51 protein-coding genes and 1 pseudogene (2 of these 52 only partly in view) are annotated in these 57064 nt (G+C 62.7%); 27 read left to right on the forward strand and 25 right to left on the reverse strand.

Going from position 1 to position 57064, the window contains the following annotated elements:
• The 7 genes and pseudogenes from AC0L2M_RS22205 to AC0L2M_RS22235 form a co-directional block, all read right to left on the reverse strand.
• Nucleotides 1–1124, reverse strand: partial view of a 5'-nucleotidase C-terminal domain-containing protein gene (locus AC0L2M_RS22205; protein WP_473535903.1) — the 5' portion only. Its footprint begins 904 nt before the window's first position; only the first 1124 of its 2028 coding nucleotides appear in the window; it begins with the start codon at nt 1122–1124; its stop codon lies off the left edge, out of view.
• Nucleotides 1125–1300: 176 nt separating this feature from the next.
• The gene (gene omp10, locus AC0L2M_RS22210; RefSeq protein ID WP_128170933.1) at nt 1301–1672 is read right to left on the reverse strand and encodes an outer membrane lipoprotein Omp10; all 372 of its coding nucleotides are present in this window, start codon (nt 1670–1672) and stop codon (nt 1301–1303) included.
• 198 nt (nt 1673–1870) lie between these two features.
• Nucleotides 1871–3316, reverse strand: a complete 1446-nt coding sequence (locus AC0L2M_RS22215) for a homospermidine synthase (RefSeq protein ID WP_128247073.1) — start codon at nt 3314–3316, stop codon at nt 1871–1873.
• Nucleotides 3317–3500: 184 nt separating this feature from the next.
• Nucleotides 3501–3674 (reverse strand): hypothetical protein, encoded by a 174-nt coding sequence (locus tag AC0L2M_RS22220; RefSeq protein ID WP_287227824.1) that lies wholly within the window; start codon nt 3672–3674, stop codon nt 3501–3503.
• 11 nt (nt 3675–3685) lie between these two features.
• A complete protein-coding gene (locus AC0L2M_RS22225) occupies nt 3686–3835 on the reverse strand; it encodes a hypothetical protein (RefSeq protein ID WP_473535904.1) in 150 nt (49 codons plus the stop codon).
• A 198-nt stretch (nt 3836–4033) separates the two neighbouring features.
• Nucleotides 4034–5030, reverse strand: a pseudogene (locus AC0L2M_RS22230) (CobW family GTP-binding protein).
• 87 nt (nt 5031–5117) lie between these two features.
• Nucleotides 5118–5261 (reverse strand): transcriptional repressor, encoded by a 144-nt coding sequence (locus tag AC0L2M_RS22235; RefSeq protein WP_473535955.1) that lies wholly within the window; start codon nt 5259–5261, stop codon nt 5118–5120.
• 596 nt (nt 5262–5857) lie between these two features.
• Between AC0L2M_RS22235 and aztC the strand changes: the two genes are divergently transcribed.
• A complete protein-coding gene (aztC, locus tag AC0L2M_RS22240; protein WP_128170932.1) occupies nt 5858–6841 on the forward strand; it encodes a zinc ABC transporter substrate-binding protein AztC in 984 nt (327 codons plus the stop codon).
• An 84-nt stretch (nt 6842–6925) separates the two neighbouring features.
• Entirely contained in the window at nt 6926–8137 is a 1212-nt protein-coding gene (aztD, locus tag AC0L2M_RS22245) for a zinc metallochaperone AztD (protein ID WP_287259387.1), read from the forward strand.
• A gap of 128 nt (nt 8138–8265) precedes the next feature.
• Here aztD and AC0L2M_RS22250 read toward each other — a convergent pair whose 3' ends face one another.
• The 4 genes from AC0L2M_RS22250 to AC0L2M_RS22265 form a co-directional block, all read right to left on the reverse strand.
• Entirely contained in the window at nt 8266–8928 is a 663-nt protein-coding gene (locus tag AC0L2M_RS22250) for an aminotransferase class IV family protein (protein WP_473535905.1), read from the reverse strand.
• Entirely contained in the window at nt 8877–10025 is a 1149-nt protein-coding gene (locus tag AC0L2M_RS22255) for an aminodeoxychorismate synthase component I (RefSeq protein WP_473535906.1), read from the reverse strand. Before AC0L2M_RS22255 ends, AC0L2M_RS22250 begins: the two co-directional genes overlap by 52 nt.
• A 173-nt stretch (nt 10026–10198) precedes the next feature.
• Complete coding sequence (locus AC0L2M_RS22260; protein ID WP_473535907.1) at nt 10199–10990, reverse strand: proton-conducting membrane transporter; 792 nt, start codon at nt 10988–10990, stop codon at nt 10199–10201.
• A gap of 351 nt (nt 10991–11341) precedes the next feature.
• Nucleotides 11342–13180 carry a M3 family oligoendopeptidase gene (locus AC0L2M_RS22265; protein WP_287227811.1) on the reverse strand — a complete coding sequence of 613 codons (1839 nt, stop codon included), beginning with the start codon at nt 13178–13180 and terminating at the stop codon, nt 11342–11344.
• Nucleotides 13181–13371: 191 nt separating this feature from the next.
• Between AC0L2M_RS22265 and AC0L2M_RS22270 the strand changes: the two genes are divergently transcribed.
• Complete coding sequence (locus AC0L2M_RS22270; protein WP_287253738.1) at nt 13372–14895, forward strand: sigma-54-dependent transcriptional regulator; 1524 nt, start codon at nt 13372–13374, stop codon at nt 14893–14895.
• Between the two features lie 396 nt (nt 14896–15291).
• Nucleotides 15292–17178, forward strand: coding sequence for a peptidoglycan L,D-endopeptidase MepK (mepK, locus tag AC0L2M_RS22275; protein WP_128168882.1), 1887 nt, complete (start codon nt 15292–15294; stop codon nt 17176–17178).
• A gap of 152 nt (nt 17179–17330) precedes the next feature.
• Here mepK and AC0L2M_RS22280 read toward each other — a convergent pair whose 3' ends face one another.
• The gene (locus tag AC0L2M_RS22280; RefSeq protein WP_287240497.1) at nt 17331–17969 is read right to left on the reverse strand and encodes a 2-dehydro-3-deoxy-phosphogluconate aldolase; all 639 of its coding nucleotides are present in this window, start codon (nt 17967–17969) and stop codon (nt 17331–17333) included.
• 190 nt (nt 17970–18159) lie between these two features.
• Here AC0L2M_RS22280 and trhO point away from each other — a divergent pair, with 190 nt between their 5' ends.
• The 3 genes from trhO (at nt 18160) to AC0L2M_RS22295 (ending at nt 21117) form a co-directional block, all read left to right on the forward strand.
• Entirely contained in the window at nt 18160–19083 is a 924-nt protein-coding gene (trhO, locus tag AC0L2M_RS22285) for an oxygen-dependent tRNA uridine(34) hydroxylase TrhO (RefSeq protein WP_287240496.1), read from the forward strand.
• Between the two features lie 247 nt (nt 19084–19330).
• Entirely contained in the window at nt 19331–20083 is a 753-nt protein-coding gene (locus tag AC0L2M_RS22290) for a tellurite resistance TerB family protein (protein ID WP_287240494.1), read from the forward strand.
• A 278-nt stretch (nt 20084–20361) separates the two neighbouring features.
• Complete coding sequence (locus AC0L2M_RS22295) at nt 20362–21117, forward strand: SDR family oxidoreductase (protein ID WP_473535908.1); 756 nt, start codon at nt 20362–20364, stop codon at nt 21115–21117.
• A gap of 192 nt (nt 21118–21309) precedes the next feature.
• On the opposite strand, the gene AC0L2M_RS22300 is transcribed toward AC0L2M_RS22295, so the two are convergent.
• Together AC0L2M_RS22300 and AC0L2M_RS22305 are read right to left on the reverse strand one after the other, a co-directional pair.
• A complete protein-coding gene (locus AC0L2M_RS22300) occupies nt 21310–21690 on the reverse strand; it encodes a YciI family protein (protein WP_023798044.1) in 381 nt (126 codons plus the stop codon).
• 34 nt (nt 21691–21724) lie between these two features.
• Nucleotides 21725–22909 carry a pyridoxal phosphate-dependent aminotransferase gene (locus AC0L2M_RS22305; RefSeq protein ID WP_287074593.1) on the reverse strand — a complete coding sequence of 395 codons (1185 nt, stop codon included), beginning with the start codon at nt 22907–22909 and terminating at the stop codon, nt 21725–21727.
• A gap of 83 nt (nt 22910–22992) precedes the next feature.
• Between AC0L2M_RS22305 and AC0L2M_RS22310 the strand changes: the two genes are divergently transcribed.
• From AC0L2M_RS22310 to denD, 4 genes are all read left to right on the forward strand, one after another.
• A complete protein-coding gene (locus AC0L2M_RS22310) occupies nt 22993–23676 on the forward strand; it encodes a GNAT family N-acetyltransferase (protein ID WP_473535909.1) in 684 nt (227 codons plus the stop codon).
• 186 nt (nt 23677–23862) lie between these two features.
• On the forward strand, nt 23863–24840 hold the full coding sequence (locus AC0L2M_RS22315) for a cation diffusion facilitator family transporter (protein WP_473535910.1): 978 nt from the start codon (nt 23863–23865) through the stop codon (nt 24838–24840).
• Between the two features lie 63 nt (nt 24841–24903).
• Nucleotides 24904–25110 carry a hypothetical protein gene (locus tag AC0L2M_RS22320; RefSeq protein WP_027153224.1) on the forward strand — a complete coding sequence of 69 codons (207 nt, stop codon included), beginning with the start codon at nt 24904–24906 and terminating at the stop codon, nt 25108–25110.
• Between the two features lies 1 nt (nt 25111).
• A complete protein-coding gene (gene denD / locus AC0L2M_RS22325; RefSeq protein WP_473535911.1) occupies nt 25112–26089 on the forward strand; it encodes a D-erythronate dehydrogenase in 978 nt (325 codons plus the stop codon).
• A 273-nt stretch (nt 26090–26362) separates the two neighbouring features.
• Here denD and AC0L2M_RS22330 read toward each other — a convergent pair whose 3' ends face one another.
• From AC0L2M_RS22330 to AC0L2M_RS22350, 5 genes are all read right to left on the reverse strand, one after another.
• Entirely contained in the window at nt 26363–27133 is a 771-nt protein-coding gene (locus AC0L2M_RS22330) for a transposase (protein ID WP_287286474.1), read from the reverse strand.
• 480 nt (nt 27134–27613) lie between these two features.
• A complete protein-coding gene (locus tag AC0L2M_RS22335; RefSeq protein WP_473535956.1) occupies nt 27614–28693 on the reverse strand; it encodes a nickel/cobalt transporter in 1080 nt (359 codons plus the stop codon).
• Nucleotides 28694–28751: 58 nt separating this feature from the next.
• Nucleotides 28752–29420: a DUF1007 family protein gene (locus AC0L2M_RS22340; protein WP_023798037.1), complete on the reverse strand. Its 669-nt coding sequence runs from the start codon at nt 29418–29420 to the stop codon at nt 28752–28754.
• A gap of 84 nt (nt 29421–29504) precedes the next feature.
• The gene (locus AC0L2M_RS22345) at nt 29505–30404 is read right to left on the reverse strand and encodes a LysR family transcriptional regulator (RefSeq protein WP_128168892.1); all 900 of its coding nucleotides are present in this window, start codon (nt 30402–30404) and stop codon (nt 29505–29507) included.
• A gap of 1 nt (nt 30405) precedes the next feature.
• Nucleotides 30406–31605, reverse strand: a complete 1200-nt coding sequence (locus AC0L2M_RS22350; RefSeq protein ID WP_473535912.1) for an amidase — start codon at nt 31603–31605, stop codon at nt 30406–30408.
• Nucleotides 31606–32148: 543 nt separating this feature from the next.
• On the opposite strand from AC0L2M_RS22350, the gene odc2 reads away from it, so the two are divergent.
• A complete protein-coding gene (gene odc2, locus AC0L2M_RS22355) occupies nt 32149–33282 on the forward strand; it encodes an ornithine/lysine decarboxylase (protein ID WP_473535913.1) in 1134 nt (377 codons plus the stop codon).
• Nucleotides 33283–33444: 162 nt separating this feature from the next.
• The gene (locus AC0L2M_RS22360; RefSeq protein ID WP_473535914.1) at nt 33445–34116 is read left to right on the forward strand and encodes a GNAT family N-acetyltransferase; all 672 of its coding nucleotides are present in this window, start codon (nt 33445–33447) and stop codon (nt 34114–34116) included.
• A gap of 62 nt (nt 34117–34178) precedes the next feature.
• Here the strand turns inward: AC0L2M_RS22360 and AC0L2M_RS22365 are convergent, their stop codons facing one another.
• Complete coding sequence (locus AC0L2M_RS22365; RefSeq protein ID WP_473535915.1) at nt 34179–34463, reverse strand: SCP2 sterol-binding domain-containing protein; 285 nt, start codon at nt 34461–34463, stop codon at nt 34179–34181.
• Between the two features lie 370 nt (nt 34464–34833).
• Here AC0L2M_RS22365 and AC0L2M_RS22370 point away from each other — a divergent pair, with 370 nt between their 5' ends.
• Nucleotides 34834–36255 carry a coiled-coil domain-containing protein gene (locus tag AC0L2M_RS22370; RefSeq protein ID WP_473535957.1) on the forward strand — a complete coding sequence of 474 codons (1422 nt, stop codon included), beginning with the start codon at nt 34834–34836 and terminating at the stop codon, nt 36253–36255.
• A gap of 193 nt (nt 36256–36448) precedes the next feature.
• On the opposite strand, the gene AC0L2M_RS22375 is transcribed toward AC0L2M_RS22370, so the two are convergent.
• Both AC0L2M_RS22375 and AC0L2M_RS22380 read right to left on the reverse strand, forming a co-directional pair.
• Nucleotides 36449–37315, reverse strand: coding sequence for an alpha/beta fold hydrolase (locus tag AC0L2M_RS22375; RefSeq protein WP_473535916.1), 867 nt, complete (start codon nt 37313–37315; stop codon nt 36449–36451).
• The gene (locus AC0L2M_RS22380; RefSeq protein ID WP_023798030.1) at nt 37312–37914 is read right to left on the reverse strand and encodes a TetR/AcrR family transcriptional regulator; all 603 of its coding nucleotides are present in this window, start codon (nt 37912–37914) and stop codon (nt 37312–37314) included. Before AC0L2M_RS22380 ends, AC0L2M_RS22375 begins: the two co-directional genes overlap by 4 nt.
• Before the next feature lie 126 nt (nt 37915–38040).
• Between AC0L2M_RS22380 and AC0L2M_RS22385 the strand changes: the two genes are divergently transcribed.
• On the forward strand, nt 38041–39042 hold the full coding sequence (locus AC0L2M_RS22385) for an NADP-dependent oxidoreductase (RefSeq protein ID WP_023798029.1): 1002 nt from the start codon (nt 38041–38043) through the stop codon (nt 39040–39042).
• A 68-nt stretch (nt 39043–39110) separates the two neighbouring features.
• Here the strand turns inward: AC0L2M_RS22385 and AC0L2M_RS22390 are convergent, their stop codons facing one another.
• Nucleotides 39111–40754 (reverse strand): MFS transporter, encoded by a 1644-nt coding sequence (locus AC0L2M_RS22390; protein ID WP_287064630.1) that lies wholly within the window; start codon nt 40752–40754, stop codon nt 39111–39113.
• Between the two features lie 461 nt (nt 40755–41215).
• Here AC0L2M_RS22390 and AC0L2M_RS22395 point away from each other — a divergent pair, with 461 nt between their 5' ends.
• The 3 genes from AC0L2M_RS22395 (at nt 41216) to AC0L2M_RS22405 (ending at nt 43257) form a co-directional block, all read left to right on the forward strand.
• Nucleotides 41216–41560, forward strand: coding sequence for an ArsR/SmtB family transcription factor (locus AC0L2M_RS22395; RefSeq protein ID WP_023798026.1), 345 nt, complete (start codon nt 41216–41218; stop codon nt 41558–41560).
• Nucleotides 41557–42483, forward strand: coding sequence for an SRPBCC family protein (locus tag AC0L2M_RS22400; RefSeq protein WP_023798025.1), 927 nt, complete (start codon nt 41557–41559; stop codon nt 42481–42483). Before AC0L2M_RS22395 ends, AC0L2M_RS22400 begins: the two co-directional genes overlap by 4 nt.
• Before the next feature lie 225 nt (nt 42484–42708).
• The gene (locus AC0L2M_RS22405; protein WP_473535917.1) at nt 42709–43257 is read left to right on the forward strand and encodes a dihydrofolate reductase family protein; all 549 of its coding nucleotides are present in this window, start codon (nt 42709–42711) and stop codon (nt 43255–43257) included.
• A gap of 155 nt (nt 43258–43412) precedes the next feature.
• On the opposite strand, the gene AC0L2M_RS22410 is transcribed toward AC0L2M_RS22405, so the two are convergent.
• Nucleotides 43413–44444 (reverse strand): histone deacetylase family protein, encoded by a 1032-nt coding sequence (locus tag AC0L2M_RS22410; RefSeq protein ID WP_287259379.1) that lies wholly within the window; start codon nt 44442–44444, stop codon nt 43413–43415.
• A gap of 141 nt (nt 44445–44585) precedes the next feature.
• On the opposite strand from AC0L2M_RS22410, the gene AC0L2M_RS22415 reads away from it, so the two are divergent.
• The 8 genes from AC0L2M_RS22415 (at nt 44586) to AC0L2M_RS22450 (ending at nt 55437) form a co-directional block, all read left to right on the forward strand.
• On the forward strand, nt 44586–46253 hold the full coding sequence (locus tag AC0L2M_RS22415) for an amidohydrolase (RefSeq protein ID WP_473535918.1): 1668 nt from the start codon (nt 44586–44588) through the stop codon (nt 46251–46253).
• A 125-nt stretch (nt 46254–46378) separates the two neighbouring features.
• Complete coding sequence (locus tag AC0L2M_RS22420; RefSeq protein ID WP_128168902.1) at nt 46379–47473, forward strand: ABC transporter ATP-binding protein; 1095 nt, start codon at nt 46379–46381, stop codon at nt 47471–47473.
• Complete coding sequence (locus tag AC0L2M_RS22425; protein WP_473535919.1) at nt 47473–48393, forward strand: ABC transporter permease; 921 nt, start codon at nt 47473–47475, stop codon at nt 48391–48393. Before AC0L2M_RS22420 ends, AC0L2M_RS22425 begins: the two co-directional genes overlap by 1 nt.
• Entirely contained in the window at nt 48386–49192 is an 807-nt protein-coding gene (locus AC0L2M_RS22430; RefSeq protein ID WP_128168904.1) for an ABC transporter permease, read from the forward strand. The genes AC0L2M_RS22425 and AC0L2M_RS22430 overlap by 8 nt, the downstream gene beginning before the upstream one ends.
• Before the next feature lie 13 nt (nt 49193–49205).
• Complete coding sequence (locus AC0L2M_RS22435; protein ID WP_287173374.1) at nt 49206–50240, forward strand: ABC transporter substrate-binding protein; 1035 nt, start codon at nt 49206–49208, stop codon at nt 50238–50240.
• A gap of 67 nt (nt 50241–50307) precedes the next feature.
• Nucleotides 50308–51504: a serine hydrolase domain-containing protein gene (locus AC0L2M_RS22440; protein WP_473535920.1), complete on the forward strand. Its 1197-nt coding sequence runs from the start codon at nt 50308–50310 to the stop codon at nt 51502–51504.
• Between the two features lie 81 nt (nt 51505–51585).
• A complete protein-coding gene (locus AC0L2M_RS22445; RefSeq protein ID WP_473535921.1) occupies nt 51586–52767 on the forward strand; it encodes a serine hydrolase domain-containing protein in 1182 nt (393 codons plus the stop codon).
• A 363-nt stretch (nt 52768–53130) separates the two neighbouring features.
• The gene (locus tag AC0L2M_RS22450; RefSeq protein ID WP_473535922.1) at nt 53131–55437 is read left to right on the forward strand and encodes a Tex family protein; all 2307 of its coding nucleotides are present in this window, start codon (nt 53131–53133) and stop codon (nt 55435–55437) included.
• Here AC0L2M_RS22450 and AC0L2M_RS22455 read toward each other — a convergent pair whose 3' ends face one another.
• Complete coding sequence (locus AC0L2M_RS22455; protein ID WP_473535923.1) at nt 55438–56334, reverse strand: LysR family transcriptional regulator; 897 nt, start codon at nt 56332–56334, stop codon at nt 55438–55440.
• Nucleotides 56335–56521: 187 nt separating this feature from the next.
• Here AC0L2M_RS22455 and AC0L2M_RS22460 point away from each other — a divergent pair, with 187 nt between their 5' ends.
• Nucleotides 56522–57064, forward strand: the 5' end (the start) of a protein-coding gene (locus tag AC0L2M_RS22460) for an acyl-CoA dehydrogenase (RefSeq protein ID WP_473535924.1). 663 nt of this gene lie beyond the right edge of the window; the window shows 543 of its 1206 coding nt (coding positions 1–543); its start codon is at nt 56522–56524; the stop codon falls past the right edge of the window.

Below are 57064 nucleotides of genomic sequence, written 5' to 3' on the forward strand. Positions count from 1 at the left end.
ACACCCTGGTCCTTGACGCGGTCGAGGACGGCATCGGAGACAAGATTGCCTATCTCGCACTCGCGGGTGCGGCAGTTCTCACGGCTGCCGTCGATCGCCTTCGTGGTCTCGGCGACCTCCTTGTTCTTCAACGCCTCGATCGGCGCGCCAAGCTCCTTGATGCGGGCAAGCACGGCGGAATCCGGCGTGATCGACTTGTCGAGGTAGATCGGGTCTCCGCTGGCTTGCTTGACGACGCCGTTGTCGTCGAACACGACCTTGAACTCGCCGAGATATTTCGAAAAGGACGCCGCCTGGACGACCGGCACCTTGTAGCCGTCCGGATTGTCGACCATCGTCGGGTAGGGGCCTTCAGCCTTGGGGTCGGTGTTGGACAGCAGCGAATGGCTGTGGCCGCCGACCACCACGTCGACACCCGGGATCTTGGCGATGACGTCGCGCTCGCGCTTGTAGCCGATATGGGTGACCGCGATGATCTTGTTGACGCCTTCTCCCTTCAGCTTCTCGACCTCTGACGTGATCAACTTGACGTCGTCCTCGATCGTGACGTTAGGGCCTGGCGAAGTGAGTTCCGGCGTGTCGTTGGTGACCGCGCCGACGACGCCGATCTTCTGGCCGCCGACCTCGATCACAACAGACGGTTTCACGCGGTCACCGAGCTTGGATTGCGCGTTGGCCTTCACGTTGGCGCCGAGCACCGGAAACTTGATCATGTCCAGGAACGGCGCCAGCGCCGCCTCGCCGTCGTCGAACTCGTGATTGCCGACCGCCATGGCGTCGAATTTCATCTGGTTGAGGAATTCGCCTTCGGTCTTGCCCTTGTAGGTCGTGTAGAAGAGCGAACCCTGGAAATTGTCGCCGGCACTGAGCAACAGCACGTTCTGGCCTTCCAGCTTCTTGCGCTCCTGGATGATCGCGGTGATCAGCCGCGCCGCGCCGCCGATGCACTCGCCCTTGGTCTCCTCTTCGGCCGAGCAGGTCGATTCATATTTGTTGTTGCTTTCGATGCGGCTGTGCCAGTCGTTGATGTGCAGGATGTTCAGCGTGTAGTCGGCAAAGGACATGCCGGTCGAAAGGCCAAGCGTAGACGCCGACAGGGCGGCAATGGCGGCGGTCTTCTTCATCTTCGTCTCCCGGATGACCTGTTTATGCCCTTGCTCGACTGGAACATAACAGCCGGCTTTTCGCCAATGTTCACATCGCGTTTTAGCCGATGCAAGCGGAATCGGGCCCAGCTTTGCCGGCACAAAAAGACGGCGGCCTCAAGCCGCCGTCCTTTGCAAAAGCATTCAGTATGGGCTCAGGTGCGTCGCGTCAGCACAAAGTTCTGCCCGCTCACGCTGGTGCAATTAAGCTGCGAGGTGGAGATCAACAAGCAGTTGAAGCTGATCGGCGTCTGGCGGATCAGCGAAGTGCCCTGGATTTGGACCGAGGTGCCGCCGGTCATGGCGTAGCTGCCGTCGGCAAGCTTCTGGCCGGTGTCGGTGGCGACGGTCTTGAAGCTGCCGCCGGCGAAGGTCGACAGGCCCGTGCCCTGCGCGTCGATCCATGAGCCTTCGACCGGACTCCGCGTGGCCGATGGTGGCCCGCCCGGGCCGGCGGTGGTGCACGCCGCCAAGGCGGCAGCGGCCGCGACAATGCCGGCCGAAAGCAATTTGCGCGCAATCGTCATGATCAAGATCCTCTCCTCTCGCATTGGCCCGAAAATCGATGCGATTTTTCGGAAAGCACGATGCGTACACTCGAACCACCAGAGCGTACTTTGTGCGTCCAAATGGATGCACGTCGCTCCAGGCCGCCTTCCTTCAATCGCCCGATTTCCAGACGATTGCAAGGCAGTGAGACATTGCTTTCGAACGAGGATGTTGAACTATCGAACGAGGATGTTGCGGAATTGCCATGGGTCGTTTTTGTCGAGGTCTTCCGGGAACAGCCCAGGGCGGTTGTCGAGCGGCGTCCAGTCGGTGTAATAGCCCTTGATCGGCCCGAGATAGGGCGACTGCACTTCCAGGCATCGCCTGTAGTCCATCTCGTCCGCCTCGACGATGCCGGCCTCGGGATTTTCCAGCGCCCAGACCATGCCCGCCAGCACTGCCGAGGTGACCTGCATGCCCGTCGCGTTCTGATAAGGCGCCAGCTTGCGCGCCTCCACCAGCGACAGCTGCGAGCCGTACCAATAGGCGTTCTTGTCGTGGCCGTAGAGCAGCACGCCGAGCTCGTCGACACCGTCGACCAGTTCGTTTTCATCGAGCACGTGATGCACCGGTTGTGCGTTGCCGGCAGCGCCGAACATTTCGTGCAGCGACAGCACGGCGTCATTGCAGGGATGGTAGGCGTAGTGGCAGGTCGGGCGATATTGGACCTTGCCCTTCTTGCCGCGCAGGGTGAAGAAGTCGGCGATCGAGATCGACTCGTTGTGGGTCACCAGGAAGCCATATTGCGGGCCCGGCGTCGGGCACCAGCTGCGCACACGCGTGTTGGCGCCCGGCTGCTCCAGATAGATTGCGGCCTTCGAGCCATGCTTGTGCTTCTTGCCGTTCTTCGGCATCCACGTCTCATGCGTGCCCCAGCCGAGCTCGGCCGGTTGAAGCCCTTCCGAGATGAAGCCTTCGACCGACCAGGTATTCCAGAACACGTTCATCGGCTTCGGCTTCTTGGTGCGCTGTGTGTCGCGCTCGGCAATGTGGATACCTTTGACGCCGGCCTTCTTCATCAGCCTGGCCCAAGCTTCGCGATCGTGCTGCGCGGGCTCGGAGAATTCGAGGCCAAGATCGGTGGCGAGGTTGACCAGCGCCTGCTTGACGAACCACGAGACCATGCCTGGGTTGGCGCCGCAGGTGGAGATTGCGGTCGCCCCGCCGGGGTGCGCGCGCTTTTCTTCGATCATGGATTCGCGCAGCGCATAATTGGTGCGACTGCCAGTGTCGGCCTTCGTGTCGAAATAGAAGCCGAGCCATGGCTCGACGACGGTGTCGATGTAAAGCACACCCAGCTTGCGACAGAGCCGCATCAAATCCACCGAGCCGGTGTCGACCGACAGGTTGACGCAAAAGCCCTGGCCACCGCCTTTGGTCAGCAGCGGCGTCAAAAGCTTCTTGTAGTTCTTGCTGGTCACCGCATCCTGCATGAAGGTGATGTCGCGCTCGTCGAGCAGCTTGCGATCGGTATCGCGTGGGTCGATGACCGTCATGCGCGACTTGTCGAACTTGAAATGGCGCTCGATCAGCGGCAGCGTTCCCCGTCCGATCGAGCCGAAGCCGATCATCACGACAGGGCCGGTGATCTCACCGTAAACGGGCCAGTTTTCATTCGCCATTTTATCGATTACTCCCTCAGATAGGCTGAAAAGCCGGGCAAACAGACGCAAAGCGGAGCATTTTTTTTGCCCGACCGCCACGCGCTACAACCACAGATCATTGTCATAAACCAGCGAAAAGCCGCGAGCTACGCCGCATTCGTCATGTGGTTAAGGAGGACGACCAGTCGCTGACGGTCGGCGGTCATTTCCCGAGTTGGCCCTTGTAGTCGAGTTGGGCGAAGTCGGCCGCCCGCAATGGCGCGGCGAAAGATGCGGCGAGCACCAGCTCTCGTCGATGGTTCCCGATCTCGGTCACATTCCGGTGACACTCGGTAAGCGCAACAGCTTCGGTCGAGAGGCCGAACACTCTGCGCATGTCCGATCCATTCACCCTCGCGGCAGATCGCGCGAGGTCACATCGGCGATTGCCTTGCGAAGCCGGATCGTCTCGATTTTCTCGCCGGGACGCAATATGCCGATCACCGTTTCGATGTCGGGACAGCCATTTTTGCGGCATACCAGCTCCGTGACGGACACGACGACATCGTCATCGAGCCCGCAAGCCCTGCGAACCCAGACCTTGATCTGTCTGGTCTTCTCCGGAAGGGCAAGGCCGCGGGGCGAGTGAGTTCGCGAGACGGTTCATATCCAATCCCGTCCCGAAGACGAAGGCGCTCGGCCAGAGCAACGGGATAAAAGACGCGCGCTGTCGTCGGCCTTGCCGAACCTATGCATTCAGCGCCACCAGCGTGTCCATTTCGGCGCGGCATTTGAGGAAGCCGTCAGGCCTTTGGGCAGGTTGCGGCCGATAAATACCAGGCGGCTGACGCGCTTCTCCCCCGCTTTCCAGGGCTTTCCAGGGGCGCTGGTGATCGCCTTCGAGCAGCATGTGGACGGCCTGAACGACAAAGCGGTGTTCATCGCCCTCGAACGCCAGGATGCCTTTCATGCGCAGCATGTCGATGCCGAATTTCTGTGTGATCATCTGGATCCACGGCAAGAACTTGCGCGGATCGATCGAAGCTTCCGTGACGAGAAAGAAGCTGGTGACGTGATCGTCATGCACATGGTTGTGGCCCGCGTCGAGAAAGTCCGGCTCGACTTCGAGGACACGGTTCAGATCGAACGCGCCGCGATCCAGAACCTCGTCGAGTGGAACGTTGCAACGTATGGAATGCTTGATCGCAGCCGTCGGGTTGATCCTGCGAATGCGCGCCTCCACTGCCTTGAGTTCGGCCTGCGCCACCAGGTCGGTCTTGTTCAGTATGACGATATCGGCGAAGGCGAGTTGCTCCTGCGCCTCGTGGGCATGATCCAACTCGCCGAGGAGATGCTTGGCATCGGCGACGGTGATGATCGCATCGAGTGTCGTCTTCTGCCTCACATCGTGGTCGACGAAGAAGGTCTGGGCGACGGGGGCGGGATCGGCAAGGCCGGTCGTCTCGATCAGGATGGCGTCGAAACGGTCTCTGCGCCGCATCAAGCTCTCAATGATCCGGATCAGGTCGCCGCGCACCGTGCAGCAGATGCAGCCGTTGTTCATCTCGAAGACTTCTTCGTCGGTATCGACGATGAGGTCGTTGTCGATGCCAATCTCGCCGAACTCGTTGACGATCACGGCGTACCGCTTGCCGTGCTGTTCGGACAGGATGCGGTTGAGCAGCGTCGTCTTGCCGGCGCCGAGGTAGCCGGTAAGAACCGTGACGGGCATTTTCTGGGCTTCAAGCGGCATAGTCGTCTCCGGATGTTGGATTGCGGATTTCAGCTGGGTCAGGCGCGAGCCGATTGGATCGCCCGTAGACGGAAGACTGGCGTCTGTTCAATGCGCGCAAGCCTCGCACAGACCCGAAAGCTCCACCGTGGCCGAGTTGGTTTGGAAGCCCTGCCGTCGGGCAATCCGGCGCAGCACCCGCTCCAATGCCGGGTCATGAACCTCACTTGCGCGCCCGCAATTCGCGCAGATTGCAAAGGCGGCGCGCCCATAGGGTGCCGCATTCGCTGTGGACGCAAGAGCGCAAACGCGCTCAGGCTCTCGATCCGGTGAACCAGGCCCTGCTCGACGAGCCGATCCAGAGCGCGATAGATCTGTAGCGGCGAGCGGAGCCCTTCCTGGCGAAGAAGTCCAAGCAGTTCATAGGCCCCCATCGGCCTCTCGGAGCGCGTCAGCGCGTCGAGTACCAGCTGCTGGTTGCGTCCAGGCATCCGCTGTTCCCTCGTGTTCCAGGCAGTTTTGAGCACAATGGCGAGCGTCAGTAATAGTATAACATTTTGGATTGACGAACGTGATAACATAACATAACGGATCGTCAAGAGCGGGGCTGACTTCGATGGCTCCCGCGGTGATGGATCGAATGGCTGCTTGTGTGATCTTTCAAGACCTGACGCATCAAGACCTGCCGCTGGGCCGCAACAGCGTGCCTCGATGGGATCGTACGGCCCGGCGATCATTTGTCGGCGGGCACGATCCACATTCCCTTTTATCTCTGCCGGGGCGCGCGGCTGCTCGCCACGCGTCCGGCGCATCTCCCACAGAACCGCTTGAACAAAGGAGTCGATCGAATGTCCAGGACGCTAAAACTCGCCGCCGTGATAGGCGCTATAACATCGTTGCCAATCGCTCCGTCGGTGGCCGCTGCCGAGAACCTTAGGGTTGTCGCCAGTTTCTCGATCATCGCCGATTTTGCCAAGAATGTCGGCGGCGATCGTGTCGACATCGTCACGCTGGTCGGCCCGAATGGTGACGCCCATGTCTACGAACCAAAGCCGGCCGACGCGGCAACCGTCGGTTCGGCCGACGTGGTGCTGGTCAACGGCCTCCAGTTCGAGGGCTTCCTCCAGCGTCTCGTCGAGGCGAGCGCGACGAAGGCGCCGATCGTGGAATTGACCAAAGGCGGCGAGGTGTTGCGCAAGACCGAGGAAGAAGGTCACCACGATCAGGATAAAGCCGCCGAGGGCGGGGAAAAACACGCCGCGGCGGAAGAGGGCCATGAGGAAGGGCACCATCATCACGGCGAGTCCGATCCCCATGCATGGCAGTCCGTGCACAATGCCGAACTCTATGTGAAGAACATCGCCGACGCCTTCTGTGCCGCCGATGCAGCCGGCTGTGATACTTATCGGGCCAATGCCGAATCATACGGCCAGCAGCTCGAGGCACTGGAAGCGGAGATCAAGGCTGCCGTAGCTGAGATCCCCGAGGACAAGCGCACGATCATCACTTCCCACGACGCCTATGGCTATTTCGAACACGAATACGGCATAAAATTCCTGGCGCCGGAGGGCGTCTCCACCGAATCCGAGGCATCAGCCTCCAACGTCGCGGCCCTGATCAAACAGATCAGGCAAGACAAGGCTTCGGCAATCTTCGTGGAGAACGTCACCAATCCGCGCCTGGTCGAGCAGATCGCCAGCGAGACGGGCCTGAAAGTCGGCGGTGAGCTCTACTCCGACGCCCTGTCGGATAAGAACGGTCCGGCTGCGACCTATCTGGAGATGATGCGGCACAACGTCACGACGATCAAAGGCGCGATCCTCGGAAGCTGACCGCCAGCCTGTGATGGAAAGGCGGAGCAATCCGCCTTTTCCTCGATTACCAATAGTCATGTAATAACATTCAAGGAGAATACCGTGAGGACAAATTGGGCGTCAGCCACGGCCATCGCGCTGCTTGTGTCCCTATCAACAAGTGCTGCCCACGCCGAGGAGGTGACCGCATGGCGCCTCTTCATCTCGGACCACGCGGACCCGAAGGTGACCGTAATCGATGCGGTCGATGGCGAAAAGCTCGACACGTTCGAGATCAAAGGGCCGGCGTCGCTCCATCGCAGCGAAAGCGGCAGGACCGTGTTTGCCGTGCAGGGCTCGGCCGGCGTCGTTGCCGGGATCGCGAGCGGCATTTCCTTCGAGGACCACGGCGAGCACGGCGACATCGACGTCGAAGCGCCAAAACTTGCCGGCGTCGAGATCACGGGCAAGAAGCCGTCGCATTTCGTCGAGCATGACGGCGACTTCGCCGTTTTTTTCGACGGCGAGGGTGTCGCCCGCATCATCTCCGAGAAGTCGGCCCTGGAAGGCAAGCCGGATTTCAGGGAAGTGAAGACGGACGCGCCGCAGCACGGCGTCGCAGTCGCCTTCGGCTCCCATGTCCTGCTGTCGGAGCCGAACCGGGAAAAGCCGGACGAGCTTCCGGTCGGCATCAGGGTCGCTGACAAGGCCGGCGCGCCGATCGGCGGCAGCCACGCCTGCCCAGACCTCCACGGCGAGGCGTCTTCCGGCAATATCCTGGCTTTCGCCTGCGCGACCGGCCTGCTTGTCGTCAGCCATGGCGACGGCAGCCCGGCGATCCGTCATCTGCCCTATGCCGACAGCCTGCCTGATGGCAAAACGACGACGCTGATCGGCGGCAGAGGCCTGCAATATTTCCTCGGCAACTACGGCGCCGACAAGGTGGTGCTGATCGATCCGACGATCGAGAGCGACGCATTCCGGCTGATCAACCTTCCGACGCGCCGCGTGCATTTCGCGGTCGACCCCGTTCGTGCCAAGTTCGCCTACGTCTTCACCGAGGACGGCCAGCTTCACCAGCTCGACGTCGTGAAGGGGGAGATCGCAAACTCGCTCAAGCTGACCGACCCCTATTCGATGGACGGTCACTGGAGCGATCCGAGGCCGCGTGTCGCGGTCGCCGGCGACAAGATCGTGGTCACTGACCCACTGCAAGGTGTGCTGCATCTCGTTGACGCGGCGTCGTTCGAGAAAACCGGCGACATTGCCATCGAAGGCAAGCCCTTCAACATCGTTTCCGTCGGCGGCTCCGGTCAAACCCACGAAGGCGAATAGTCGCTCCTCCCAAGCGGCTGCCGCGCGTCCGGCCCATTCCTTCTCGGGCCGGACGCATCTTCTCCAACTCGCAAGGGAACCATGCTCGAGACCCAGCAATGGGCGCATCGTCCGGCACCGATTGCATTTCAGCCAAGCCGTGCCGGGATCAGTCCGCGCAGTGAATTGCCGACGAACAGCGCTTTGGCCGACTTCAGATCATCCAGGCTGTAGATTGCTTCGCGGGCGCGGCCTTCGTCCAGCAATTCGCCGCGCAACATGCCAGGCAGCAAGCCGCAATCGAGCCGCGGTGTTGCCAGCGCTCCGTCACCGAAATCGGCGAAGAGATTGGTGATCGTGCCCTCACAGATTTCGCCGCGCTCGTTGGCCAAGAGAACCTCGTCAGCCCGGCTGATCAGATATTCGGCCCGCGCCCGCTGATAGATATCCCGGCGGCTCGTCTTGTGGCGCAGCAGCGTGTCGCTTGAATCAAGCCGCACCCGCGCCAGCTGCAGCCTCCAGACCTTGTCGGCTGCGTGCGGCTCATAAGGCAGCGCCGAGACCGTCACCTTGCCGCTGCGCGACAGGACCAGGCGTGTGCGCAAGGCTATGTCGGGCCGGTCGACGGCGTTCCTGAGCATCTCGCCGACCTTCTGCGGATCGCAGGCAAAACCCAGTTCGGCCGCCGAGCCATAAAGGCGTGCCAAATGGCGGTCGAAACGGAGGAAGCCCTGGCCCGGCTGCCAGCGCATGGTTTCGATCAGCTCGAAATCGGCGGTGTTCCCGTCGCGTAGCGCGCTTTCAGCAGGCACTCCTGATACTCCTCCTCGGCCGTCGAATCGAAGACGACGCCGCCGCCGACATTGTAGACGGCCTCGCCGCCGGAAAAGAGCGATATGGTGCGGATCGCCACCGAAAAGCGCATCGTGCCGCCGGGCGCGATCCAGCCGATCGCGCCGCAATAGACGTCGCGCGGCGTGGCTTCCAGATCGTGCAGGATTTCCATGGCGCGGATTTTCGGGGCGCCGGTGATCGATCCGCATGGAAACAGCGCAGCGAATATCCGGCGGATGGTGAGGTCGGGCAACAGCTTGGCCCGCACGCGGCTCACCATCTGGTGGACGGTCGGGTAGCTCTCGATGCGGAAAAGCTCCGGCACCTCCAGCGTGCCGACTTCGCTGATCAGCGAAATGTCGTTGCGCAGGAGATCGACGATCATCCGGTTCTCAGCCTGGTTCTTCTCGTCATTGAGCAAGAACGTCTTCAGCCGCTTGTCCTCCGCCTTGGTCGCGCCGCGCGGGGCGGTGCCCTTCATCGGATGCGTCTCGATCATGCCTGCGGCGTCGATCTCGAAGAACAGTTCCGGCGAACGCGACAAGACGACCGGATCGCCGAGCGCGATCAGCGCGCCGTATTTCACCGGTTGGCGCTCCGTCAGCGCATCGAAGGCGGCCAGCGGATCGCCCGACCATTGCGCATGAACCGGAAAGGTCAGATTGCCCTGATAGCAATCACCCTTGCGAATGTGATTGTGGAGCCGGGCAAAGCGTTTTGCGTAGTCTTCCGAAGTCCAGGCGGCCTTGGCGTTGAAGATCGGGGCGTCGAAGATCGGGCCGTTGGTCGACGGCACGACCGGCTGTTCGACAGGCGCGTCGAAGATCCCCAGGCAGACAAACGGGGCGCGGCGTCCGCCCGGCAGCAGCGGAACGAGCTTCGGCTCGAGCAGGTAGCCGGCCTCGTAGGAGAAATAGCCGGCCAGCCATTTGCCGGCGTCATGCGCGGCCTGCGCAATGTCCAGCGCCGGCAGGAAATCCTCTGCCTCATGCGCCACGATGATGTCGGCCGGCTGGTCGAAGACGAGCTGATGAGCGCGCTCGTCATTTCGAAAAATTGCAGAGGGCAGGGGCATGGGACTCTGATGCTGCGATCGATGACGCCAGCTATCGCTTTATATGGCGGCTCGATCGCGCGCAATCGAGAGACCGGCGTCTCAAGACGCAAACGCAGCTTGGTGCAAAAAGCAAACCGGCGGCACCTCGCGGGCGTCGCCGGTCTCTTATGTGCTCGATTCCGGCAGGCAATTCAGGTGTTGCTCCCGGTCCCCGCGGTCGGGAAGCGGCGCGCGAATTCCTCCTCATCGCCGGCGGCAAGCAGTTTCGCCTGCTCGATCCAGCGCTCACGCTCGATGCGGCCGTCGAAGTTCAACGTCTCCTCGATCCGCTTGACGTCGGCGGCCGTCCAGGCGGCGATTTGCGCGTAGGTCGTCACTCCTAGCCCGTGGAGCAGTCGCTCGTTGGCCGGGCCGATGCCGATCAGGCGACGCAGATTGCTGGCTTTGCCCACCGCCGCCTTTGTTGTCGCGGCTTTCTGTGCCGCTGGCGCAGCGCTCTTTGGTGCAGCACTGGTTTTCGATGCGGGAGGTTTTGGCGCACTTGCCTGCGACGGACTCGCTTTCGATGCACTGGCCTTCGGCGCGGCTGCCGCCTTCCCGGCCGCCGGTTTCTTGGACGTGGTCTTTGCTGGCCCGGACCTAGCCGGCCCGGTCTTGGCCGGCGTCGCCTTGGCGGGCGTCGTGTTGGCCGGCGCGGATGTCGCCATCAATGCCGGCGGTGCCGGGATTGCTGCCTTTGTCGCACCGGCCTTGGTGCCTTGCGCCTCGCCCAACTGGCGCTCCAGGTCGGCGCGGGCGCCGCGGCATACTTCCAGCTCACGGGTCAGGCGGTCGGCGTCGGCGCGAAGCCTGTCGCGCTCGCTGCGGGTGCGGCCCATGTCACCGCGCAGGCTGTCGAGATCGCCACGCGGGCGTCCCCAGATGAACCAGCCAGCCAACACACCTACCAGGAACGCCAGGAGCATGTAGAAAAAAGTGCCCATTGTCTCTCTCCAGTCCGATCCATCTGCCGTGGCCTGGGACCTTGGCACAAGGACCATTCAATGGTGGCTCCGCTGCTCGTGGAACAGCCGGCTTAAATCGCGCTGTCGGCGACCGGCTTTCCTGCCATGGCCAACGGCGCTGTCGCAATCGTCGAAGCGCCGTGACCGGCCGAAGATTTGGCCGCGCCCGACTGAGCTTGAGGCGGGACGCTATCATACACCTTCCGGAAAGCTAACGGAAAAATTCCATGGAGTTATTTAAGAACAGATATTTAGGGAAAGAATAGAATGGCCTTCAATATGCATTGCGGCTAATCTGTTCTGTCGAACCTGGATGTTCAGCGCTGTGCGTCAATTGTCCAAAGCTTCGAGCTCGTCGATCAGCTCGCCGATCACGCCAAGGCCGATCTGCCAGAAAGCAGGATCGGTGGCATCAAGACCGAAGGGAGCCAGGAGCTCGGAATGATGCTTGGTGCCGCCGGCGCGCAGCATGGCAAAATATTTGTCCTGAAAGCCACGCTCTGCATTCTGATAGACCGCATAGAGCGAATTCACCAGGCAGTCGCCGAACGCATAGGCGTAGACGTAGAAAGGCGAATGGATGAAGTGTGGAATATAGCTCCAGAAGACCTCGTAACCCTCGCGCAGCTTGATCGCCGGCCCGAGGCTTTCCGCCTGCACCTCCAGCCAGAACTGGCCGAGTCTGTCCGATGTCAACTCGCCGTTTTTGCGCTCGGCATGCACCTTGCGCTCGAACTCGTAGAAAGCGATCTGGCGCACGACCGTGTTGATCATGTCCTCGACCTTCTGGGCAAGCATGGCCTTGCGCTCGCGCTTGTCGGTGGTCTGGTCCAGCAGCGAGCGGAACGTCAGCATCTCGCCGAAGACGGACGCCGTCTCGGCCAGTGTCAGCGGCGTCGAGGCCATCAGCGCGCCCTGGCTTGCGGCGAGCACCTGATGCACGCCGTGGCCAAGCTCATGCGCCAGCGTCATCACGTCGCGCGGCTTGCCCATGTAGTTGAGCAGGACATAGGGATGCGCCGACGGCACGGTCGGATGCGCGAAGGCGCCCGGCGACTTGCCAGGCCTTACCGGCGCGTCGATCCAGTTGCGGTCGAAGAAAACCCGGGCAATCTCCGCCATATCAGGTGAAAAGCGCTGATAGGCGGAAAGCACCGTGTTCTTGGCCTCGTCCCAGCCGATGATCGCTTGCGGGGTTTCCGGCAACGGCGCGTTGCGGTCCCAGTGGTTCATCACTTCCATGCCGAGCCAGCGCGCCTTCATCGCGTAGTAGCGGTGTGACAGGCGCGGGTAAGCGTCACGAACGGCTGAGGCCAGGGCATCCACCACGCTGCGCTCGACGCGGTTGGCGAGATGACGCGAATCGGCAATGTCGGCGAAGCCGCGCCAGCGGTCGGAAATCTCCTTGTCCTTGGCCAGCGTGTTGGTGATCAGCGTGAACGTGCGCAGATTCTTGCGGAAGGTTGCGGCCAGCGCTTCAGAAGCCCGGCGGCGCACCTCGCCATCGGCGTGCTGGAGGCGGTTCAGCGCCGGCTCCAGGGTCAGCTCTTCGCCATCGATGTCGAAGCGCAGATCGGTCATCGTCTCGTCGAACAAGCGGTTCCAGGCGCCGCGTCCGGTAATCGACTTCTCGTGGAGAAGCTGCTCGACCCGGTCTTCGAGCTGGTAGGGTTTGTCCATGCGCAGATCAAGCACCCACGGCCGGTAGTGAGCGAAGGCAGGATCGGCAGCAAGCGCGGTTTCGATCGCGGCATCGTCGACAAGATTCAGTTCGAGCGCGAAAAACAGAAGATGCGCGCTGGCGTCGGTCATCTTCTCCTGAATGTCGCCATAGAGCTTGGCGCGCTGCGGATCCGCGGTGTTGCCGGCATAGATCAGTCCGGCATAGGAGACGATCCGGCCAATCAGTTCCTCCAGCGCCTCATAGGCGGCAAGCGCCTCGCCCAGCCTGCCGCTGTCGGCACGCTCCGCCTCGGCGGCGAGCGTGCCTTTCCAGCGGCTCTCGAAGCTGATGGCATCGGCGATCGCCTTTGAAATGTCGCGTTTCAGCTCGGGGGCGCCCATGCCCGAATAGAGATCGGCGAGATCCCATTCCGGCAGATCACCGAGCTCCGCCGCGCCCTGACCGGACGCCGCCGCCGCAAGCTGCCGACCAAAAACCATGCTCATTGCCGACACTTTCCAGTTTGTCAAAGGGCCAAAGAATCAATGGGATGAGAAAGCCGGTCAAATCCTAAGCAATTCGTTCACCGGGTTTTTTGAAATCTTATTTAGAACCCTGTGCCAGGATGATCCATAGGGTTCCCCATTGGGTGGGCACAGTGGGGTGGGCATATTGGGCGAGCATCGTTGAACCAGTCATGACAGGTTCCATACTCATAGTCGATGACGATCCCGTGCAGCGCAGGCTGCTCGAGGCGGCGGTGACGAAATTCGGCCACAGCGCGATCATCACGGATGGCGGCGAGGCCGGTCTCGATGCGCTCGACGGGCCCAAGGCGCGCGACGTGTCGGTGGTCATCCTCGACCTCGTCATGCCGGGCCTCGACGGCATCGGCGTGCTGAAGGCGATGCGTGAGCGCGGCATCCAGGTTCCGGTCATCGTGCAAACCGCCCAGGGTGGCATCGAAACCGTCGTTTCGGCCATGCGTCACGGTGCTTTCGATTTCGTCGTCAAGCCGGCATCTCCCGACAGGCTGCAGGCATCGATCGGCAACGCGCTCAAAGTCGAGGCGGTCGAGGGGGAAGTGAAGCGCACGTCGCGGCGGCGCGGCGGCCATCTGACCTTCAAGGACATGATCACGCACAGCCCGGCGATGGACCGGGTGATCCGTCTCGGCCAGAAGGCGGCCGCGTCCAACATCCCGATCCTTATCGAAGGCGAATCCGGGGTAGGCAAGGAGCTGGTGGCGCGCGCCATCCAGGGCAGCGGCGATCGCCGCTCCAAACCGTTCGTTACCGTCAATTGCGGCGCCATCCCCGACAATCTGGTCGAATCGATCCTGTTCGGCCACGAGAAGGGCTCGTTCACCGGCGCCACCGAAAAACACACCGGCAAGTTCGTCGAGGCGCATTCGGGCACGCTCTTCCTCGACGAGATCGGCGACCTGCCGCTCGACGTGCAGGTCAAGCTGCTGCGCGCCGTGCAGGACGGTGAGGTCGATCCGGTCGGCGGGCGTTCGACCGTCAGGGTCGACATCAGGCTGATCTCGGCGACACACCGCAATCTTCTGCAGCAGGTCAAGGACGGCAAGTTCCGCGAGGATCTGTTCTACCGCCTGAACGTCTATCCGATCTTCGTGCCGCCGCTGCGCGACCGTCGCGACGACATTCCATATTTGGTCGAGCATTTTCTGGACAAGGTTGCGCCCACCGGTCCACGTCATCGCCTGCACGGCATTTCGGCTGCGGCGCTCGCCATGCTGCAGGCCTACGACTGGCCGGGAAACATCCGCCAGCTGGAAAACGCCGTCTTCCGGGCCTCGGTGCTTTGCGAAGGCGATCTGCTGACGGAAGAGGAGTTTCCGCAGATCCGGGCGCAGGTCGAGGGCACCGTCAACCTCGATGCGCATGGCGCGTTGCCCGCGTTGCCTTTGGTCACCGAGCCGCTTGGCGAGGATAACGGCATCGCTGTAGCCGAGCTCGATCCGCCAGCCAGGCCGCAGCCTCGCTTCGGCACGCTGCGGGCGCTGGACGAACGCGGCAATGTGCGGGCGCTGGCCGAAGTCGAACTCGAAATGATCAAGCTCGCCATCGACCATTATAGCGGCCAGATGAGCGAAGTTGCCCGCCGCCTCGGCATCGGCCGCTCGACGCTCTACAGGAAGCTCAAGGAATATGGCATCGATCCGGATACGGGCCGTATCGACCGCCTTGCTTCTTGACAAGGCAACTCTGGCTGACAAAGGCAGCCCGGACCAGCTTGCCAGCCCGGCATCAGGACAATCGACAGTCGTCGAATCGGGCGTGACGCGGTCGGGCGACGCGCTTGCCGGCAGTGTTCACGCATTGAGGCGTCTGGTAACAGATCGTGTTCAGGCAAAGCCCAAAACATGATCTAAACCAGCAGTTTACCAAGAAACCCCGTGCAATATTTTTGACGGGATATCGCCACGGTGTTACCGCATTTCGGCTTCAATAAGCGATGATTAACCATTAGGATCGATATTCGGATGTGAACACCACCGCATCCGTTGGTCAAATCCGGGGACAAACGGCAGCCTGCAAGGCCTTTTGATTTGAACAAAGTCGAACGACACACAAACGGGCGGCACTATCACATGAGCGCCTGGCCGAGATGGCTGGCAGCGGTGATTCTCGCCTTTGGCTTCCTTACAGCGGCTGCGACCGGCGCCAGCGCCCAGACACGTTCGCTGAAACTCTACAACCTGCACACCAAAGAGAAGGCGGAGATCGTCTTCAAGCGCGGCGGCCGCTACGATCAGGCGGGTCTGAAAAAGATCAACGTCATCCTGCGCGACTGGCGCCGCAACGAGCCGACCAAGATGGATCCGCGCCTGCTCGACCTGGTCTGGGAGGCTTACCGGCAGAGCGGCGCCCGCGACTACATCCAGGTCGTGTGCGGTTATCGCTCGTCGTCGACGAACTCGATGCTGCGCAGCCGCAGCAGGGGCGTTGCCAAGAAAAGCCAGCATACGCTCGGCAAGGCCATGGACTTCTACATTCCCGGCGTGCCGCTGAAGAAACTGCGCGACATCGGTCTGCGGATGCAGGGCGGTGGCGTCGGTTATTATCCGAGGTCCGGCTCGCCCTTTGTCCACATGGATGTCGGCAATGTGCGGCACTGGCCTGGCATCAGCCGCCAGGAACTGGCGCGCGTGTTCCCCAACGGCAAGACGCTGCATGTGCCGAGCGACGGCAAGCCGCTGCCCGGCTATTCACAGGCGCTCGCCTCGTACAAGGCGCGCAAGGGCGCCGGCGCTCCCGCCATCGAAATGGCCAGCGCAGGTGGAGGTGCCAAAAGATCCGGCGGTCTGCTGGCGGCTTTATTCGGCGGCGGTGAAGACGAGGCCGATGACAGCGCCGATGTGGTGGCCGCGCCAACGCCGAAGTCAACAAATGTGAAGCCGGCGAGCGTGAAGCTGGCGAACGCCAAGCCGGCGCCGGCCGCCAGGAACAGCAAGCTTCCGGGCATTGCCATCGTATCGCCTGAGGATGCGAAGCGCGCCGAGATTCCGCAAATCGCCGATGCGCCTGCTCCGGAACCGGAGGAGGACACGCCGGAAACGATCATCGCGGCGCTGCCGGCGCGTAGCGTGCCGCTGCCCGATTTCGCCCCGCGTCCGAAGGCCGATGTCGCTCAGCCGCCCGAAAACGTTCCGTTCGGCGTGGCGGATGCCACCGCCACCGCCGAACAGGCGGTGACGACCGCGCAAGCGCCGGCGAACGCTCCCTTCGGCATGGCCGAACCGTCCGTTGTCGCCGATGTGGCGCAGGTTGCCGCCAACAACATTCCGTTGCCGAGCTGGCGCCCCAATCACTCGTTGCCGGCCGACCTTGCAGCGGCCGACCTTGCGCCGCAGGACAAGGCTGTGCTTCTGGCGCTGGCGGATACCGCCGGGCACGGCAAGACCGCTACCGATGTGTTCTCGGTGCTGCCGTCGGCTCGGCCCGATCTGGCCCAGCCCGAATTGGCCCAGCCTGACCAGGTCCAGTCTGCCGCAGTCCAGTCTGACGCGGTCAAAGCCGTCCTTGAACGGGTCAGCGCAACCGACGAATACCAGGTCGCTTCGCTCTCCCAGCCAAGCGCGGTCCTCGGTGAGCTGGCGAAGGGCAATGCCGCATCGCCGCGTGAGGCTGTCTTTGCCCGCCCGGCTGGCTCCGATCCGGCCGCGGCGATCGGCACGGGTGTGAAGACCACCCGCAAGGCAGCCAGGGCAACCGCCCGTGACCTGAAGCCTGGTCCCAAGTCCGTGGTAGTCGCCGCCGAGCCGACGGCGGCGCGCTGGGCGTTGAACAGCGGCGAGAATGTCGCCACCGTCTCCAGCGCGACGACGGCGCAGCGCTACGCCTACAATATCGTGCACACGCCCCCAACCGAAGTCTATACCGTGGGCTTCCAGGCGGACGATCAGTTGGCCGACGCCAACCGGTTCACCGGCAATGCCGTCAAGTTCCTGTCGGTCGCCCGCTTCAGGACCGAGTAGCGGATCGACCAACCAATAAAAAAGCCGCGCCGGTAACCCGCGCGGCTTTTTTATGGATGTCGTTATCGCAAAACCGCTGCACGCCCTCGGGTCAGGCCCGAGGGCATGCTTTTGCGCGGCATGCATTGGTCTGCTTGGGGTGAGAGTTGTCTCTATCGCCCGAGCTTGCTCGCGGCGCGCGCCAGGGCTTCGATTTCGTCCCATTTGCCGGCCTTGACCAAATCGTCCGGCGCCACCCAGGAGCCGCCGACGCAGATGACGTTGGGCAGGCTCAGATAGTCGCTGGCGTTCTTGTCGGTGATGCCGCCGGTCGGGCAGAATTGGACATCGGCGAGCGGCGAGGCGAATGCCTTGAGCGAGGCAATGCCGCCCGACTGTTCTGCCGGGAAGAATTTCAGGAAGCGCAGGCCTGCCTCGCGGGCGGCCATGATCTCACCGGGCGTGATGGCGCCGGGCAGCAACGGAACGTCGCTGTCCTTCGCCGCCGCCAGAAGCTCGCGGGTGATGCCGGGGCTGACGATGAACTTCGATCCGGCTGCCGCCGCCTCGTCGAACTGGCGGGCCTCCAGAATGGTGCCGGCGCCGACGATGGCGTCCTCGATCTCGCTTGCCACGAGCCGGATCGCCTCCAGCGCATCAGCGGTCCGCAGCGTGATCTCGATCGCCGGCAGGCCGCCGCGCGCCAGCGCGCGCGCCAGCGGCACGGCATCAGCGAGATTGGCGATCTTCAGCACCGGGATAACCGGTTGGCCGTTGAGGAGCGACAGGAGCTTTTCGGTCTTGCTGGGCATTTGTCTCTCTCCGGTATTGATCCGTTCAATCGGTTAGCAGAAGGCCGGTTTTCTGTCCACGAAGCGAAGCGTGTCGCGATGTCACGCGCTGCCGGCAAGTCCGTCAGACCGGCCGTCAAGGCCGCCAAGGAGAGGCTGCTCCGCGCGCCGGCCTTGAATTGGCTTTCATGAGCGTTTAGTGGCTTCGGCGATGACACTGCCCAATCAAGCCCTGCGCGTTGCCGCGCTCTACAGGTTTGCCCGGCTCGACGACTTCGAGGCGTTGCGCGCGCCGCTCGCCGCCTTTTGCTGCGGACGCGGTATCAAGGGCACGCTGCTGCTGGCGCATGAGGGCATCAACGGCACGGTCGCCGGCAGCGAAGCTGACATTGCCGCGCTCATCGATCATCTCGAATCCATCGAAGGTCTCGCCGGTCTCGAGGTCAAGTACAGCAGCGCCGCGCAGATGCCGTTTCACCGCATGAAGGTGCGGCTGAAGCGCGAGATCGTCACCATGGGTGTTGGGGATCTCGATCCGGCGGCAAGCGCCGGCACCTACGTCGCACCGGCCGACTGGAACGCGCTGATCTCGGATGTGGAAACGATCGTCATCGACACGCGCAACGCCTACGAGGTATCGATCGGCACGTTCAAGGGAGCGGTCGATCCCGCGACAACGAGCTTTCGCGAATTCCCGGCCTGGGTCGAGCAGCATCGGGCCGAACTCGTCGGCCGGAGGGTGGCCATGTTCTGCACCGGCGGCATACGCTGCGAGAAGGCAACGGCCTATGTGAAGTCGCTCGGCTTCGAGGATGTGTTCCATCTCAAGGGCGGTATCCTGAAATATCTCGAAGAGGTGCCCGCCGAGCAAAGCCTCTGGCAGGGCGAGTGCTTCGTCTTCGACGAACGCGTCTCGGTGTCGCACGGCTTGGTCGAGGGTGAGGCCGAACTTTGCCGCGCCTGCCGGCATCCGCTGACCGGGCAGGACCTGCTGTCGTCGAAATACGCCGCCGGCATCTCATGCCCGCATTGCTACGATGCCCGTTCCCGCGAGGATCGCGCCCGCTACGCCGAGCGTCAACGCCAGGTCGAGCTGGCGCAAGTGCAAGGCAGGGCTCCGCACATTGGACGTTAAAGCGACGTGCGTCGGCTTGGACGCACAAAGTGCGCTCTAACACTTTGAATCCATAAATCGTGCTTTTCGAAAATCGATTCCGATCTTCGGTCCAACGCGTTGAACAAGGCGGATCCTGAGATCATCTCGTTTGTGCCATCACCGGCAAAGCGCCCATCCGTCATTGTAATGTCCATATGCGGGGCCTACCTGTTCAACGTCCGAAAACCTGCCCGGCGCTTTCGGCCGGCCAATTCTGGAGGCATTGATGTTCGATCCCAAGAAGCTCCTCAACGATCTGCTCGGCTCGCAAATTCCCGGAACCGGATCGACCGTGCGCGACAGAGGGGGCCAGGCGGTGCAAATGGCCAAGGACAATCCGCTGGCCGCTGGCGCGCTGGCCGCGGTGCTGCTCGGAACCGGCGCTGGCCGTCAGGTCGCCGGCACGGCGGTGAAGCTCGGCGGCCTGGCCGTCGTCGGCGGCCTCGCCTACAAGGCCTACCAGAACTACAAGAACGGCAAGGCGCCGGCTGAAACGCAAGTTGCCGGTGAACCGGAATTGCTGCCGCCGCCCGCCGACACCAGCTTTCATCCCTCGCAAGCGCCGCAAGGCGAGGACGAATTCACGCTGACGCTGGTGCGCGCGATGATTTCGGCGGCGAAGGCCGACGGCCATATCGATGACGACGAACGGCAAAAGATCGCCGGCAAGCTCAGTCTCGCGGGCATCGACTCCGACGCGGAGAAATTCCTGTTGTCGGAACTGGAAAGACCGCTCGACCTGGATACGTTGGTCGCCGGCGCCCAAACCGACGCCCAGAAGCTCGAGCTCTACACCGCCTCGCGCCTCGCCATCGATCCGAATACACGTGCCGAACGCGGCTATCTCGATCTGCTCGCCGGCCGCCTCAGCTTGCCCGATGCACTGCTCGACCATGTCGAGGCGACGGTGTCGGCGGCAAAAGTGCCGGCGCCAGAGGTGCCGGGATCGGGCAAGGCAACCGCCAATTCGCGCTGGTAGACTTCAGGGCCGCGGAGAGCGGGAATCCGGCGTCCTTTCGCGTTAATGTCTCGTTTACCCAGGAAGCGCATGATTTTAAGCAGTCGGATCGGCTTTCCTCCTCCCAGCCGGTTCAGATCAGGGCGGCCGCCAATGGCCGCCCTTTTTGTCGCAGCCGGTTAGCGCATGAGCCGAAATCGGAATCGATTTTTGGAAGCGATCATGCGCAAATTCAAAATCGCTCAAAGTCATGGTGCTATAGCGTCCTTGCGGGCATGCGGCGCTATAGGAGGACAGTTATGACAGAATACAAAACAGCCATCGTCACTGGCGCCGGCACGGGCATCGGCAAAGCCGTCGCCACGGCGCTGCTCAGGGCCGGCTGGAATACGGTGTTCTGCGGACGCCGCAAGCCGGTGCTGAACAAGGCAATCGCTGATGCCGGATCGACACAAGCCAAGGCGCTGGCGGTCGCCTGCGACATCAGCAAGGCCGACCAGGTCGACGATCTGTTCGAGACGGTGGCGGCGGCTTTCGGTCGTGTCGACCTGCTCTTCAACAATGCCGGCACGAGCTACAAGTCGACATTGATCGACGAGATCCCCGTCGAGGTGTGGAACGAAATTGTCGGGGTCAATCTCACCGGCTCGTTCCTGTGCGCCCGCGCCGCCTTCGGCGCCATGCGCAGGCAGCAGCCGATGGGCGGCCGCATCATCAACAACGGCTCGGTGTCTGCCTACGCACCGCGTCCGGGTTCAGTGCCCTACACCGCGACCAAGCACGCCATTACCGGGCTGACCAAGACGCTGGCGCTGGACGGCCGGCCTTATGACATCGCCTGCGGCCAGATCGACATCGGCAACGCCTTGACCGACATGGCGCAGGCGATGACGGTCGGAGTACCGCAAGCCAATGGCTCCATCGCCGCCGAAGCGGTGATGGATGTCCAGCAGGTCGCCAATGCCGTCCTCCATATGGCCAGCCTGCCGCTCGACGCCAACGTGCTGTTCATGACCGTGATGGCGACGAAGATGCCGTATGTCGGGCGAGGGTGAGCGGCCGGTTCGCGTAAGCGAATTCATCGTGCCACTGGCACGATGAAAGGCTGGCGAACGCCGGGGGGACCCGGCCGGACGGCGTTCAATTTTGGCTAATGCATGTCGCGCAAAAGTGCGCAGCGGTTTTGCGATAACGACATGCATAAAACAAGAACTAAAGCGCGTCGCATCCTTCAAACGCGATGCGCTTTAGGACTGCGTCACCGAAAGCGGCACGCCCGGAAGATATAGCGAAATAGGGCGGATTTCGTAGACGGCCGTCGGATTGACACGGCGAAAGTCGCGCGCAATCGCGATCGCGGCGTCGCGCGTGGCGCAGTCGACGACGTATAGTCCCAACAATTGCTCCTTGGTCTCGGCGAAGGGTCCGTCAATGACCATTCCGGCGCCCGGCCCGCGCAAGGTGCACGCGTCTTGGGTCGCCCCGAGCCGCGCCGCCGGGCCGAGGCTGCCATCCCGGTAAAGCCGTTCGTGGATATTGAGCAGGTCGGCCATCAGCGCCGCGTCCTCCTCCGGCGTCAGCGCCGTGATCACTTCTTCCACGTGATAGGCAAGGATGGCATAGAACATCTGACATCTCCTTTCGTCGGTCGCGTACCCGCCCTCACTTGCCCAGAAACGCCTTGATCCGTTCCAGCGCGCGCAGGATGTTCTCTTCGGAATTGGCGTAGGACAGCCTGATATAGCCTTCACCGAGAACGCCGAAATCAGGTCCGCCGATCAGCGCCACGCCGGCATCCTCAAGCAAAGCCGAGGCGAGTTTCTTGGCCTTCCAACCAGTTTTTGAGACATTAGGGAAGGCATAGAAAGCACCTTTCGGCGTGATGCAGGAAACGCCTGGTAAGGCGTTCAAGCCTTCGACCACGACGTTCCTGCGGCGGTCGAAGGCGCGCATCATCTTGTCGACGTCGTCCTGCGGACCGTCGATGGCCGCGATGCCGGCATACTGGCTCGGCGCATTGACGCAGGACCAGCAATTGACCGCCAGCTTGCGCACCTTGTCGTAGAGGTGGGCGCCCTTGTCGCCGTTCGGCCAGATCGACCAGCCCATGCGCCAGCCGGTCATCGCCCAGGTCTTCGACCAGCCGTTGAGCACGATCAGTCGGTCGCGGATTTCGGGGAAATTGAGCAGCGAGAAGTGCGTCTCGCCGTCATAGGTCATCACGTCGTAGATCTCGTCGGAGAGGATGGCGACGTCCGGGTGCGCTTCCAGCCCCTTGACCAGCTTCTCGATCTCGGCGCGCGGGGTGACCCCGCCGGTCGGGTTGGCCGGCGAGTTGAGGATGAGCAGCCTGGTCTTCGGCGTGATCAGCGCCAGCGTCTCCTGCGCCGAGAAGGCAAAGCCGTTCTCCTCGCGCATCGGCACCGGTATCGGAGCAGCACCGGTGAACTCGATCATCGAGCGATAGATGGGAAAGCCGGGATCGGGATAGAGGATCTCGGCGCCCGGTTCGCCGAACATCAGGATAGCGGCGAACATGGTCGGCTTGCCGCCGGGCAGGATCATCACCGCCTCGGGCGACACCTCGACGCCGGTTGTGGTCAGCGTGCGGCGCACCACCGCTTCGCGTGTCGCCAGCAGGCCGTTGGCCGGCGTATAGCCGTGGTGGCCGTCACGCAGCGCCTTGATTGCGGCTTCGACGATGTGCTGCGGCGTCTTGAAGTCGGGCTGGCCGATGCCGAGATTGACGATATCGCGGCCCTGATGGGCGAGCGCGGTGGCACGAGCCAGCACCGCAAAGGCGTTTTCCTCGCCGAGACGATCGAAGGCCGAAATCGTGTGGAGCATTTTTCCCGTCCCTGTGGTTCTTTCACCGAGCGAGCGTTTTTGTGAGCGTCCTTTCGCAAAAGTCAAACGGATTGGAGCTTTGGGTGTCGGAAAATCTCAAGAATTGGCAACCGCGCCCGTGGCCGGAACGCAAGGTGCTGGAGGGGCGCACTGTCAGGCTTGAGCCGCTGAGCTCCGAAAAGCATGGCGACGGCCTTTTCGAGGCGTCGTCGGTGCCTGATGTCGACGGCCGCTTCGCTTGGCTGCCCGATTATCCGCCGCAGACCCGCGCCGCCTTCCAGCCGTGGCTGGACAAGGCCGAAGCCAGCGAGGACCCGCTGTTCTTCACCGTCATCGACAAGGCCAGCGGCAAGGTCGCCGGACGCCAGACGCTGATGCGCATCGACCCTGCCTATGGCGTTATCGAGATCGGCAACATCTATTGGGGTCCGCTGATCTCGCGCAAGCCGGCGGCGACGGAAGCGCAATTCCTGTTCATGAAATACATCTTCGAGCTTGGCTATCGCCGCTACGAATGGAAATGCAACAACCGCAACGAGCCGTCGAAGCGCGCGGCGGAGCGTTTCGGCTTCAAGTTCGAGGGCATTTTCCGGCAGCATCTTGTGGTCAAGGGCGAAAACCGCGATACCGCGTGGTACTCGATCATCGACAAGGAGTGGCCGGCACTGCGTAGAGCCTATGAGGCATGGCTCGATCCGGGCAATTTCGACGGCGACGGCCGGCAGAAGCGACGGCTCGAGGATTTCCGCGCCGAGTTCGGCGCCTGACCATGACCCAGGACCACGATCCCGAAAAGTGAAGGCGAGTTTTCGGGCAAGATCGTGGTCAAACCAGAAGGACCATGATCCCGAAAAGTGGAAGCCGGTTTTCGGGCAAAGATCATGGTCAAACAAGAACACAGAGCCTCCGTCCGGATTCTGCCGGGATGGATCAGTTCTGACAGGAGTTCGCAGGTGGCGCATACCCACGACCATGGTTCGCAAGGGCATGACCGCAGCCACGGCGCCGGTCATGTGCACGGCTCGACCGACAAGAAACGCGTGCTGATCGCCGCCTGCCTGACCGCCGGCTTCATGGTCGTGGAAGCGCTTGGCGGTCTCTTGACGGGATCGCTGGCGCTGCTGGCAGATGCCGGCCACATGCTCGCCGACTGTATCGCGCTCGGGCTTGCCTGGTATGCTTTTCATCTGGCCGGCCGGCCGGCCACGGTTCGCCTCACCTACGGTTTCGGCCGGGTCAAGACGCTGGTCGCCTATACCAACGGCATCGCCATCTTCGCCATTGCGCTCTGGATCATCTATGAGGCCTGGGAACGCCTGCTGACGCCTGCGCCCGTGCTCGGCGGGCCGATGCTGGTCGTTGCGATCGCCGGCCTGCTGGTCAATATCGGCTGCTTCTTCGTGCTGCATGGCGGCGACCGCGACAGCCTGAACATGCGCGGCGCCATCCTGCACGTGCTCGGCGATCTGCTTGGCTCGGCCGCGGCGATCATGGCTGCGCTGATCATCCTGGCGACCGGCTGGACGCCTATCGATCCGATCCTGTCGGTCCTTGTCTCGCTGCTGATCCTGTCCACAGCCTGGTCGCTAATGCGTGAAGCGGCCCATGTCCTGCTCGAAGGCGTGCCGGCGAGCCTCGATCGCGACCTGATTGCCAGGGACATAGAAGGGACGGTGAACGGCGTGCGCGAGGTGCATCACATGCATGTCTGGTCGCTTGACGGGTCAAGCAACATGGCGACCTTGCATGCTTGCCTCAACGATGGCGTCGATGCCCACAAAGCGGTCAGCGCCATCAAGAAGCGGCTTGCCGCGCATGGCATTGCCCACGCCACGGTAGAACCGGAATTCGGCCATTGCGCCGATGATAAGCACGATGGCGAGCACGACCATGCGCATGATGCGGCTCCGCATCATCGCCACCATCACTGATCCCAGGAGTTCCATGGCATTGGTAACGAAGTTGATGAATCCCCGCCGTGTCAGGGCCGCGTGATGGATCGCGACACGCGCAATGCGGCGATCGGCGCACTGTGGGTGCTGCTGCTGTTCGGCATCGCCGCCTACTATTTGCCAACCGTGATGCTGGCGGTCGGCCGCGTGTCGACCATTCTTGCCGCTATTATTGCCGCTGTCTTCATGGTGGCCATTTTCGTCGTGTTTTGGCTGCGTGGCCGCAGCCAGCGCAAAAAGGATCATTGATATGCGTGTTTTGATTACCGGCGCGGCAGGCATGGTCGGCCGCAAGCTCATCGCCCGGCTGGCGAAGGATGGAACGCTCAGCGGCCGGAAGGTCGCCGCGCTCGACCTTCACGACATCGTGCCGCCGCAGGCGCCGACACTGGATGGCGTCGACGTCGCCATCCATACAGGCGATCTCGCCGCGGCGAGCGCGATGGAACGGCTGGTCGCGTCGCGCCCAGACGTGATCTTTCATCTCGCCGGCGTCGTGTCGGGCGAGGCGGAGGCCAATTTCGATCTCGGCTATCGCGTCAATCTCGACGGCACAAGGGCGCTGTTCGATGCCATAAGACTGGCGGGGTTTGCGCCGCGCGTCGTCTTCACGTCGTCGATCGCCGTGTTCGGCGCACCGTTTCCGGACATTATATCAGACGAATTCCACCCGACGCCGTTAACCTCCTACGGCACGCAGAAGCTGATGGGCGAAGCATTGCTCGCCGATTATACGCGGCGCGGCTTCTTCGATGGCATCGGCATCAGGCTGCCGACCATCTGCGTCAGGCCGGGCAAGCCCAACAAGGCGGCTTCAGGCTTTTTCTCCGGCATCATCCGCGAGCCGTTGAACGGCCAGGAAGCAATATTGCCGGTGCCGCGCTCTGTCGTACACACCCACGCCAGCCCGCGCTCGGCGGTGAATTTTCTGATCCACGCAGCAGCGATCGACGGCGACGCCGTCGGGCCGCGCCGCAATCTGACGATGCCCGGCGTCGCCGTCACGGTCGGCGAGCAGATCGAGGCCCTGGAACGCATGGCCGGCGCCAAGGCGGTGAACCTAATCCGCGAGGAGCCCGACGATACGATCTGGGCGATCGTCAAGGGCTGGCCGACACGGTTCGAGGCGCGGCGGTCGAGGGAGCTTGGCTTTGCCGCCGAAACCAGCTTCGACGACATCATCCGCGCGCATATCGAGGACGAGTTGGACGGGAAGATCGCGGGTTAGGTGTCGATATTCGGGCCAGCGGTAACACACAACGTGCCGATCTCGGCGCTGCCCTCACCTGCCCGCCGGCATCCTCTCCCCGTAAACGGCATATGCGCTAAGATAGCTTCGGCATGGACTGAAATTTGCGCTTTCGTGGTGGTTCACGCCATCGATGTCGCAAGGCATGGAGATTTTGGCGCAGGGTTGCCAAGGGAGGTTGAGCAAAGATCGCTGCGATCAGAGAGGCGACGATCTGGCGGGTAGCGCGCCACAGCAGCGGGCGTCCGTCGCTCAAGGGGGAGAGACACCCAACTCCTGCGAGAGGGGTTCGGTCACAAGCGCGATGAGGAAGTGGGCAAGAATCCAAGGCTTTGCGATCCTTGGGTCTTTGGCGGGAGGCGCGCGCAGTCCGATCAGGCTCTTCAGACGCTTGAAGGCGAGCTCGATGCGCCAGCGCATGCGATAGAGCTTGAGAACTGTGCCGGAGGGAAACTCCTCCTGGTCAAGCGAGGTCACAAGGATAACAAAGCCGGCAGCAATCAGCGTCTCCGGTTGAACCTGCTTGCCCTTGGCCTTGGCTTCCTTGTTGATTTTGCGCCGCGCTTCTTGTGTCGCGGCCTCGGATTTGCGCAAGGCGATCAGGCGCATCTTCAGGGGCTCGCCCTTCTTCTTGAGGCCCAGCCAGACAGGCGTTTCGATGACCTCCTCGCGGCAGCTCTTCAGGTGGCCGATGAGATCGAATGGCTTACCGCTGGCATCGAGCCATCGCACATTCTTCCACGCCGCACGCACGACAACGTCGCCGCCTTGCGCCATGACCTTTGCGATCCGCTCGGCCTGCAGATAGGCGCGGTCGCCGATGCGGATCTCGCCCGCCACCACCGGCACGCGGTCGATCAGCTCGGCCTCGCTCTGGTCGGTGATCTCGAGGAAATCGAACTGCTCGCGCTCAAGATCGAAGGCGCAGTGCATACGCCAAAGGCCATTGTTCTTCTTCTCATGCACACCGGCCTTGGCAACCGATGTCGCATCGAGGATGCGGATCAGCCGGCCCTTGGCCAAGCCTACCTCCTCGCGCTTCAAAAGATACCCAATCAACTGCTGCAGCCACGGCCCTGCGTTGCGCAGCCGGCTCCACGTCCGAGATGTCGGCGATCCCGCTCGCCGCCGCCCAGGCCACGACGCCCCGCATGCCCACCTTGCCAAGGCAGTAAGCCAGAGTCAGGCGCAACAGATCAGTAGCCGATCTGACGCCCGGCGGCCGCAGGAACGCCTTCGTCTCGCGAGCACTCCCCGCGATCAACTCTTCACCACCGAGAAGCTCAATCGTCTCGGCCCAGCCGTCATCTACAAGCGATTCGTGAGTCATCGCAGCGTAGAATCACAACCGATTCCCCGCTGCAACTCCTATCTTAGCGCATATGCCGTAAACGGGGCGAGGGGGCTGCCTCAACCTTGGCAATCCCCCTCTCCCCGTTTTTTACGGGGAGAGGGTAAGGGTGAGGGGCAGCGCCGACGCCCGGTAAGGGTGAAGGGACTGCTTCATCCGCCAGTCAGGCTCGCCGACAACAACAGCAACCCGAACAAAAAGACGAAGGCGGCGCCGCCGATCTCGACGATTGAATGGATGCGGTTGCCCATGCGGCCGTCGCCAGCGAAATACACCGCCCAGTTCTTGGCCGTCACCGCCAGCGTCGCCAGGATCGAGACGGTGATCGCGGTGCCGAGTGCCATCGCCAGCACCGACAGGATGCCGCCGAACCACAGCCCGTTGAGCATGGCAAAGCTCAGCACGATCAGCGCGCCCGAGCACGGCCGGATACCGACCGCGGCCACCGCAGACCAGGCAGTGCGCCAGTCGAAGCGGTCGCCGGAAAGCAGCGCCGGGTCGGGCGCGTGTGAATGTCCGCACGTCTCGCAGACATCGCCCGCCGCATGGTGATGGTGCCCGCCATGGTCATGGCGACGGTCGTGTGCGCCATGGTCATGGCTATCATGGTTATCGTGGCCGTCATGGCCATGTGCGTGAAGCGCATGCACCGAATGCGCATGTGCAGGATGGCCTGTTTGCGAATGGCCGGCATGGGCCGCCGAAAGGCTATAGGCAGGGTTCGCACCGAACAGGCGAAGGATGGCAGGGCCGGCCTTGCGCCACAAAAGCCAGGCGCCGAACAGGGTGACAAAGACAAAACTCGTGACTTCGAGGAACCATGCCGCGTCGGTCATCGATATGGTGGTGCCGCGCAGGACGAAGTAGGCGAGCATCATCACCAGGATCGCCGTCACCGCCTGCAACAGGGCCGAGACGAAGGACAGCATGATGCCGCGCCTGAGCGCGACTTCGTTCGCGACCATGTAGGACGAGATCACCGCCTTACCGTGACCGGGGCCGGCGGCATGGAAAATACCGTAGGCGAAGGACAGGCCGATAAGCAGCCACAGCTTGCTGCCGTCCTCACGCATCGCCTTCATCGCACCGGCAAGCGCGCGGTAGAATTCCTGCTGACGCAGATTGATCCACATCAGGATTTGGGCGAACGGGCCGGTGGTGGGAGCCATCCCGTCATTGGTGCCGATGCCGAGCGAGCTCTGGGCGTGGGCTGAGCCGAGGACGTGCGTCATGACAAGGGCGGCGGCTAAAAGGCCGAAAGCCAAACGCAGGGACGGTTTCGTCACCGGATTATCCTTTTGGCTGACAGTTCAGTTCAAGCTTGGTCGCAAATATCTTGCTCATATCGGTGCCTGTCGGATCATTGAAGAAGGCGTCCGTCAGGTTCTTCTGGTTCGCGGCGATCGCCTCGTCGGGGTTCGGACGAACGACCTTGCTCGTGCATGTCGACGGCAAGTCGGCGACCTGCATATTGGCATCCTCGGTGAAATCGATCGCCGTGTAGAAGGTCGGGTCATAGACGCCGATATCGATCTTGCCGGCCAGCCTGGTTGGCGCCTTGGGTTCGGATTCGAACAGGATAATGAGCTGGTCGTTGTCGAAATTCGCCATCAGCTGCGGCGGCGGGCTCATCGCCTCATCCTTGCCGTCGACGGTGACGAGCTGGAAGTAATTGAACTCCGCCAGCGAAGCGTGGACGGTGTCGGCGACTTCCTTCAGCTCCTTGTCGTCAAGCTTCAGGTCGGAATTCTTGTCGAACTCCATCATCACCGTGCTCGAAAACAAATCGTCGAAGCGCCAGACATGACGCAAGGCCTTCACGCTTTGGTGATCCGGGCTGAGGATCACTTCGAGGCGAGCCTCGGCGAAGACGTGGGGATGCACGTCGGCTGGCCCGACCGTGGCAAAAGTCGCCGCCATGGCCGAAGCCATCATGATTGCTTGCCGCTTCAGGTTCATTCTGGGTGGTGATTCCATCGACTTCGGTGACTGTCGAGAGTTACCAGAAAGCGGGCGAAAATGGGACCCCGGGCGGCCAAAAGCTCATGCATTGTCAATCGTCTTGAACCACTGCACCAGGAAATCGACAAAGACGCGAACTTTCGCAGGCAAATAGCGCCGGTGCGGATAGACGGCGAAAATGCCGCCACCCGGCAGGATGCGGTCATCCAGCGCGGTCACCAGCCGGCCACTTTCGATGTCGGGCGCTGCGATGAAATCCGGCAGGACTGAAAATCCCAATCCCGCCACGGCGGCGGCTCTTGCCGCCATCGGACTGTTGACCTCGATCGGACCGGAGACCGAAACAGTCACCGTGTCGCCGCTGTCGCCCTTGAACGGCCAGTTGGTCAGCCAGCGGCCATTGGTGTCGATGATGCAGGGCATGCGGCCAAGGTCCTGCGGCCGCGTCGGCATGCCGTGCCTGGCGATCAGCTCGGGAGATGCGCACAGCCGCACCGAGAACGGCGCCAGGCGCCTGGCGATCAGCGAGGAGCTTTCCAGCCGCGAAATGCGCACGGCGAGATCGAAGCCTTCCTCGACCAGATCGACGAAGCGGTCATCGAGATGAATGTCGAGCACGATGTCGGGATGCTGCTTGGCGAAGTCGATCAGCGATAGGCCGATCGGCGCGTCGGCAAAGGTGCGCGGCGCCGACAGCTTGATCCTGCCGCGCACGTCGCCAGAGGATTCGCGCACCGCATCGGCCAGGCTGTCGACCTCGCGGACGATTTCCGAGGCGCGGCGGTAATAGGTGTGGCCGGCCTCGGTCAGCGAGAACTGCCTGGTGGTGCGGTTGAGCAGCAGCGCGCCGAGCTCGTCCTCCAACTCGCGCACATATTTCGACAGCAGCGCCTTGGAGCGGCCGATCTTGCGCGCCGCTGCCGAAAATCCTTCGGCCTCGACAACGTCGATGAAGGCGCGCATGCGGGTCAGCGTATCCATGTCATGCGCTCCTCTGGTGGGCTGAAAGGATGCGCGCGGCAAGCGCCATCAGCTGCCGGTCGCTGTTTTTCGGTCCGAGCAGCGAGAGGCCGAACGGGGCGCCGTCAACCAGGCCCAGCGGCAGGGTGATCTGCGGAAAGCCGGACAGACCGGAAAGACACAACAGTCTCAGCGCGCGTTCGCGATAGGTCTGCAAATCGGCGAATGAGGCGGCCTTGAGCGGGGCGGCACCTGGAGCGGTCGGCAGCACAAGAACGCCGTCCTCGCCAAGCAGGTCGGCAAGCTCAAGACGAAACGAAACGCGACGTTCCGTTTCGAATTGCGCGGTTGCCCCGTCGATGGCTGCGCCATGCTCGAAGCGCTCCTTAACGCCGGGGCCGAGCATCCGATCGCCGCCGGCGATCCAGGCACCATGATTTTGCCACGCCTCGTACCCCTGCAGTTTGCGGAAGCACCAATAGAGATCGTCGGTGGAATGCGACAGCGGGGCAACGGTGCGCGGAGCGCCCAGCACCGATGCGACAGTGCGGACCATGGCGCGATACTCGTCGGCTTCCTGCGGGCCGAGCACGAGCCCGTCCAGCGCATCCAGCGCGAGGGGGCGCTGCAATTCTTGGTTGTGCAGATCGTCGGCGAGCAGCACCGCGCCGACCTTGTCATAGGTGACCATGTCTCTGGCGAACCAGCCGAACGTATCAAGTGAAGGGGCCAGCGGCATGGCGCCTTCGAGCGAGATGCGGCCATGCGTGGTCCTCAGGCCGATCAGCCCACAAAAGCTTGCCGGGGCGCGAATCGAGCCGCCGGTATCGGATCCGGCGGCGATGTCGGCCAGCCCGCCGGCGACCGCGGCGGCGGAACCGGAGGACGAGCCGCCGGTGACGCGATCAGGTGCTGCCGGATTGACCGGCGACGGGAAATGCGCGTTCAGCCCCATCAGCGAGAAGGCCAGTTCGTCGGTCTGCGTCTTGCCGACGAAGCGCGCGCCCGAATCAAGCAGCGCCTGGACGGCCGGCGCTGTCGCCGAGGCGGGTGAAGCCTCCTGGTATTTCTGCGGATTGCCGCAGCCGGTGCGGTAGCCGGCGACGTCGTAAATATCCTTGACGGCCAGCCGCAGGCCGGCAAGCGGGCCGGATTGCGCATTGGATACAGGGATACCGTCGAGGTCGAGAAAAGCGTTCAGAGGGCCGCGAGTGCCTGTCATGCGTTCGATATCCGGATACAGTTGTTGCAACATTGTTCGAGGCCAGGAATTTTACAACCTGGCGTACGATTTTTATTGATTGTGAAATCCATCGACCTTATATCGCGCTTGCCCAAAGTCGCACGTGCCTGTGGGTGTCCGCCGATCCTCAAAATGGTGAGGGATATCGGTAAGGTAACTGGAGCTAACCCCTCCAGTCGGTTTAGCGGCCAACCGCCAGACCGAGGACACCTTGAAGCAACGACGGTGCGGGCCTTTCTGGTGTTCTGCCGGTCGTCCAAAGACCGGGGTTACTGAAGAGGCACACCTTCATTGCCGGCAGTGCGGAACGGGTTCTCCCAATCCAAGCCAAGGCAGACAAAGCGAACCGAGGCCGGGCAAGGCCAAGGTTCACCGCCGCGAGACGGCGCTTCATGGTTCCGGGGTCTCCACCGGCTGGTTCCACGGATTGACGTCCCGCCTTTGTCCACCGCGTGTTCGCGAGGTCGATGACCCGTGTCCGCAGCCTTTGTGTGCGCCGAAAGGCGCTATGGAGAGACCCCGATGGCTACCCAGCGCATCCTTGACTTCCTCGCCACCCGACGTCCGAACGGCCCTTGCCTCGTCGTCGATCTCGATGTCGTGCGCGACAATTTCCGCGCCTTCGAGAAGGCGCTTCCCGATTCGAAAATCTACTATGCGGTGAAAGCAAATCCGGCGCCGGAAATCCTGCGCCTGCTTGCTGCGATGGGCTCGTCCTTCGACACTGCTTCCGTTGCCGAAGTCGAGATGGCGATGGACGCCGGCGCGGCGGCGGACCGCATCTCCTTCGGCAACACCATCAAGAAGGAGCGCGACATCCAGCGCGCCTATCAACTCGGCATCCGGCTGTTCGCGGTGGACTGCGTCGAGGAGGTCGAGAAGATCGCCCGCGTTGCACCCGGCGCCCGTGTGTTCTGCCGCGTGCTGACCGACGGCGAAGGCGCCGAATGGCCGCTGTCGCGCAAGTTCGGCTGCGTGCCGGCGATGGCGGTCGACGTGCTGCGCCACGCGAGGGCGCTCGGGCTGGACGCCTATGGCGTGTCGTTCCATGTCGGCTCGCAGCAGACCGACCTGACCGCCTGGGACCGCGCGCTCGGCGACGCCAAAAAGGTGTTCGCTACGCTCGCTGACGAAGGCATTGTGCTCAAGATGGTCAATATGGGCGGCGGTTTCCCGACCCGTTACCTCAGGGACGTGCCGGTGGCACAGGCCTATGGCCAGGCGATCTTCTCGGCGCTGCGCAAGCATTTCGGCAACGCGATTCCCGAGACCATCATCGAACCGGGCCGCGGCATGGTCGGCAATGCCGGCGTCATCAAGTCGGAAGTCGTGCTGATCTCGAAGAAGGCCGACAACGACAATGTCCGCTGGGTCTTCCTCGACATCGGCAAGTTCGGCGGCCTCGCCGAGACGATGGACGAGGCGATCCGCTACCCGATCGTCACCGCGCATGACGGCACCGAGACCGCGCCGTGCGTGCTCGCCGGCCCGACCTGCGATTCGGCCGACGTGATGTACGAGAAGACGCCGTATCCGCTGCCCCTGTCGCTGACCATCGGCGACGAGGTGCTGATCGAGGGCACCGGCGCCTACACGACGACCTACGCCTCGGTCGCCTTCAACGGCTTCGAGCCTCTCCGATCCTACGTGATCTGACGGCTCGCAAGAGCCGGTCAGATCATCCGGCGCGGGCGACGAGATCGCCCGCTTCGGTTCGCCTGTGGAACAATCCGCTCGTGAAGGATCGCGGAAATGGAAATTGTGGATTTCATTGTTGATGGCGCTGTGAGCCGGCAAATCTCCCCCCTTGAGGGGGAGATGGCCGCAAAGCAGCCAGAGGGGGTCGCCTCAGCTGTCGCGACCTCTCTTGGACTGCGTGGCGCCGACGCTGCACGCGCGGCGCCCCCCTCTGTCGGCTTCGGCGACATCTCCCCCTCTAGGGGGGAGATTGCTGGCGCTTTCGTCATCACCGCCGAAACCGCTGCTGACGTCCCGGCGCGCGAGGCCTTGCTCGATCGCGCCATGGGGCCGAAGCGCCGGAGAAAATCGTCGGAAAAGCTGCGGCGCGGCCGCCGGCCTTCGGAAGGCCTTGCCTTTGTCGCACGCGATGCGTCGGGCGCTGTCACCGGCACCGTGCGGCTCTGGGATGTCGTGCTGGGCGAGGGCGGTAGGTCCGCCCTTCTGCTTGGCCCGCTCGCCGTCGATCCCACAATCAAGAATGCCGGCATCGGCTCGGCGCTGATGCGCCATGCAATCGCTGAAGCCGCGCGCCTCGGCCATGCGGCGATCCTGCTGGTCGGCGATGCGCCCTATTACGAGCGCTTCGGGTTCTCGGCCGATAAAACCGGCTCGCTGGCCATGCCGGGACCTTATGAGCGGCACCGCCTGCTGGCGCTGGAGCTGCTGGAAGGCGTGCTCGCCGGCGCGCAGGGCACGCTGAAGGCGGCCGGGCGCAAGCTGAAGGCACAGCGGCTGTCGCTCGCTGCCTGACGGATCGGAAACAAGCCGCTGCCATCGGGCGGCGGCTTGTTTCCATCCAGGATTGGAATGGGTCAGCCGATCAACTGGCTCAGCGCCATGGCGACGCTCATGTCGCCTTCGACCTTTATCTTGCCGGACATGAACGCCATGGTCGGGTTGAGATCGCCTGATGTCAGCGATTCCAGATCGTCGAGCGAAAGCTTTATCGTGCAGTCGGCCGGCGCGTCGGTGGTCGATACAGCAGCGCCGTCGATGACGATGACGCCGTCGCCTCCGGTATCGAATTTGACGGAACGATCAAACCCGGCACTCGCCACGCGCGCGCTGATCTTGTCGGCAATTTCCTGAACGCCCATGGCCGTTCTCCTCGTCTCGTTGCGTTTGTCGCACCCCATTGCACTTCGGTCTGGGGCACTTTGATCCGGCCCGAAGTCGCCGTCTTGCGCATTTCGCGATCAAGGTCGCCGGCGCATATAGCTTCGGGTTGACGTTTACGTCAACGCGGTTCCCGATATGATGGGTTTTATCGCCGCAGTGAAGCTGCGCTGTCCACACTGGCAGTTACAAGGTCTGCATCATTCAAACAGACGAGGACAGTGGCCAGGCCTGTCCCTAGCGTGGGCTCGCCTCATGCGCCACCGCGCGATCAGGGGGAAGGGGATGAACCCGTATCCGGGAGGCGAGGATCAAGACCCCAGATGGCGTTACAGTAGGGGATGTTCAGTCATGAAAATCAGAAGTCTGATCAAGCGTGCCGAGACGGTGGACAGGGCATTCAAGGAACTCGAAGCCGATTTGGCGGATGCGTTCGATGAGTGTCTCAACCTGGACGACCAATCGCCGTTGGACAACGTTCCGGATGAGAACCTCGCGGCAAGGAATGACAACTCTCAGCCCGAGGACAATGCCGACGCTCCCGAGATCGCACGGCGGCTGACCTCCCACACACAAACCCGCCTGGCTGCGCTAGATGCCGTTGAGGGGCTGTTTGACGATGCGCGCGAGTATCTGGAGGAGATCAACACGAAACTGTCGGAGATCGCGACCTCGCATCACCTGACAGGCGAATTCCTGAAGCTGCTTCACGGGGACATTCTTCGCGCCAACGAACTGGAACTGGCAAATGTCAGCCTGACCACGCAGCAAAGAGTGCTATCGGAGCAGTTCCACGATGCGACCAGAAAGCAGCGCGAGCGTGAAAGCGCCGTCGAGGCCCTGCAGCAGCGCGAGATAAGCCTGGCCGAGGACAAGGAGGCACTTCGCAGTGCGCTGGCTGCAGCAAAGCTGGAACTCGTCGTGGCAGGCAATGCGAGCGCAGAGCGCGAAGCGGAGTTCGGCGACCTCATCAAAACGCTTTCGGCCAGAACGGCCGAGGCCAACCGATGCGCGCGCGAGAACGAGATATTGCGGGAAAAGCATGTCAGCCTGTCGATCGACTTCGACAAGGCGCTGAAGCGGGAAGCTGAGGCGCGGCACCGGCTGGACGAGCTCTCGACGATTCATGCCAGTGACGCGGCGCGACTTTCGGAACTGCTGTCTGCGCTCGGCAAGAGCGAACAAGAGGAGATGCGGCTGCAGAAATCGCTCGATATCGCGCAAGCGAAGTTGTCGGAAATGACGGAAGCGGCCCGTATTATGGAAGGTGACAGGGAAGCCGAGCGTGCGCGTAGTTTCGCTGAGATCGGCGGCCTGCGTTCTGAAATTCGCAACCTCCAATCACGATTTGAAGTCGCCTCGAACGAGAACAATCAAGCCGCGAGCGAGATCGCCAATCTCAAGGCTCAATGGAGCGACGCTGTCGCCGAAAAGCAAATTGCGGAGGAAAGATTGTCGGTTCTCAGAAAGGAGAACGAAAACGACAAGATGCACCTCTCGACCGTGAGCGCGAATTTTTCGCAGCTTTCCCTGCAGCAGGCATCCGAACAGATACAGCTCGATGTCCAGAGGCAGGAATGCGAGGACCTGCGAGCCGAAGTCGCGGTGCTCGACGCCCGGGTCAAGGAATTGTTGCCCTATGAGCGTCTCCACAAGGTCACAAACGCCAAACCGCATGAGAACGGCGTGGTCGAGATCACCGGTGTCGTGGCGGAGAAGTCCCGCGCCACAAGCAGGCGGCGCGTCCGTACGAGCCTGCGCGCCGCATCCTGACGCACGGGTGTCACTTGGCTTTACGGGAACAGACTGAAGGTTCGTTGTCGAAGCAACGCAGATTCGGCGAATTAGCTTGCGTGCGCTTCCTTCCTCAGGGCTTCCCCGATCTAGTGTACGGTGTTGCCCGTCAGGTTAGCGCATGGATCGAAGCGTCATTTGCCCACCAACTGGCCACACCGGCACGGTCGGATTAGGCCTCGAGGAAGTCCAGGGCCTTTTCCACGAAGGCGCGGTGATACTGGAAAATGGCCGTATGCCCGCCGTCCTCGTACAGGACCAGCTCGGCATTGGGGAAGCGTCGTGCCAGGTCGACGGAATTGCTGGTGGGCACCATTCTGTCGTGATCGCCATTCACCACGAGCACCGGGTGCCGGACACGCGAGAGGTCGGCAGGGCGCTCAAGGCCAAAGGCACGGACTGCCTTGAGCTGCTGGCTGAAAGCGCCGAGGGCGATGGGCTTGTCGCGGTCATTGGTCCGTTCCTTCAAGCGCTGCAGAAACTCGCGCGCCGCCTTCTTGCCGTTGGGGCTTTGGGTGAAGAAGAGGTAGTTCTTTGGGTTCCTGATGGTCAGCGCGGCGCGGATCATGTCGAAGATGGTGACGAACGTCACCCTGTCGATGCCGGTACCCCCGGCTGGGCCGGTTCCCGCGAGGATGATCTTGCGAACCAGATTAGGCTCCAGCTGAACAATCGCCTGGGCGATGAAGCCGCCAAGAGATAGGCCGAGCAGATCGACCTGCTCGAAGCCGAGGGCGCGGATGAAGGCGATCGCGTCGCGGGCCATCGCCTCCACCGTGTTGGGAGTGGACCCGCCTGATGCGCCAACACCACGGTTATCGAAGGTGATAACGCGCCGTTTTGCGGCAATGCCATCGACGACCCGGGGATCCCAATTGTCGAGTACCGCACTCAGATGAGTAAGGAAGATCACCGGTACCCCGGTTGTGGGCCCGAGCTCCCGGTAGGCGAATTTCGTACCGTCGACGTCGACCGTTTTCGTCGGCACGTCCCTGTGTTTGATGATCGCGGCAGGTCGCGACAGATGATGCACGTTCATGATGGTTTCCTTTCTTCCGGCTTGCCGTTCTCGTGGGGCTGGAGCAGCGCCTTCGCCGCCACCGCGCCAGCCTCAAGAATGCGATCGGACAGTTCGGTTCCGTTCACCGCGCGGGACAGCTCAAGCGTGCCGATCAGGGTCGCGAAGACGCCAAACGCGACAGCCTCGGGATCGCGAGCGTCGGGCGTAAGCTCGGCCGCTACCTGGCGTACGAGCTTGAGCAGGTGCTCGGCGTAAACTTGGCGCGTCTCGATCGGCTCACGCGCAATTTCGGGCAACAGCGCGGCTGAAGCGCAACCTTTGCCTGGATTGTCTCGGTGTTCCGCCGACAGATACGTATCGATGGCCAATGACGCGCCGCCGGCGGCCAACAGCTCCTGGATCTGGGCCGTCTGAACCTCCAGGGCGGCCGCCAAACTCTCACGCACAAGCGCCGCCTTGGACGGAAAATGGGGATAGAAAGCTCCATTGGTCAGTCCCGCCTCGCCCATGATGCCGGCGAGACCTGATGCAGCGATGCCGTCGGAGCGAAACCGTTCGGTCGCTACATCCATGATCCGCTGCCGCGATGCTTCCCTCCTGCCTTTCTCGTAGCGCATGTTTTTCTCCTTCGATCAGCTATTGAATTACGACCATATTATCATTAAGTGACTATAATGCAATAGGGCGAGGCACCGGAGATGTCGATCGGGCGCTCCGGGTCTCCTCACTTTAGGAAAGCTGCAATGAAGGCCTTCTTCGTCGATCGATATGCAAAGAAAGCTCGCCTACGGCTTGGAGAGGTTCCAGAGCCGGAAGCAGGGGACAATGACGTGCTGGTGCAGATCCATGCCGCCAGCGTCAATCTGCTGGACTCCAAGATCAGGGACGGAGAATTCAAGCTCATCCTGCCCTACCGCCGACCCTTTGTCGCAGGCCATGACGTGGCCGGAACGGTCATTCGCGTCGGCGCGAAAGTCCGACAATTCAAACCGGGCGACGAGGTCTATGCGCGAGCGCGCGACGGTCAAATCGGAGCGTTCGCTGAATACATCGCCATTAATGATGCGGACGTGGCCCTGAAGCCAAAGAACCTCAGCATGGAAGAGGCTGCGTCCATTCCCCTGGTGGGGCTGACCGCCTGGCAGGCGCTGGTTGAAAAAGCGAAGCTGAAGAAAGGACAGAAGGTCTTCATTCAGGCTGGTTCCGGTGGAGTGGGGACATTCGCCATCCAATTGGCAAAGCACCTCGGCGCAACGGTCGCCACGACAACAAGCGCGTCGAACACGGATATGGTCAGGAAGCTGGGCGCCGATGTCATTGTCGACTACAAGAAGGATGACTTCGAGAAAGTCCTTTCGGGCTACGATGTCGTCCTGAATAGCCAGGACAACAAGACCCTCGAAAAGTCCCTGCGTGTGTTGAAGCCAGGTGGCGTCGCCGTTTCGATCTCCGGTCCGCCCGATCCTGGGTTTGCCAGGGAGAAAGGGCTGAACTGGGTGCTGAACCTGGTCATGCGCGTTTTGAGCGCAGGCATCAGGCGACGGGGGAAACGCGCAGATGTCCGATATTCGTTCCTGTTCATGGCGGCCAATGGCGGGCAGTTGACAAAAATCACGTCGCTCATCGAAACGGGCGTCATCCGCCCGGTTATAGATCGCGTCTTTCCGCTTGAGCAGACCAACGAGGCATTGGCATACATTGAACAGGGCCGGGCCAAGGGCAAGGTCATCATCAAGGTCAAATAGCTTGTCGGCGCAACGCGGCACAAGCGAATGAGCTTGCGCGTGCTTCCTCCGACAGGGCTTCCGCCAACCTAATGCTCGATTGGTCCTTTCGGCATGACGATCGCGGTGCCGGCGGTTGTCGGACGCTCGATCATGCGGCGGACGCGCGGCGGCTCGTCGCCGCTGTGCAGCGCCCTCAGGCGCTCGCCGACAACGGCGTCGGCGTGGGTGGCCCGCTTGTTGTGGCGGATGTATTCGAGCCATGTCGGCGTGTGATAGTGCTCGATCCATATTGCGGGATTTTCGAGATCGCGCGCCAGCGTCCAGTTGCGGGCGCCGTCACGGCGGCGGATGCGGCCGCGCTCGGCCATGGTGGCCAGGAATTCCGGCACGTCCTCCTCGCGGATGATGTATTCGATCATGATGGCGATCGGGCCGCTGCGCAGTTTTAGGTCGAGCGCAAGGTGCGGCTCCTTGAAACGGTTCAGCGGATCGAGGTTGAGCACCGCCTGCTGCGGCAAGGGCAGCAACAGGCCGATCGCGCCGCCCGCCAGCATCGCGACGGCGGCCGCGGTCAGCGCGAACTCGGCGCCCTGCGCATCGGCGACGACACCCCAGATCCAGCTGCCGAGGGCGATGCCGCCGAAGGTCGCCGTCTGATAGACCGAGAGCACCCGGCCGACCACCCAGCGCGGCGTCGACATCTGCACCGTGACGTTGAAATGCGCCAGCGCGACCACCCAGCAGGCGCCGCCGATGAGCAGCCCGAGCGACGTTTGCCAGGCCTGATCGCTGACGGCGGCATTGAAGGCGCAGAGCGCAAAGCCGGCGAATGCCATGCGCACCATCGTCTCGCTCGACAGGATCTGCCGCAGCCTGACGCTGATCAGCGCGCCGCCGACGGCGCCGATGCCGAAAGCACCGAGCATGATGCCGTAGGTCAAGGCATCGCCCTTGACGACATTGCGCGCCACCAGCGGCAGCAGTGCCAGGACCGCACCGGCGCTGAAGCCGAAAGCCGCACCCCTTACCAGCACCTTGCCGATATTGGGCGACATCGCGACGTAGCGCAGGCCAGCACCCATCGCCGCGCCCAGCGTCTCACGCGGCAGTGTCGAGGCCGGCAATTCCGGCTTCCAGCGGGCCAGCACGATGATCAGCCCGACATAGCTCAATGCGTTGGCGGCAAAGGCCGCTGCAGCACCTGCGGCGGCAACGATGATGCCGCCGATCGCCGGGCCGACGCTGCGCGTCAGGTTGAAGCCCAAGGAGTTGAGCGCGACGGCCGCCGGCAGCTTGGCGCGCGGCACCATGTCGCCGACAGAAGCCTGCCATGACGGGTTGTAAAGCGCCGTGCCGCAGTTGATCAGGAAGGCGAAGGCCAGCAGCGTCCACGGCGTTATCAAGCCAAGATAGGTGAACACGGTCAGCAGAACCGAGACGATCAGCATGAAGATCTGGGCAATCAGCATGACCTTGCGCCGGTTGAAGCTGTCGGCGATGGCGCCGGCAACGAGCGCAAACAGCATGATCGGCAAGGTAGTCGAGGCCTGGACCAGCGCAACCTGATAGGACGAGGTGGCGATCGTGGTCATCATCCAGGCGGCGCCGACGCCCTGGATCAAGCCACCGAAATTCGAAACCAGACTGGCGGACCATACGGCGCGGAAAATGCCGTGTCGGAACGGCGCCAGCGCCGAGACGCGTTCGCTGTCCGGCTCGTCGTCGATCATCGATGCTTCCCCGACTTCAAATGCTGCGTTCTTCCAGAATCGGTGCCCTCATGCCGTCCTAGAAGTAGAGCATGACCTCGCAAAGGGCGAACGCCTTTTCAAAGAAGATCATGGTCCAACAAAGAGATAGCGGTGGCGGGAACAGGTCGGCGGCCATTCTTGCAGGCCGCGTGAAGCGCTTCGGTGAGGTGTCCGACTTTCTGTCCGCCGCGCCCGCTGCCTGCTGCCGTGAACCGATAAACGCGAACGGCTGAGATTGGTGGGAAGCGGACTGGCGGCTTCAGGATTTTGTCTTCGATTGCAAGCATCAGCCCGTGCGAGCATCGCTACGAGCAACTTCTCTGCGGACTTGGCAACAGAATCCGCCTGCTCCAAGAACTCGGCGCGTTGCGCAAAAAATACTTAGCGACTTGACGAAGTTTTTGCTTGCGCCACCGGCAAATTGGGCGATAGTTAGCAACATGGCTAAGCATGATCTTGATCTCTCGCTGCTCTTCCACGCGCTCGCTGATCCGACCCGCCGGTCGATCCTGACCCGGCTCGCCGAAACACCTGCGCGGGTAACGGATCTGGCTGGGCCCACGGGGCTGCGGCTGCCCACGGTGATGCGGCACCTTTCCGTGCTGGAGGAGGCAGGGTTGATCACCACGTCCAAGGACGGGCGGATACGCACCTGCGCCATCGTACCCGAGGCTCTGGATCCAGCGCGAACATGGCTCGATGAACAGCGGGCCATCTGGGAAGCTCGGCTCGACCGGTTGGACGCATTTGTGATGAATGTGATGAAGAAGGAGCGCGCAGAATGACACAGAACCTCGCTACAAACAGTGCGACCCGTGCGGTGCCCGATGATAGGAAGGGCCGTTTTGCGACGCTGACCTTCGAACGGGACGTGGCCGCGCCATTGGCCGTGCTGTGGGAGGCTTGGACGGCGCCGGCCGCGCGGGCGATCTGGGCTGCGCCGTCGCCCTCGGTCACCGTGGAGTTTTTGGAGGCCGACACCAGGGTGGGTGGACGCGAGATCTCGCTCTGCAAGGCAGAGGGCCAGCCGGACATCCGCTGCGAGTGCGGCTGGCTGGTGTTGCAGCCAGCGCTGTGCAGTGTGAACTACGAGGTGATCTCGTGCGAAGGCGTGACGCAATCAGCAGCGCTGGTGACGGCAGATCTCTCAGGCACGCACGAGCGCAGCCGGCTAGTCGTGACGGTGCAACTTTCCTCGCTGGCGCAGGACATGGAAGCAGGCTACCGGGCGGGCTTCGGTGCCGGCCTGGACAACCTCGCGGGCGCGGCCGAACGAACCATGGTGCTGCAGCGGGTGATTCAGGCGCCGCGGTCCATCGTCTGGGGCGCGTGGATGAACCCTGAAACGCTGCCGCAATGGTGGGGGCCGGAAGGCTTCTCCTGTCGAACGAAGAGGATCGACTTGCGAGCGGGCGGCGAGTGGGTATTCGACATGATCGCGTCTGACGGCACGGTTTTCCCGAACCACCATCTCTATAACGAGGTCCGGCCCGAAGAGAGGATCAGCTATACGCTGCATTGGGGCGAGAACGGGCCGAAGCATGCCGACGCCTGGGCCTCGTTCGAGGATCAGGACGGGGCAACGAAGGTAACGCTGGGCATGGTATTCAGCACGGCTGCCGAGTTCCAGGAGGCGAAGGGCTTCGGTGCCGTGGAACTGGGACTGCAAACATTGGGCAAACTGGAACGCTTCGTCGCATCCCGCTGAAATGCTGCGACTTCCCGTCGGCCCGAATCAGGGGTTGCGGACGAGTTCTCCATGTCGCGCCTGTCCTCATCGGCGACGGCATCCGCCGCTTCAGTCAGAACGGCATGGTGCCGATCAGGCTGGAGAAGACCGAGCTCTCGGAAGCGGGGCAGATCACCAACATGCGCTTCCGCTTCACGGGATAGGCCGAGAATTCACAAAGGGATACACGAAGAGGAGGTTTCTATGAGAAAGCTGATCATATGGGACATGGTGAGTGTCGACGGCTTCTTCGAAGGTCCGGACAGGGACATCAACTGGTTCGTCTTCGAAGAAGAACTCGAGAACTACATTCGTGAGACCCAGGAAAAGGCCGACACGCTGATCTTCGGCCGGGTGACCTACGAGCTCATGGCAGCCTATTGGCCGTCCGAGCAAGGCTGGATCGCGGATTTCATGAACAAGATCGAGAAGTTGGTCTTCTCGCGCACGCTGAAAAGCGCCGACTGGAACAACACGAAGCTCTTCAACGGCAATGTCGCGGAAGAAGTCTCCAAGCTGAAGAGCAGGGACGGCGGAGACATCTTCGTGTTCGGCAGCGCCGACTTCACGGCGACCCTGATGGAGCACGGCCTGATCGACGAGTATCACCTCGGGATCAACCCCGTCATTCTCGGGAGAGGCACGCCGCTCTTCAAGGGCGGCCCGAATCTGATACGCCTGAAGCATCTCGAGACGAGGACGCTCAAGTCAGGTGTTGTCATCCTCCATTACGCGCCGGAGAGCAGACAATGACGATCGATCCGCTGTTTCCCGTCAACCAGGCTTGTCGAATTGGGAGGGCCCGGGGAAGTGGCGCGCTCCAGACGATCGGCGGCCAAGTGGCGTAGCTGCCATCACCGCTGCGCTCTCGGGTCGAACGCCCGGGGCAGCCCTTTGGGCGACATGCATTACCGATCTTCGAATCCGGTCAGCACGCCCACCGCATTGATGCCGATTTCCTCGACGGCGTAGCCGCCTTCCATGACGAACAGCGTCGGCAGGCCGAGCTTGGCGATGCGACGGCCAATCCTGGGATAGTCGGCGCTTTTCAGCTTGAACTTGCTGATCGGGTCCTTCTCGAACGTGTCGACGCCGAGCGAGACGACTACGACCTCGGGAGCGTAAGCTGCAAGTTTTGCGCAGGCGTCCTCCAGCGAAGCATTCCAGGCATCCCATGTGGTGCCGAACGGCATGGGGTAGTTGACATTGAAGCCTTCGCCGGCGCCGGCGCCGCGCTCGTCGGCGTGGCCCAGGAAGAACGGATATTCGGTCATCGGGTCGCCATGCAGGTTCAGCACCTGCACGTCGTCGCGGCTGTAGAAGATCTCCTGCGTGCCGTTGCCGTGATGGTAATCGACATCGAGGATCGAGACGCGCCTGGCGCCCTGGTCGCGGAACCATTGCGCGGCAACCGCGGCGTTGTTGATGTAGCAATAGCCGCCCATGAACGCAGCACCGGCATGATGGCCGGGCGGGCGGCAGAGCGCGAAGGCTGATATCTCGCCGCCCTTGACCAGAGCGGCTGCGGTCAGCGCCACATCGTAGGACGACTTGATCGCCTCCCAGGTGCCTTTGACGAAGCTGGCGCCGCCGTCGAAGGAGTAAAAGCCAAGCAGCGCATCGATGGTTTGCGGGCGCACATCGCCGCGCAAGCCGCGCGTCGGCCAGGTGAAGGGGATGGCCGAGCCCGTCCGGCCCGACGCTTCCCAGAGCGGCCATACGGTCGGCAGGAAATCGATGTAGTCGCTGCTATGCACCTGCTTGGCGGCAGCGAGGTCGTGCGTGTGGGGCGGCAGCACCGGGCCGAGCTTTTCGCTCTCCACCCTCGCCTTGATGAACTCGGCGCGCGAGGGCTTCTCGAAGGCCGGCACGATGGCGCCGGCGATCAATTCGACATTGCCGGAATGGCAGGCATGGAGGGGCGAAAAAACAGTCTTCATGAAATTGTTCCGTGGTGAGATGCGGCGACCCTAGCCGTCTTGCACTGCCTTTCACAAGGCGCTGGGCCAACCAGCCATGGCTTGCTGGCACGGCAGCTACTCGTCTAGCCTGTCGGTAGCGCAACCGAACCGCGGGTAATCATGAGTTCAAATGCCGACCTGATCGTCATCAATGCCCGTGTGCTGACCATGGACGAAGGCAATCCGACGGCCGAGGCGGTGGCGATAAAGGACGGCAACATCCTCGCGGTTGGGGATCGCCGGACGATTGAGGCGCTGAAAGGGCCGGCCACGAAGATTATCGATGCGCAAGGCGGGTCGATGGTGCCGGGCTTTATCGAAGCGCATATGCATCTTTTCGGCGGCGCGGCCGAACTCGACAATCTGCACCTTCAGGGCGTGCATGGCTTCGATGCACTGAGCGACGCGATCCGCGCCTATGCGGCGGCACGGCCGAACGCCAAATTGCTGCTTGGGGCCGGCGTCGACTACACCATCCTTTCCAAGGAAGAGCCGGTCACCCGCCATCATCTCGACCGCATCATCGCCGACCGGCCGTTCGCCATGTCGGCTTCCGATCATCACACGATGTGGGCCAACACCAAGGCGCTGGAGCTGGCTGGCGCCCTGCACGGCAAGCAACTCGGTCCCGGCAACGAGATCATCATGGGAGCGGATGGCCTGGCGGCGGGCGAATTGCGCGAGGGGGAGGCGTTCGGGCCAATCCTCGAGCTTTCGGGACAGAACCGAGTGCGGCTCGGCATTGCGACAGGTGGAGAGCCCGAGCCGTACCCTTCCGCCGCCGAAGTCGCGGCCGATCGTGACCTGATGCATCGCGGGTTGGAATGGTGCGCCCGCCACGGCATCACCTCGATCCAGAACATGGACGGCAATCTTTACCAGCTCGAGCTGCTAGCCGGGCTGGAACAGGAAGGGCGACTGCTCTGCCGCACCAAGATACCTTTTCATTTCAAGAACTTCATGACGCTCGACAGGCTGGAAAAGGCATCGAGCATGGCCAACTCTTACCAATCGGAATGGCTGTCGTCCGGCATGGTCAAGATGTTTTACGACGGCGTGCTGGAAGGCTGGACCGCGGTCATGGTCGACGACTATGCCGACCGGCCGGGCTGGCGCGGTGAGCCGCTGTTTACGCCGGAGCATCTCGCCGAGGTGGCGGTGGAGGCCGACCGGCGCGGGCTGCAGGTCGCCGTGCATTCGATCGGCGACGGCGCGGTGCGCGCGGTCCTCGATGGTTATGAGGCGGCGCGGCGGAAGAACGGCAGGCGCGACAGCCGGCACCGGGTCGAGCATATCGAGGTGGTCACTGCCGCCGACATACCGCGCTTCGCAGAGCTTGCCGTCATCGCCTCGATGCAGCCGCCGCACCCGCCCGGCGCCATGGACTTCCCGCTGGAGCCGACGCTTTCGCGCATCGGCCGCGAAAGATGGCCGCTGAGCTATGCCTGGCGGACGCTGAAGCAGGCGGGCGCGCATGTCGTCTTCGCTTCCGACTGGCCGGTGTCGCCGATCGATCCGATCCTGGGCATTCAGGCGGCGGTGCTGCGCAAACCTTGGGCAGAGGGCGATCCCGACCAGAGCTTTTCGCTGCATGAATCACTAGCGGGCTACACGGTGGAAGGCGCCTATGCCGAGTTCATGGAGCACCGCAAGGGCCGCCTGAAGGCAGGCTTTATGGCCGATCTCGTGGTGCTCTCAGCCGACATCGAGGCGACCGCGCCGGAAGCGCTGCATATGGTGCGGCCGGTGACGACGATCTGCGGCGGCAAGATCACCTACCAGGCCTGACGGTGGCACGGGAATTGCGTTCTGGATCGACATTCAGATGTGTGCTTGCCAAGCCATGCGCCGTGTGCTGACAATCGAGTGGGAACTGGATCCGCCAGAAGAGCGGACACAAGAATGGGGTAATCGTGCCGGAACAACCGGGTAAAAGTGCAATTGAAGTTCGTGGCGTCCGCAAGGTCTTCGGTAGCGGGGAGTCACAGGTCGCCGCCCTCGACACGGTTTCGGTGTCGATCCGCGAAAATGAATTCTTCACGCTGCTTGGTCCTTCCGGCTGCGGGAAGACGACGCTGCTGCGGCTGATCGCCGGCTTCGATTTCCCCAGTGCCGGCGAGATCCTGCTGCATGGCCAGGACATCGCGCCGCTGCCGCCGTTCAAGCGGCCGGTCAATACGGTGTTCCAGAACTATGCGCTGTTCCCGCATATGACGGTGGCCGAGAATATCGGCTTCGGCCTCGAAATGCTTGGCAAGCCCAAGGCCGAAGTCAAGGCGCGGGTTGCCGAGATGCTGAAGCTGGTCAAGATGGAGGCGCTGAGCAGCCGCCGCACCAGCCAGATTTCCGGCGGCCAGCAACAGCGCGTGGCGCTGGCGCGCGCTCTCGCGCCGCAGCCAAAAGTGCTGCTGCTCGACGAGCCGCTGTCGGCGCTCGACTTCAAGCTGCGCAAGGAGATGCAGATCGAGCTGAAGCGGCTGCAGCACGAGACCGGCATCACCTTCATCTTCGTCACCCACGACCAGGAAGAAGCGCTGACCATGTCGGACCGCATCGCGGTGATGTCGTCGGGCAAGATCCTGCAGGTCGGCACGCCCTGGGACATCTACGACAAGCCGGCGGAGCGCTTCGTCGCCGACTTCATCGGCGAAACCAATTTCCTGACGGCGGCCATATCTGGCATGGGCAACGGCAAGGCACGCGCAACGCTCAAATCCGGCGCGACGATCGACGCGACCGTGGCTGAGGGCTTCCTGCCGAAGGACAATGCCACCGTGGTGGTCAGGCCCGAACATGCCAAGCTGACCAGCGGCAAGGGCGACCTGTCGGGCACGGTGGAAAACATCGTCTATTTCGGCACCGACACGCACATCCATGTCCGCCTGGACAGCAGCGAGAGCTTCACCGTGCGCCAGCAGAACACGCGCAGCGCCGGCTGCGGTTTCGAGCGGGGCGACAAGGTCGGCATTTCGATCGGCAACGACGCCGCGCAAGTGCTGAGGGATTGATGGCGAGCGCGGAACAAGTCGCTGAGGAGGCCGAGCGCCGAGAGATCCGCGATCGCTGGCTGCTGTCGGCGCCGGCACTGATCATCATCTTTCTCGCCGCGACCGGCCCGCTGCTGATCGTCGTGGTCTATTCCTTCCTGACGCCGGGACCGTATGGCGGCGTGGTGTGGAAATTCTCGACCGACGGCTGGTTGTCGGTGCTGATGCAGCGCGACATCTTCGACGACACTCTGGCCTTCGCCGATGCGCATCTGTCGATCTTCTGGCGCTCGGCCAAGCTGTCGTTCATGACAACGATCCTGACGCTGCTGTTTGGCTTCCCGACCGCCTATTTCATCGCTACCCGGCCGGCGCGCCAGCGCGACATCTGGCTGTTCCTGATCACCATCCCGTTCTGGACCAATCTCTTGATCCGCACCTTCGCCATCCAGGAGGTGATCCGCAATGAGGGCCTCGTCAACACGGTGCTGATCAAGCTCGGCATCATCAACCAGCCGATCCAGATGATGTTCACCGATTTCGCGCTGATGGTCGGCATGACCTATGTCTATCTGCCGCTGATGGTGCTGCCGCTCTATGCCAGCATGGAAAAGATCGACTTCCGGCTGGTCGACGCTGGTTACGACCTCTATGCCAACCGCTTGCAGGTGCTGAGGCGGGTCATCATCCCGCTGGTCAAGCCCGGCATCATCGCCGGCTCGATCCTGGTCTTCATCCCGGCGCTGGGCGCCTATGTCACCCCGCGCGTGCTCGGCGGGTCGAAGAACATGATGCTCGGCAATCTGATCGAGCTGCAGTTCGGGCAAGGCCGCAACTGGCCGCTCGGCTCGGCGCTGTCGCTGTCGCTGATGGCGATCGTGATGGTGGCGCTGCTTTTGTATGTCCGCTCCGTCGGGCGCCGGGGAGGCGCGCATGGCTAGCCGCTTCGATATCCGCCGGCAGACCGGCTTCACCACCATCGCAATGATCTGCTTCTTCGCGCTGTACCTGCCGATCGTCACGCTTGTCGTCTATGCCTTCAATTCAGGCAATTCGATCGCGGTCTGGGAAGGCGTGTCGCTGCGCTGGTTCTACCAGGCTTGGAACAACGATCAGGTCGTCGATGCCGCCATCCGGTCGCTGCAAATCGCTTTGGTCGCCGCGACCATTGCCACCATCGTTGCCACGATGGCGGCACTCGCCACGACCCGAACCAAACCCTATCCCGGCCTCGGCTTCAAATACGCCTTCATCAACCAGCCGCTGATGGTGCCGGAGGTCGTCACTGCGGTGGCGCTGCTGATCTTCTTCTCGCGCATCAAGATCTGGACCGGCTATTCGGGGCTGGGCTACCTGATGGCGGCGCATACCGCCTTTTGCATTCCCTTTGCCTATCTGCCGATCCGGGCGCGGCTTGAGAGCATGGACCTGTCGCTGGAGATCGCGGCGGCCGACCTCTACGCGACACCCTGGAAGGCATTTAGGCGCGTCACCTTTCCGCTGCTGTGGCCAGGCATCCTTGCCGGGTTGATGCTGGCCTTCGTCATCTCGCTGGACGACGTCGTCATCACCGAGTTCGTCAAGTCCGGCGGCCAGGACACGTTGCCGACCTACATGCTCGGCCAGTTCCGGCGCTTTATCACGCCGGAAATCAACGCAATTTCGACGGTGTTCCTGCTGATCTCTATCTTGATCGTCACCGTCTTCTTTTTCATCAGCAGGAAAAAGGATCACGAGTGACAGGAGAGATACGATGAAGTGGAAACTGACTGCGACGGCACTCAGCGCCGCGCTGTTCGCCTCGGCGGGTCTCGCCCGCGCCGACGGCGAACTCAACATCTACAATTGGGGCAACTACACCAGCCCCGAACTCGTCAAGAAATTCGAGGAGACATACAAGGTCAAGGTGACAGTCACCGACTACGATTCCAACGACACGGCGCTGGCCAAGATCAGGCAGGGCGGCAGCGGCTTCGATGTCGTGGTACCCTCGGCGAGCTTCGTGCCGATCTGGATCCAGGAAGGGCTGCTGCTGGAGACAGAGCCGAACAAGATGGAAAACTTCAAGAACATGGATCCGAAATGGGTCGATGTTCCCTTCGATCCGGGCCGCAAATACACCGTGCCGTGGCAGTGGGGCACGACCGGCGTCACGGTCAACACCGCAGTCTACAAGGGCGATCCCAACACCTCGGCCATCTTCTTGGATCCGCCGCCGGAACTGGTCGGCAAGATCAACGTCGTTCCCGAAATGGCCGACGTCATGCATCTCGCCATCAGATATGTCGGCGGCGAGCCGTGCACTGGCGACAAGGAGGTGCTGAAGAAGGTGCGCGATGTGCTGGTGGCGGCCAAGCCGAAATGGATCTCCATGGACTACGGCACGGTCGAGAAGTTCGCCAAGGGCGACTTCGCCGCTAGCGTCGACTGGAACGGCGCGTCGTTTCGCACCCGCCTGCAGAACAAGGACTTCGTCTATGGCTATCCGAAGGAGGGCTATCCAATCTTCATGGACAATCTTGCGGTGCTAAAGGACGCCAAGAACGTCGAGAACGCCAAGCTGTTCCAGAACTTCGTCATGGATCCAAAGAACGCCGCGCTGATCTCGACTTTCGCGCGCTACGCCAACGGCATCAAGGGATCGGAAGCCTTCATGCCCGAGGACATGAAAACGGCGCCGGAGGTCAACATCCCCGCCGAGTTCGCCGACAAGGGCACGTTCATGCTGACCTGCGCGCCCGACGTGCAGGCACTCTACACCAGGATCTGGACCGAACTGCAGAAGTGATCGCATCGTTGACGGACCCGGCGGCAGGCGCCGCCGGGTCCGTTTTCATATTGCCGGGACGCATCTCATGACTTCTTACCGCAACTCCGATCCGCGGCCGCCGATCATGCAGGGGTCGCCGCCCAAGATGGTGCCGCCGAAGCTCAACTGGGATGGGGGACCCTGGAACCGGTGGGCGTTCCAGCACATCCGCGAAATCCTGCCGACCGTCGAAGTCTGGCGCGGCAATGGCCATCGCCGCCGGTTCGAGCGAGCCGAAGTCGATCTCGATGCGCTGCCGGTGGGCGGCAGCACGGGGCAGCCTTCGACGCTGGCCGGGCTGCTGGACGAAACCTATACGGATGGGTTCCTCGTGCTCAAGGATGGCAAGATCGCCTATGAGCGCTATTGCAACGGCATGACCGAGCGCACGCTGCATTTATCGCAGTCGATGGCCAAGTCGGTCACGGGCTCGGTGTTCGGCATACTCGCCGGGCGCGGCCTGATCGATCCCGCCATGCCGGTGACGACCTATCTGCCGGAGCTGGAAGCTACCGGCTGGGCCGGCGCCAGCGTGCAGCATGTGCTCGACATGACGTCCGGCGTGCGTTTTTCCGAGGAATACACCGACCGCTATTCCGATATCGGTCAGGTCGATGTCGCCAGCGGCTGGAAACCGGTGCCGCCAGACAGCGACCCGGCCTTCGAGTGGCCATCGCATATGTTCGAATTGATCCTGCGGCTCAAGGAGACAAGCCGGCCGCATGGCGCTGCGTTCGAATATCGTTCGATAGAGACCGACGTGCTCGCCTTCATCATGGAACGGGTGACCGGCAAGCGGCTGGCGCAACTGGTTTCGGAAGAACTCTGGCAAAAGCTCGGCGCGGATGAAAGCGCCTGCTTCACCGTCGACAGCGCCGGCTACGCCATCGCCGATGGCGGCTTCAACGCCACGCTGCGCGACTATGGCCGTTTCGGCCAGTTGATCCTCGACAATGGCGGCGGCGTCGTGCCGGCCGACTGGATCGAGGCGACGCGCACCGGCAGGCATGGACCGGACTTCAATCCCAGCCTGCCGCAAGGCAGCTACCGCAACCAGTTCTGGATCGAGGACCCGCGTTCGCGCGCGCTGATGTGCCGGGGGGTGTTCGGCCAGCTGATCCATATCGACTGGAACAGGAGAATGGTCGTGGTGAAGCTTTCGAGTTACCCCGATTTCACCAGCATCGCCTTTTCGGTGGCGACGATGAAAGCCGTCCACGCGATCGCCGCCGCGCTTGGCTAAGTGACCGTTTGGAAACTCTACTCTGGCGGCCATCTGATTTCGAAACGGACTCTAAGTTCCTAAAAACCGGAAGGAAAAGCTATGACCGGTAAGACCGCGTTCGGGACCAGACATGGCTTTGCCCGCAACAAGGTGCTGCTCGGCAACTGGCGCGAAAGCCCGTTCAGCCGGTGGTCGTTCCAGAATGTCGGCGAATTGGTGCCGAGCGCACGTGTCGCTGCAGCGTCAAGCGGCAGTGAGGCGCCGGCACAGGATCTTGATGGGCTGCTTGACGAAAAAATCGCGCTGACCGGCGGCGCCGAGACTGTTGCGGCCTTTCTCGGGCGCTCCGACACCGACGCGCTGACGATCACGAAAGCCGGCAAATTCGTCGGCGACTGGTTCGCACCGCATATGGAGTTCGGCGCCCGCCACATCATCTTCTCGATCAGCAAGTCGCTGACCGCCATTCTGGCCGGCATATTGGAAGGCGAGGGAGTTTTCGACCCGCAGGCGCCGGTGACCCGCTATCTGCCGGAAGCTGCCGGCTCGGCCTATGGCGATGCCAGCGTGCGGCATGTGCTCGACATGAGCGTCAGCCTTGACTTCGAAGAAGCCTATCTCGATCCGGAAAGCGCCTTTGCCCGCTATCGCCGCGCGACGCTGTGGAATCCGGGCGGCGGCACCGAAAGCCTGGCCGACTTCATCCTGACGCTGCAGCGCCTTGCCGAGCCGCATGGCCGGACGTTCCGCTACCGCTCGCCCAATTCCGACCTGCTCGGCATCCTGCTCGAGCGCGCGTCCGGCCAGCGCTTCGCCGAGTTGATGCACGAGAAATTGTGGCTGCCGCTTGGTGCAATGAGCGAAGCCTCGGTGACAGTCGAGATGGCCGGCACTGCGCGCACGGCCGGCGGCATTTCGGCGACGCCGCGCGATCTGGCCCGGGTCGGCGAGATGATGCGGCAGGGCGGCATCGCCCAAGGCCGCCGCATCGTGCCGGAAGCCTGGGTGCGCGACACTGTCAGCACAGGCGGAGACACGGACGCCTGGCAGCGTGGCTCGATGGCGTTCCTCTTCCCGCAAGGCCGCTACCGCAACAAATGGTACCAGACCGGCGCGGCCAGCGGCGCTTTTTGCGGTATCGGCATCCACGGCCAGTGGCTCTACGTCGATCCCAAGGCGGAGGTGGTTATCGCCAAGATGTCGTCGCAGCCGGAGCCGGTCGACGAGCCGCTCGATGTCGATATGGTCACCTTCTTCGATGCGCTGAGCCGGATGGTCTAGCAGGGCAATCGTATCCGACTGGCAATGTCAGCGCTGCCCCTCATCCGCCTGCCGGCACCTTCTCCCCGTATACTGACGGGAGAAGGGGGCTGGCCGCCCCGCGGCGCTATTTTTTGCAACGCTGGTCGTTGGCGAAACCCTTTGCGAAGGCGTCTTTCTCCCCGTCACTATACGGGGAGAGATGCCCGGCAGGGCAATGAGCGTCTGAAGGGCACGGCAAATCCAGGCGTGGGCGCATTCTGCCATGCGAATTTCCAACGTGCTTTCCTGTGGAACTCTTGATCGGTCGAAAAGAGCGAGGTTGGCGGGGCGACGCTCTGCGCCTATGGTCGCCGCTCTTTTCGACAGGGCAGCAGGAACGACATGGCATCCGAGCGCATCGCAGCAATCATCGCAGCCGAGATCACGGCCCGGCCCGAACAGGCCGCGGCGGCGATCGGACTGCTGGACGAAGGCGCGACGGTGCCGTTCGTGGCGCGCTACCGCAAGGAGGTCACCGGCGGTCTGGACGACACGCAGCTGCGCCTGCTGGCCGAGCGCCTAGCCTATCTGCGCGAGCTCGATGCGCGCCGCGACACCATTCTCGGTTCCATTCGCGACCAGGGCAGGCTGACCGAAGAGCTTGAAACCAAGATCGCTGCGGCCGCCACCAAGGCGGAACTCGAAGACATCTATCTGCCCTACAAACCGAAGCGCCGGACCAAGGCCGAGATCGCGCGCGAGCGTGGGCTGGGACCGCTGGCCGAGGCTATCCTTGCCGACCGCGCGGCGGCGCCCAGCGAACTGGCGCTGGCCTACATCACTGAAGAGGTGGCCGACGCCAAGGCGGCGCTCGAGGGCGCGCGCGACATCCTGTCCGAGCAGTTCGCCGAGAATGCCGATCTGGTCGGCAGGCTGCGGAGCTACATGAAGGAACGCGCCTTCATGCGGTCGCGCGTCGTCGACGGCAAGCAGGAAGCCGGCGCGAAATTCTCCGACTATTTCGACCATGTCGAGCGCTGGGCCAATGTGCCGAGCCATCGCGCCCTGGCGATGCTGCGCGGCCGCAACGAAGAGGTGTTGTCGCTTGATATCGAAGTCGATGCCGACGACGCGTCGCCGGTGAAGCCGGTCGAGCGGATGATCGCCGATGCCTACGCCATCGGCCGCCAGCTGCCGGGCGACCGCTGGCTGATGGAGGTGGCGGGCTGGACCTGGCGCGTAAAGCTGTCGCTGCATCTGACGCTCGATTTGATGCGGGATCTGCGCGAGCGGGCCGAGGAGGAGGCGATCCATGTCTTCGCCCGCAATCTGAAGGACTTGCTGCTCGCTGCCCCGGCCGGCTCGCGCGCCACGATGGGGCTCGACCCCGGCATCCGCACCGGCGTCAAGGTGGCGGTGGTGGACGGCACCGGCAAGCTGCTGGCGACGACGACGGTCTATCCGCTTCCGCCAAGGAATGACGTGCGCGGCACGCAGGCCGAACTGGCAAAACTCATCCGCCTGCACAAGGTCGAGTTGATTTCCATCGGCAACGGCACCGGCAGCCGCGAGACGGAAAGGCTGGTCGCAGACATGCTGGCCGACATGCCTGCCGAGTCCGGGCCGAAGCCGCTCAAGGTGATCGTCAGCGAGGCGGGCGCCTCGGTCTATTCCGCCTCGGCAACAGCAGCGGCGGAATTCCCTGGCCTCGACGTGTCGCTGCGCGGCGCGGTGTCGATCGCGCGGCGGCTGCAGGATCCGCTGGCCGAACTGGTCAAGATCGAGCCGAAGTCGATCGGCGTCGGCCAATACCAGCACGACGTCGACCAGTACCGGCTCGGCCGCTCGCTGGAAGCGGTGGTCGAGGACGCGGTCAATGCCGTCGGCGTCGACCTCAACACCGCCTCGGCGCCGCTTTTGGCGCGGGTTTCGGGTCTTGGCGCATCGCTGGCCGAGGCGATCATTGCGCACCGTGACGCGGCGGGTCCCTTCGCCAGCCGACGTGACCTGTTGAAGGTCTCGCGCCTTGGACCCCGCGCCTTCGAGCAATGCGCCGGCTTCCTGCGCATTGCCAACGGCACCGAACCGCTCGATGCCTCGGCCGTGCATCCGGAAGCCTATGGCGTGGCGAAAAAGATCGTTGCGGCCTGCGGACGTGACCTCCGCTCGCTGATGGGCGACAGTGCCGCTCTCAAGGCGCTCGATCCGCATGTCTTCGTCGATGAGCGGTTCGGCCTGCCGACGGTGCGAGACATCCTGGCGGAACTGGAAAAGCCCGGCCGCGATCCGCGCCCCGGCTTCAAGACCGCCACCTTCGCCGACGGCGTCGACGACATCAAGGATTTGAAGCCAGGCATGCTGCTGGAAGGCACTGTCACCAATGTCGCCGCTTTCGGCGCCTTCGTCGATATCGGCGTGCATCAGGACGGGCTGGTGCATGTCTCGCAACTGGCCGACCGTTTCGTCAAGGATGCGCATGAGGTGGTAAAAGCCGGCGACGTGGTCAAGGTGCGCGTCGTCGACATTGACATCAAGCGCAAGCGCATCGGCCTGTCGATGCGCAGGGATGGTGACGGCGGTACACCGAAGCCGCGCGACAATGGCAACAGACCGGTGCCGCGAGCGCCGGCGCCGCAGCGCCAGCCGGAGCGGCCGGTGCAACAAGGCGCGTTCGGCGCCGCGTTGGCCGATGCGTTGAAGCGTAAGTAGCTACTTCTCCGGCGGCACATGGCGCAGCAGCCAGTCGCGAAAACTGGCGACCGGCGGATGGCCGCGCTTGTCATGCGGCACGACGAGGTAATAGGCGCTGCGGCTCTGCATCGGCCGGCCCGGCGCCGGCACCAACTGGCCCCGTTGCAATTCGCCTGAGATGAGGACCTGCGGCAGCAGCGCCACGCCGAGCCCGGCCATGCAGGCCTGGGCGGCGGTGCCGAATTGCTCGAACTGCATGCCGGGCCCGGTCGGTACGCTCAATCCCTGATGCTCGAACCACTCGGTCCATGCGCCGGGCCGCGTCGCCATATGCAGCAGTGGCAGGCGGCCGATATCGGCATGCGTGGCAATGGCGCGGCCAGCCAGAAATTCGGGCGAGACAACCGGCGCCACTGTCTCGCGCACCAGCAGCGTCGAGTCGGCATCGGGCCAGTCGGGCAGGCCGTAATGGATGGCGGCGTCGAGCCTCTCGCGGGCGAAGTCGAAGCGGCCGATGCGGGTGACGAAATTGATGGTGATGTCAGGGTTGCTTTCGACGAAATCCGGGATGAGCGGCATCAGCCAGCGTGTGCCGAAGGTTGGCAGGATCGCAAGGTTCAAGATGCCACTATGCCGATTGCTCATCAATCCAAGCGCTGCGTCGCGCAATTGACCCAAGGCGGCGCGCACCGCTTCGGCATAGATCTCACCGGCCGTCGACAGCCTGACATTGCGGCTGTCGCGTTCGAACAGCTGGCGGCCGAACTGATCCTCCAAAAGTCTAATCTGGCGGCTGACGGCGCCCTGGGTCAGATCGAGCTCCCTTGCGGCGGCGGTGAAGCTGCCCAGCCGGGCCACCGCCTCGAAGGCGGCAAGGGCGCTGATACCATGCAAAAGGCGGCGCTGCACGTTCATGATTCATTACTAACGCTCATTGGTTGGCGAAGCAATTTCGTTTGATTTTTTCGAACCGGAAGCCGATAAGCCCCCCAATTCATGTTGTTGTTTATGCATTGTCGTTATCCCAAAACCGCCGGACACCTTAGGGTCAGGCCCGAGGGCAAGCTTTTGGGCGACATGCAAGAGTTGGGAGACCGAGGCCATGGCCGCCGACAAGAACGCATTCGTCTGGGATGATCCCTTCCTGATCGAGGACCAGCTTTCGGAAGACGAGCGGATGGTGCGCGATGGCGCAGCGGCATTCGCCGCCGACAAGCTCGCTCCGAGAATCGAGGAAGCCTATCTCGAGGAAAAGACCGATGCCGGGATCTTTCGCGAGATGGGCGAGGCGGGTCTGCTCGGCATCACCATTCCGGAAGAATATGGCGGGCTCGGCGCCAACTACGTCACCTATGGCCTGGTGGCGCGCGAAGTCGAGCGCATCGATTCGGGCTATCGCTCGATGATGAGTGTGCAGTCGTCGCTGGTGATGTATCCGATCCATGCCTATGGCTCGGAGGCGCAACGCAAAAAATACCTGCCGAAGCTGGCGTCAGGCGAATGGATCGGCTGCTTCGGGCTGACCGAGCCGGATGCTGGTTCCGACCCTGGCGGCATGAAGACGCGCGCTGAGAAGACGGCGAACGGCTACAGGATCTCGGGCTCGAAAATGTGGATCTCCAACGCCCCGATCGCCGACGTGTTT

This window comes from Mesorhizobium sp. WSM4806, assembly GCF_055811635.1.

Excerpts from the sequence above, each read along its gene's own strand:
- AC0L2M_RS22390 (WP_287064630.1), bottom strand. The coding sequence starts at position 40,754 with ATGATCGACGACGAGCCGGACAGCGAACGCGTCTCGGCGCTGGCGCCG.
- AC0L2M_RS22375 (WP_473535916.1), bottom strand. The coding sequence starts at position 37,315 with ATGAACGTGCATCATCTGTCGCGACCTGCCGCGATCATCAAACACAGG.
- AC0L2M_RS22265 (WP_287227811.1), bottom strand. The coding sequence starts at position 13,180 with ATGAGCATGGTTTTTGGTCGGCAGCTTGCGGCGGCGGCGTCCGGTCAG.
- AC0L2M_RS22300 (WP_023798044.1), bottom strand. The coding sequence starts at position 21,690 with ATGTTCTATGCCATCCTTGCCTATCACGTGGAAGAAGTGATCACGGCG.
- AC0L2M_RS22335 (WP_473535956.1), bottom strand. The coding sequence starts at position 28,693 with ATGACGCACGTCCTCGGCTCAGCCCACGCCCAGAGCTCGCTCGGCATC.
- AC0L2M_RS22365 (WP_473535915.1), bottom strand. The coding sequence starts at position 34,463 with ATGGGCGTTCAGGAAATTGCCGACAAGATCAGCGCGCGCGTGGCGAGT.
- AC0L2M_RS22295 (WP_473535908.1), top strand. The coding sequence starts at position 20,362 with ATGACAGAATACAAAACAGCCATCGTCACTGGCGCCGGCACGGGCATC.
- AC0L2M_RS22415 (WP_473535918.1), top strand. The coding sequence starts at position 44,586 with ATGAGTTCAAATGCCGACCTGATCGTCATCAATGCCCGTGTGCTGACC.
- AC0L2M_RS22360 (WP_473535914.1), top strand. The coding sequence starts at position 33,445 with ATGGCCGCAAAGCAGCCAGAGGGGGTCGCCTCAGCTGTCGCGACCTCT.
- AC0L2M_RS22215 (WP_128247073.1), bottom strand. The coding sequence starts at position 3,316 with ATGGCGAATGAAAACTGGCCCGTTTACGGTGAGATCACCGGCCCTGTC.
- AC0L2M_RS22320 (WP_027153224.1), top strand. The coding sequence starts at position 24,904 with ATGGATCGCGACACGCGCAATGCGGCGATCGGCGCACTGTGGGTGCTG.
- AC0L2M_RS22260 (WP_473535907.1), bottom strand. The coding sequence starts at position 10,990 with ATGGGCACTTTTTTCTACATGCTCCTGGCGTTCCTGGTAGGTGTGTTG.
- AC0L2M_RS22350 (WP_473535912.1), bottom strand. The coding sequence starts at position 31,605 with ATGACAGGCACTCGCGGCCCTCTGAACGCTTTTCTCGACCTCGACGGT.
- AC0L2M_RS22435 (WP_287173374.1), top strand. The coding sequence starts at position 49,206 with ATGAAGTGGAAACTGACTGCGACGGCACTCAGCGCCGCGCTGTTCGCC.
- aztC (WP_128170932.1), top strand. The coding sequence starts at position 5,858 with ATGTCCAGGACGCTAAAACTCGCCGCCGTGATAGGCGCTATAACATCG.
- AC0L2M_RS22450 (WP_473535922.1), top strand. The coding sequence starts at position 53,131 with ATGGCATCCGAGCGCATCGCAGCAATCATCGCAGCCGAGATCACGGCC.
- AC0L2M_RS22370 (WP_473535957.1), top strand. The coding sequence starts at position 34,834 with ATGAAAATCAGAAGTCTGATCAAGCGTGCCGAGACGGTGGACAGGGCA.
- AC0L2M_RS22385 (WP_023798029.1), top strand. The coding sequence starts at position 38,041 with ATGAAGGCCTTCTTCGTCGATCGATATGCAAAGAAAGCTCGCCTACGG.
- odc2 (WP_473535913.1), top strand. The coding sequence starts at position 32,149 with ATGGCTACCCAGCGCATCCTTGACTTCCTCGCCACCCGACGTCCGAAC.
- AC0L2M_RS22340 (WP_023798037.1), bottom strand. The coding sequence starts at position 29,420 with ATGAACCTGAAGCGGCAAGCAATCATGATGGCTTCGGCCATGGCGGCG.
- AC0L2M_RS22410 (WP_287259379.1), bottom strand. The coding sequence starts at position 44,444 with ATGAAGACTGTTTTTTCGCCCCTCCATGCCTGCCATTCCGGCAATGTC.
- omp10 (WP_128170933.1), bottom strand. The coding sequence starts at position 1,672 with ATGACGATTGCGCGCAAATTGCTTTCGGCCGGCATTGTCGCGGCCGCT.
- AC0L2M_RS22290 (WP_287240494.1), top strand. The coding sequence starts at position 19,331 with ATGTTCGATCCCAAGAAGCTCCTCAACGATCTGCTCGGCTCGCAAATT.
- mepK (WP_128168882.1), top strand. The coding sequence starts at position 15,292 with ATGAGCGCCTGGCCGAGATGGCTGGCAGCGGTGATTCTCGCCTTTGGC.
- AC0L2M_RS22395 (WP_023798026.1), top strand. The coding sequence starts at position 41,216 with ATGGCTAAGCATGATCTTGATCTCTCGCTGCTCTTCCACGCGCTCGCT.
- trhO (WP_287240496.1), top strand. The coding sequence starts at position 18,160 with ATGACACTGCCCAATCAAGCCCTGCGCGTTGCCGCGCTCTACAGGTTT.
- denD (WP_473535911.1), top strand. The coding sequence starts at position 25,112 with ATGCGTGTTTTGATTACCGGCGCGGCAGGCATGGTCGGCCGCAAGCTC.
- AC0L2M_RS22400 (WP_023798025.1), top strand. The coding sequence starts at position 41,557 with ATGACACAGAACCTCGCTACAAACAGTGCGACCCGTGCGGTGCCCGAT.
- AC0L2M_RS22440 (WP_473535920.1), top strand. The coding sequence starts at position 50,308 with ATGACTTCTTACCGCAACTCCGATCCGCGGCCGCCGATCATGCAGGGG.
- AC0L2M_RS22445 (WP_473535921.1), top strand. The coding sequence starts at position 51,586 with ATGACCGGTAAGACCGCGTTCGGGACCAGACATGGCTTTGCCCGCAAC.
- AC0L2M_RS22405 (WP_473535917.1), top strand. The coding sequence starts at position 42,709 with ATGAGAAAGCTGATCATATGGGACATGGTGAGTGTCGACGGCTTCTTC.
- AC0L2M_RS22345 (WP_128168892.1), bottom strand. The coding sequence starts at position 30,404 with ATGGATACGCTGACCCGCATGCGCGCCTTCATCGACGTTGTCGAGGCC.
- AC0L2M_RS22455 (WP_473535923.1), bottom strand. The coding sequence starts at position 56,334 with ATGAACGTGCAGCGCCGCCTTTTGCATGGTATCAGCGCCCTTGCCGCC.
- AC0L2M_RS22220 (WP_287227824.1), bottom strand. The coding sequence starts at position 3,674 with ATGCGCAGAGTGTTCGGCCTCTCGACCGAAGCTGTTGCGCTTACCGAG.
- AC0L2M_RS22255 (WP_473535906.1), bottom strand. The coding sequence starts at position 10,025 with ATGCCCCTGCCCTCTGCAATTTTTCGAAATGACGAGCGCGCTCATCAG.
- AC0L2M_RS22430 (WP_128168904.1), top strand. The coding sequence starts at position 48,386 with ATGGCTAGCCGCTTCGATATCCGCCGGCAGACCGGCTTCACCACCATC.
- AC0L2M_RS22425 (WP_473535919.1), top strand. The coding sequence starts at position 47,473 with ATGGCGAGCGCGGAACAAGTCGCTGAGGAGGCCGAGCGCCGAGAGATC.
- AC0L2M_RS22305 (WP_287074593.1), bottom strand. The coding sequence starts at position 22,909 with ATGCTCCACACGATTTCGGCCTTCGATCGTCTCGGCGAGGAAAACGCC.
- AC0L2M_RS22380 (WP_023798030.1), bottom strand. The coding sequence starts at position 37,914 with ATGCGCTACGAGAAAGGCAGGAGGGAAGCATCGCGGCAGCGGATCATG.
- AC0L2M_RS22280 (WP_287240497.1), bottom strand. The coding sequence starts at position 17,969 with ATGCCCAGCAAGACCGAAAAGCTCCTGTCGCTCCTCAACGGCCAACCG.
- AC0L2M_RS22270 (WP_287253738.1), top strand. The coding sequence starts at position 13,372 with ATGACAGGTTCCATACTCATAGTCGATGACGATCCCGTGCAGCGCAGG.